The sequence below is a fragment of the Sphingomonas natans genome (assembly GCF_030546695.1).
Taxonomy (GTDB): Bacteria; Pseudomonadota; Alphaproteobacteria; order Sphingomonadales; family Sphingomonadaceae; genus Sphingomonas_I; species Sphingomonas_I natans.
On sequence record NZ_JAUOTP010000004.1, the window covers coordinates 283,376 to 341,046 of the forward strand.

50 protein-coding genes (2 of these 50 running past the window's edge) are annotated in these 57,671 nt (G+C 66.8%); 34 read left to right on the forward strand and 16 right to left on the reverse strand.

Features of this window, described 5'->3' with window-relative positions; genetic code table 11:
• The 3 genes from Q4F19_RS10955 to Q4F19_RS10965 all read left to right on the forward strand — a co-directional run.
• Window positions 1-368, forward strand: the 3' end of a protein-coding gene (locus Q4F19_RS10955) for an EAL domain-containing protein (protein WP_303542466.1). Its footprint begins 898 nt before the window's first position; 368 of the gene's 1,266 nt are visible here — the last part of the coding sequence; the start codon falls outside the window, past its left edge; it ends in the stop codon at window positions 366-368.
• 99 nt (window positions 369-467) lie between these two features.
• The gene (locus Q4F19_RS10960) at window positions 468-3,449 is read left to right on the forward strand and encodes a S8 family peptidase (protein ID WP_303542468.1); all 2,982 of its coding nucleotides are present in this window, start codon (window positions 468-470) and stop codon (window positions 3,447-3,449) included.
• 7 nt (window positions 3,450-3,456) lie between these two features.
• The gene (locus Q4F19_RS10965) at window positions 3,457-3,846 is read left to right on the forward strand and encodes a response regulator (protein ID WP_303542470.1); all 390 of its coding nucleotides are present in this window, start codon (window positions 3,457-3,459) and stop codon (window positions 3,844-3,846) included.
• Window positions 3,847-3,872: 26 nt separating this feature from the next.
• Here Q4F19_RS10965 and Q4F19_RS10970 read toward each other — a convergent pair whose 3' ends face one another.
• On the reverse strand, window positions 3,873-4,256 hold the full coding sequence (locus Q4F19_RS10970) for a response regulator (RefSeq protein WP_303542472.1): 384 nt from the start codon (window positions 4,254-4,256) through the stop codon (window positions 3,873-3,875).
• A 61-nt stretch (window positions 4,257-4,317) separates the two neighbouring features.
• A complete protein-coding gene (locus tag Q4F19_RS10975; RefSeq protein ID WP_303542474.1) occupies window positions 4,318-6,747 on the reverse strand; it encodes an ATP-binding protein in 2,430 nt (809 codons plus the stop codon).
• A 196-nt stretch (window positions 6,748-6,943) separates the two neighbouring features.
• On the opposite strand from Q4F19_RS10975, the gene Q4F19_RS10980 reads away from it, so the two are divergent.
• The 7 genes from Q4F19_RS10980 (at window position 6,944) to Q4F19_RS11010 (ending at window position 14,692) form a co-directional block, all read left to right on the forward strand.
• Window positions 6,944-10,168, forward strand: a complete 3,225-nt coding sequence (locus Q4F19_RS10980; protein WP_303542476.1) for a beta strand repeat-containing protein — start codon at window positions 6,944-6,946, stop codon at window positions 10,166-10,168.
• Window positions 10,169-10,252: 84 nt separating this feature from the next.
• Complete coding sequence (locus tag Q4F19_RS10985; RefSeq protein ID WP_303542479.1) at window positions 10,253-10,513, forward strand: hypothetical protein; 261 nt, start codon at window positions 10,253-10,255, stop codon at window positions 10,511-10,513.
• Between the two features lie 22 nt (window positions 10,514-10,535).
• On the forward strand, window positions 10,536-10,772 hold the full coding sequence (locus Q4F19_RS10990; protein ID WP_303542482.1) for a hypothetical protein: 237 nt from the start codon (window positions 10,536-10,538) through the stop codon (window positions 10,770-10,772).
• Between the two features lie 60 nt (window positions 10,773-10,832).
• Window positions 10,833-11,759 (forward strand): XdhC family protein, encoded by a 927-nt coding sequence (locus Q4F19_RS10995; RefSeq protein WP_303542485.1) that lies wholly within the window; start codon window positions 10,833-10,835, stop codon window positions 11,757-11,759.
• The gene (locus Q4F19_RS11000) at window positions 11,756-12,307 is read left to right on the forward strand and encodes an NTP transferase domain-containing protein (protein WP_303542487.1); all 552 of its coding nucleotides are present in this window, start codon (window positions 11,756-11,758) and stop codon (window positions 12,305-12,307) included. Before Q4F19_RS10995 ends, Q4F19_RS11000 begins: the two co-directional genes overlap by 4 nt.
• Before the next feature lie 470 nt (window positions 12,308-12,777).
• Complete coding sequence (locus Q4F19_RS11005) at window positions 12,778-13,557, forward strand: alpha/beta fold hydrolase (protein ID WP_303542489.1); 780 nt, start codon at window positions 12,778-12,780, stop codon at window positions 13,555-13,557.
• Complete coding sequence (locus Q4F19_RS11010) at window positions 13,550-14,692, forward strand: PAS domain-containing sensor histidine kinase (protein ID WP_303542491.1); 1,143 nt, start codon at window positions 13,550-13,552, stop codon at window positions 14,690-14,692. Before Q4F19_RS11005 ends, Q4F19_RS11010 begins: the two co-directional genes overlap by 8 nt.
• Here the strand turns inward: Q4F19_RS11010 and Q4F19_RS11015 are convergent.
• Window positions 14,689-15,042, reverse strand: coding sequence for a response regulator (locus tag Q4F19_RS11015; protein ID WP_303542494.1), 354 nt, complete (start codon window positions 15,040-15,042; stop codon window positions 14,689-14,691). The genes Q4F19_RS11010 and Q4F19_RS11015 overlap by 4 nt on opposite strands.
• 185 nt (window positions 15,043-15,227) lie before the next feature.
• Window positions 15,228-16,457, reverse strand: coding sequence for a threonine synthase (locus Q4F19_RS11020; RefSeq protein WP_303542496.1), 1,230 nt, complete (start codon window positions 16,455-16,457; stop codon window positions 15,228-15,230).
• A 65-nt stretch (window positions 16,458-16,522) separates the two neighbouring features.
• Here Q4F19_RS11020 and Q4F19_RS11025 point away from each other — a divergent pair, with 65 nt between their 5' ends.
• Together Q4F19_RS11025 and Q4F19_RS11030 are read left to right on the forward strand one after the other, a co-directional pair.
• Window positions 16,523-18,328, forward strand: a complete 1,806-nt coding sequence (locus Q4F19_RS11025; protein WP_303542498.1) for a DUF885 domain-containing protein — start codon at window positions 16,523-16,525, stop codon at window positions 18,326-18,328.
• Between the two features lie 77 nt (window positions 18,329-18,405).
• Window positions 18,406-19,137, forward strand: a complete 732-nt coding sequence (locus Q4F19_RS11030) for a ParA family protein (protein WP_303542500.1) — start codon at window positions 18,406-18,408, stop codon at window positions 19,135-19,137.
• Between the two features lie 137 nt (window positions 19,138-19,274).
• Here the strand turns inward: Q4F19_RS11030 and Q4F19_RS11035 are convergent, their stop codons facing one another.
• Window positions 19,275-21,866 (reverse strand): TonB-dependent receptor, encoded by a 2,592-nt coding sequence (locus Q4F19_RS11035; protein ID WP_303542503.1) that lies wholly within the window; start codon window positions 21,864-21,866, stop codon window positions 19,275-19,277.
• Window positions 21,867-22,076: 210 nt separating this feature from the next.
• Between Q4F19_RS11035 and Q4F19_RS11040 the strand changes: the two genes are divergently transcribed.
• From Q4F19_RS11040 to Q4F19_RS11055, 4 genes are all read left to right on the forward strand, one after another.
• Complete coding sequence (locus Q4F19_RS11040; protein ID WP_303542505.1) at window positions 22,077-23,114, forward strand: glycerophosphodiester phosphodiesterase; 1,038 nt, start codon at window positions 22,077-22,079, stop codon at window positions 23,112-23,114.
• 53 nt (window positions 23,115-23,167) lie between these two features.
• Window positions 23,168-23,545 carry a DUF1244 domain-containing protein gene (locus tag Q4F19_RS11045; protein ID WP_303542507.1) on the forward strand — a complete coding sequence of 126 codons (378 nt, stop codon included), beginning with the start codon at window positions 23,168-23,170 and terminating at the stop codon, window positions 23,543-23,545.
• On the forward strand, window positions 23,545-24,132 hold the full coding sequence (locus Q4F19_RS11050; RefSeq protein ID WP_303542509.1) for an NADPH-dependent FMN reductase: 588 nt from the start codon (window positions 23,545-23,547) through the stop codon (window positions 24,130-24,132). The genes Q4F19_RS11045 and Q4F19_RS11050 overlap by 1 nt, the downstream gene beginning before the upstream one ends.
• 472 nt (window positions 24,133-24,604) lie before the next feature.
• Complete coding sequence (locus tag Q4F19_RS11055) at window positions 24,605-27,721, forward strand: TonB-dependent receptor domain-containing protein (RefSeq protein ID WP_303542512.1); 3,117 nt, start codon at window positions 24,605-24,607, stop codon at window positions 27,719-27,721.
• Window positions 27,722-27,945: 224 nt separating this feature from the next.
• Here the strand turns inward: Q4F19_RS11055 and Q4F19_RS11060 are convergent, their stop codons facing one another.
• Window positions 27,946-28,386 (reverse strand): HIT family protein, encoded by a 441-nt coding sequence (locus Q4F19_RS11060; RefSeq protein WP_303542514.1) that lies wholly within the window; start codon window positions 28,384-28,386, stop codon window positions 27,946-27,948.
• A gap of 327 nt (window positions 28,387-28,713) precedes the next feature.
• Here Q4F19_RS11060 and Q4F19_RS11065 point away from each other — a divergent pair, with 327 nt between their 5' ends.
• The 3 genes from Q4F19_RS11065 (at window position 28,714) to Q4F19_RS11075 (ending at window position 31,160) form a co-directional block, all read left to right on the forward strand.
• Entirely contained in the window at window positions 28,714-29,472 is a 759-nt protein-coding gene (locus Q4F19_RS11065; RefSeq protein WP_303542516.1) for a phosphocholine cytidylyltransferase family protein, read from the forward strand.
• Window positions 29,473-29,535: 63 nt separating this feature from the next.
• Entirely contained in the window at window positions 29,536-30,615 is a 1,080-nt protein-coding gene (locus Q4F19_RS11070; RefSeq protein WP_303542518.1) for a sensor histidine kinase, read from the forward strand.
• Between the two features lie 158 nt (window positions 30,616-30,773).
• Window positions 30,774-31,160 carry a hypothetical protein gene (locus Q4F19_RS11075; protein ID WP_303542521.1) on the forward strand — a complete coding sequence of 129 codons (387 nt, stop codon included), beginning with the start codon at window positions 30,774-30,776 and terminating at the stop codon, window positions 31,158-31,160.
• Between the two features lie 6 nt (window positions 31,161-31,166).
• On the opposite strand, the gene Q4F19_RS11080 is transcribed toward Q4F19_RS11075, so the two are convergent.
• From Q4F19_RS11080 to Q4F19_RS11100, 5 genes are all read right to left on the reverse strand, one after another.
• Entirely contained in the window at window positions 31,167-31,931 is a 765-nt protein-coding gene (locus Q4F19_RS11080; RefSeq protein ID WP_303542523.1) for a LytR/AlgR family response regulator transcription factor, read from the reverse strand.
• Between the two features lie 23 nt (window positions 31,932-31,954).
• The gene (locus Q4F19_RS11085; RefSeq protein ID WP_303542524.1) at window positions 31,955-33,082 is read right to left on the reverse strand and encodes a sensor histidine kinase; all 1,128 of its coding nucleotides are present in this window, start codon (window positions 33,080-33,082) and stop codon (window positions 31,955-31,957) included.
• A 78-nt stretch (window positions 33,083-33,160) separates the two neighbouring features.
• The gene (locus Q4F19_RS11090; RefSeq protein WP_303542526.1) at window positions 33,161-33,622 is read right to left on the reverse strand and encodes a hypothetical protein; all 462 of its coding nucleotides are present in this window, start codon (window positions 33,620-33,622) and stop codon (window positions 33,161-33,163) included.
• A gap of 151 nt (window positions 33,623-33,773) precedes the next feature.
• Entirely contained in the window at window positions 33,774-34,463 is a 690-nt protein-coding gene (locus Q4F19_RS11095) for a MarC family protein (RefSeq protein ID WP_303542528.1), read from the reverse strand.
• A gap of 129 nt (window positions 34,464-34,592) precedes the next feature.
• Window positions 34,593-37,010, reverse strand: a complete 2,418-nt coding sequence (locus Q4F19_RS11100) for a hybrid sensor histidine kinase/response regulator (RefSeq protein ID WP_303542530.1) — start codon at window positions 37,008-37,010, stop codon at window positions 34,593-34,595.
• 273 nt (window positions 37,011-37,283) lie between these two features.
• Between Q4F19_RS11100 and Q4F19_RS11105 the strand changes: the two genes are divergently transcribed.
• Window positions 37,284-37,670 carry a response regulator gene (locus Q4F19_RS11105; protein WP_303542532.1) on the forward strand — a complete coding sequence of 129 codons (387 nt, stop codon included), beginning with the start codon at window positions 37,284-37,286 and terminating at the stop codon, window positions 37,668-37,670.
• 21 nt (window positions 37,671-37,691) lie between these two features.
• Here the strand turns inward: Q4F19_RS11105 and Q4F19_RS11110 are convergent, their stop codons facing one another.
• From Q4F19_RS11110 to Q4F19_RS11120, 3 genes are all read right to left on the reverse strand, one after another.
• The gene (locus Q4F19_RS11110) at window positions 37,692-38,273 is read right to left on the reverse strand and encodes a response regulator (protein WP_303542534.1); all 582 of its coding nucleotides are present in this window, start codon (window positions 38,271-38,273) and stop codon (window positions 37,692-37,694) included.
• Between the two features lie 134 nt (window positions 38,274-38,407).
• Window positions 38,408-40,519 carry an ATP-binding protein gene (locus tag Q4F19_RS11115; protein ID WP_303542536.1) on the reverse strand — a complete coding sequence of 704 codons (2,112 nt, stop codon included), beginning with the start codon at window positions 40,517-40,519 and terminating at the stop codon, window positions 38,408-38,410.
• A 34-nt stretch (window positions 40,520-40,553) separates the two neighbouring features.
• A complete protein-coding gene (locus Q4F19_RS11120) occupies window positions 40,554-41,879 on the reverse strand; it encodes an MFS transporter (protein WP_303542538.1) in 1,326 nt (441 codons plus the stop codon).
• A gap of 139 nt (window positions 41,880-42,018) precedes the next feature.
• On the opposite strand from Q4F19_RS11120, the gene cyoA reads away from it, so the two are divergent.
• Genes cyoA through Q4F19_RS11155 form a run of 7 tightly spaced genes read left to right on the forward strand, consistent with a single transcriptional unit; the run spans window position 42,019 to window position 48,596 of the window.
• The gene (gene cyoA / locus Q4F19_RS11125; RefSeq protein ID WP_431312393.1) at window positions 42,019-43,098 is read left to right on the forward strand and encodes a ubiquinol oxidase subunit II; all 1,080 of its coding nucleotides are present in this window, start codon (window positions 42,019-42,021) and stop codon (window positions 43,096-43,098) included.
• An 8-nt stretch (window positions 43,099-43,106) separates the two neighbouring features.
• Window positions 43,107-45,107, forward strand: a complete 2,001-nt coding sequence (gene cyoB / locus Q4F19_RS11130) for a cytochrome o ubiquinol oxidase subunit I (protein WP_303542539.1) — start codon at window positions 43,107-43,109, stop codon at window positions 45,105-45,107.
• A 3-nt stretch (window positions 45,108-45,110) separates the two neighbouring features.
• A complete protein-coding gene (cyoC, locus tag Q4F19_RS11135; RefSeq protein WP_303542540.1) occupies window positions 45,111-45,740 on the forward strand; it encodes a cytochrome o ubiquinol oxidase subunit III in 630 nt (209 codons plus the stop codon).
• Window positions 45,737-46,099 carry a cytochrome o ubiquinol oxidase subunit IV gene (gene cyoD / locus Q4F19_RS11140; protein ID WP_303542543.1) on the forward strand — a complete coding sequence of 121 codons (363 nt, stop codon included), beginning with the start codon at window positions 45,737-45,739 and terminating at the stop codon, window positions 46,097-46,099. Before cyoC ends, cyoD begins: the two co-directional genes overlap by 4 nt.
• Window positions 46,096-46,776, forward strand: coding sequence for an SURF1 family protein (locus Q4F19_RS11145; protein WP_303542546.1), 681 nt, complete (start codon window positions 46,096-46,098; stop codon window positions 46,774-46,776). Before cyoD ends, Q4F19_RS11145 begins: the two co-directional genes overlap by 4 nt.
• Window positions 46,777-46,785: 9 nt before the next feature.
• A complete protein-coding gene (locus Q4F19_RS11150) occupies window positions 46,786-48,069 on the forward strand; it encodes an ATP-binding protein (protein ID WP_303542548.1) in 1,284 nt (427 codons plus the stop codon).
• Window positions 48,066-48,596 (forward strand): response regulator transcription factor, encoded by a 531-nt coding sequence (locus tag Q4F19_RS11155; protein WP_303542550.1) that lies wholly within the window; start codon window positions 48,066-48,068, stop codon window positions 48,594-48,596. The genes Q4F19_RS11150 and Q4F19_RS11155 overlap by 4 nt, the downstream gene beginning before the upstream one ends.
• A gap of 7 nt (window positions 48,597-48,603) precedes the next feature.
• Here Q4F19_RS11155 and Q4F19_RS11160 read toward each other — a convergent pair whose 3' ends face one another.
• Window positions 48,604-48,861 carry a hypothetical protein gene (locus tag Q4F19_RS11160; protein ID WP_303542552.1) on the reverse strand — a complete coding sequence of 86 codons (258 nt, stop codon included), beginning with the start codon at window positions 48,859-48,861 and terminating at the stop codon, window positions 48,604-48,606.
• Between the two features lie 108 nt (window positions 48,862-48,969).
• Between Q4F19_RS11160 and Q4F19_RS11165 the strand changes: the two genes are divergently transcribed.
• The 4 genes from Q4F19_RS11165 to cobO all read left to right on the forward strand — a co-directional run bounded on the left by Q4F19_RS11165 (window position 48,970) and on the right by cobO (window position 53,735).
• Window positions 48,970-49,401 (forward strand): DUF3606 domain-containing protein, encoded by a 432-nt coding sequence (locus tag Q4F19_RS11165; protein ID WP_303542554.1) that lies wholly within the window; start codon window positions 48,970-48,972, stop codon window positions 49,399-49,401.
• 153 nt (window positions 49,402-49,554) lie between these two features.
• Window positions 49,555-51,060, forward strand: a complete 1,506-nt coding sequence (locus tag Q4F19_RS11170; RefSeq protein WP_303542556.1) for an ATPase domain-containing protein — start codon at window positions 49,555-49,557, stop codon at window positions 51,058-51,060.
• Between the two features lie 62 nt (window positions 51,061-51,122).
• The gene (locus Q4F19_RS11175) at window positions 51,123-53,042 is read left to right on the forward strand and encodes a PAS domain-containing hybrid sensor histidine kinase/response regulator (protein WP_303542557.1); all 1,920 of its coding nucleotides are present in this window, start codon (window positions 51,123-51,125) and stop codon (window positions 53,040-53,042) included.
• Between the two features lie 84 nt (window positions 53,043-53,126).
• Window positions 53,127-53,735, forward strand: coding sequence for a cob(I)yrinic acid a,c-diamide adenosyltransferase (gene cobO / locus Q4F19_RS11180; protein WP_303542558.1), 609 nt, complete (start codon window positions 53,127-53,129; stop codon window positions 53,733-53,735).
• Between the two features lie 57 nt (window positions 53,736-53,792).
• Here cobO and Q4F19_RS11185 read toward each other — a convergent pair whose 3' ends face one another.
• Complete coding sequence (locus tag Q4F19_RS11185) at window positions 53,793-54,620, reverse strand: ABC transporter substrate-binding protein (RefSeq protein WP_431312399.1); 828 nt, start codon at window positions 54,618-54,620, stop codon at window positions 53,793-53,795.
• Window positions 54,621-54,757: 137 nt separating this feature from the next.
• Between Q4F19_RS11185 and Q4F19_RS11190 the strand changes: the two genes are divergently transcribed.
• The 3 genes from Q4F19_RS11190 to Q4F19_RS11200 form a co-directional block, all read left to right on the forward strand.
• Entirely contained in the window at window positions 54,758-55,726 is a 969-nt protein-coding gene (locus tag Q4F19_RS11190; protein ID WP_303542559.1) for a FecCD family ABC transporter permease, read from the forward strand.
• Window positions 55,720-56,502, forward strand: a complete 783-nt coding sequence (locus tag Q4F19_RS11195) for an ABC transporter ATP-binding protein (RefSeq protein ID WP_303542560.1) — start codon at window positions 55,720-55,722, stop codon at window positions 56,500-56,502. The genes Q4F19_RS11190 and Q4F19_RS11195 overlap by 7 nt, the downstream gene beginning before the upstream one ends.
• Before the next feature lie 139 nt (window positions 56,503-56,641).
• On the forward strand, window positions 56,642-57,671 hold the beginning of the coding sequence (locus Q4F19_RS11200; RefSeq protein ID WP_303542563.1) for a galactocerebrosidase. 1,151 nt of this gene lie beyond the right edge of the window; the window shows 1,030 of its 2,181 coding nt (coding positions 1-1,030); its start codon is at window positions 56,642-56,644; its stop codon lies beyond the right edge, outside the window.

Genomic DNA, 57,671 nt, shown 5'->3' on the forward strand with positions numbered 1-57,671 from the left:
TCGACGATTATGGCTCCGGCTTCTCCTCGCTCGCGTATCTGCAGCAATTGCCGGTGAGCGAGCTCAAGATCGACAAGATCTTCATCTCGCGGCTGGCGAGCGGCCAGCGCGACCCGCTGCTCGTCCGCTCGACGATCGAACTCGCGCATGCGCTGGAGATGGAAGTGACCGCCGAGGGCGTGGACTCGCCCGAGGCGCTTGCCTTGCTGCAGGTCATGGGCTGCGACATGCTCCAGGGCTTCCACCTGTCGCGCCCCCTGCCCTTCGACCGGCTCGTCACCTATCTCGAGTCCGAGAGCGCGAATGCGAGCGCGCCGATGACGACATCGCACCAATTGCTGCGCGGCCGCCTCGCCCGCGCAAGATAGATAATTTTCGTTTAAGCTTCCTTCTAAGAAGCTCCGAAAGCCCGGCACGGCATGGCAGCTGAGAAGACTGCAAAAAAAAGAGAATTGCCGGTGCCGATTATGAAATTGCGACGCTCGACCGTGCTGCTGAAAGCGGCCTTGCTGGCGGGGATTGCGTTGCCGGGCACCGCGTTCGCCGCGCCGGCTATCACGCCGCCGACGCCGTCTGCCGCCGTGCCGCCGGCGCTGACCTTGCTGGACCTCGACCTGCTGGGCGCAGACACGTCCGCCGCGCCCGCCGATCCCAGCCGCACGATCAGACCCTATTACGGCAATATCAATGCCTTCTACGGGACCATCAACGCGTTTTATGGCAACATCAACGCCTTCTACGGCAATATTAATGCGTTCTACGGGAACATCAACGCCTTCTATGGCAACATCAATGCGTTTTACGGGAACATCAACGCCTTCTGGGGCGACATCAATTCCGTCTACGGCAACATGGCCGCCTTTGCCGACGGGACCGCGACCATCGACGGCTATGCCAAGCCGCAATGGACGGCGATGGCCGGCTTCTGGGGCGGACTGACCAACCAGTGGGTCGCGCTCGACAGCCAGTGGAGCGCCGCGGCCGGCACGCAAGATTACGGCGCCGTCGCGGGCGGGCTGCGCGGGCTCGTCGATACCTCACGCAATTTCTGGGGCGCCGCCGTGCAGTCGCGCACCGGCAAGAGCTTCGACGACGGCTTTGCCAATCCCCTGTTCGCGCGCTTCGGAATCGACCCCAACGACCCGAACAGCCTGGCCAGCCTCGACGCGGCGACCCGGCAGCGCTTCTACATCAGCTGGTACGATCAGCTGATGAACTATGCGGGCGCGGACCATGTCGATTGGTGGATGAAGGCGGTCAACTGGTCGCCGGCGCTGACGACAACGCTGGGATCGGCCAAGCGCGCGACGATCGGCCTCCTCGATTTCTCGATCACGGGCAACGCGACGCTGAGCGACAATGTCAGCAAGTTCGGCGGCGTCTCGACCTTCTCCAACGGCCACGGCACCGCCGTCGCCGGGCTGATGGTGGCGCCGATCGACGGCACGGGCGTGATGGGCATCGCGCCCAATGCCACCGTCGTCGCCTATAATCCGTTCGACGCGAGCGGCACTTCCAATTGGGACGACATCACCAAGGGCGTGCTGATGCTGTCGAAGAGCGGCGCGGGCATCGTCAACATGTCGCTTGGCATCCCCGGCTGGACCTTCAATCCCGGCTGGAACCAGGTCTTCACGAACAGCGACGTCAAGAAGGTCGCGCAGAACACCGTCTTCGTCATCGCCGCGGGCAATAGCGGCGTCTCGCAGACCGAGAATGTGAAGTGGGATTTCGACAAGAATCCCGAGTTCCTGCTCGTCGGCTCGGTCGATCCCAACGGGACGATCTCCAACTTCTCGAACCGCCCGGGCACCGCCTGCCTGATCGACAAGAGCAGCAAGTGCGTGGCCGGCAACGAGCTGATGAACCGCTTCATCGTCGCACCCGGCGAATTGCTGCTGGTCGCAGACGATAGCGGCGGAATCACGCGCATGTCGGGCACGTCCTTCGCCGCGCCGCTCGTCTCGGGCACGATCGCGCTGATGCAGGGACGCTGGCCGTGGCTGGTCAACTATCCGGCCGAGACGGTCAGCATCGTGCTCAAGTCCGCCAAGGATCTCGGGGCACCGGGCGTCGATCCGGTCTATGGCGTCGGCGAGCTTGACGTCACCGCCGCGCTCTCGCCGCTCGATCCCACCAAACTCGTCTGGTACGCGCCCGGTCCGCTCGGATCGATGGTCCCGACGACGGCGAAGATGCTTCAGACGACCGGCTCAGCCGCCAAATGGGAGGCGAACGGCGTCTATGTCACGCTGTTCGAGAAGATCGGCAATACGCAGCGCGACTTCGCGGTGCCCCTCTCCAGCCGGCTCTACGGGCAGAGCGTGACCTCCGCCGACGGCAGCAAGCAGATGCTGATGAGCTATCTGACCGGACGCGCGCTCGGCTGGCTCGGCCAGGGCGGCGCGAGCGGCTTTGCGAGCTTCGCCGAACGGACCGCACCCGTCGGCGTCAGCGGCGATGTCGAGGTGACGACGGCGATGGCGCCGCGTGCGCCCGTTTATGGCTTCCGCGACGGGCGCATGCCCTATCAGACGAGCGTGCGCGTCGCCGCCGCCGACGGCAAGGCGGGCTTCCGCATGGGCGTGGGCGACGGCGCGGTCGCGCTCGGCCAGCGACAGGGGCTGGCGATGATCTCGGACTATGACGTCGATGCGGGCGGTGCGAACCCGCTGCTCGGCATGGCATCGGGCGGCGCCTATGCGACCGCCGATGCGCGTCTGTCGCCGACGATCCGCGTCTCGGCCGGCTACACGGACCGCAACCGGCAGCGCGACACGCGGACGCTCGGGATGCGCGAGCTGACCTTGCTCGGCGGCACGCGCGACGCCGCCAGCGCGCAGCACGTCTCGATCGAATATCGTCCGGCATCCGCGCTCACGCTGACCGCGGCGATGACGCATCTTGCCGAAGACAATGCCGTGCTCGGCGTCCGCTCGCTGGACCCGAACGACTTTGCCAAGGGATCGGCGAGCGACGGCGTGACGATGGGCGCGGATATCGCGCTCGGTCACGGTCTGGGCCTCGCCGTCTCGGCGACGCGCGCGCGCACCCGCGATCGCGGCGGCGCGGATCGCAATCTCAGCCTCTCCGGCAACGGCCTCACCACATCCGCCTATGAAGTGGCGGTCAGCGCCGCGAACCTGTTCGATCGCAGGGACAGCATCCGGTTTGCCGTCTCGCAGCCCATGTATGTCGAAGCGGGGCGGTTCGATTTCAGCTCGGTCGAGGTGATCGATCGCGACACCGGCGAGATCGGCGTCGTCAGCCGCAGCTTCGCGCCACCGCGCGAGGCGCGCATGTTCGTGGGCGAGATGCTCTACGGTCGCAGCTTCAACGGCGGCATGGGCGAGATCCAGCTGTTCGGCCGCGCCCAATTGCGGCCGAGCGCCGCGGCGCAGGGCACCCCTGCGCTGATGGCGGGCACGCGCGTCTCCTTCGGCTTCTGAGACCGACATGATGCGGATCCTCTATGTCGAGGACGACAGCATGAACCGCCGGGTGGTGCGTGACATGTTCGCGAGCCTGGGCATGAATATCGACGAGGCGCCCGACGTCGCGACGGGGCTTCGCATGGTGGAGGAGGAGCATTTCGACGCGATCGTCACCGATCTGATGATGCCGGGGGCGGATGGGCTCGCGCTGATCCGCGCGATCCGGCGTCGTGCCGATGCAGGCGCCGCGGTGCCGATCCTGGTGCTGACGGCCGACACGTCCGACCTCGCCCGCGACAAGTGCATCAGCGGCGGCGCGAACGGCGTCATGACGAAGCCCGTGGGAATCACGACGCTGGTGGAGCGGCTCGGCACCGTCATCGCCGCCTCGACGGGCATGATCTTCGCCTGAAGATCCGGCCGCGTAGGACGACCCGGTCAGAGGATCAGGTCGTCATCCGAGGCCAGCGTATCGCCCAGCGCATCGAACAGCGCCTCCATCGCAACCGGCTTGCCCAGCACTTCGTTGGCGCCATCCGCGAGGCAGGTCTCGCGCAGCCCCAGGCCCGCATCCGCGGTGATCACGATGATCGGCGTCTGGGCCTTGCTGTCGGTGCGCGCGCGAATGTGGCGAACTGCCGTCAGCCCATCCATGCCGGGCATGCGCAGGTCCATCAGGATCGCGTCATACTCCTCGGCGTCGATCATGCGCAGGCCGGTCTCGGCATCCTGTGCCTCCTCCATCGTGACGCCGACGATCGTCAGCATGTCCTTCACGACACGCCGGTTCATCGCATCGTCTTCGACGAAAAGCACACGCATACGGATTCCTGTCGTTCAGGGATTTGGCGCTAGAAGTTCAGGATGAACATAGGGTTACGCGTCAGTTCTCCATGAGTGCCGGGACAAGCGACCGTGGACGTTCGGGCGGTGCCAGGCCAAGCCCGGCTATCACGTCCTTCATCGCGACCGGCTTGGCGACCAACCGATCGGCGCCGAGCGCGCGAAGCGCGTCGTCCATCACACTGTCGATCGGTGTGTGCAGCAGCATCAGAAACAGTCCCGCGGCCCGCGCGCTTTCGGCGATGCGGCGCAGCTCAGCCATCGAATCATCGGCCTGGAGGAAGTGATCGGCCTGCACGAGCACGCGGCTGATCCCGCCGCCGCGGATCAGGGCACCGGCGGCAGACCCCGTATCGGCGAAGAGGATGTCGCCGGCCGTTTCGCGTAGCGCCTTCGCCACGATCCGTTGCGCGAGGAGGTTCGGCTCTACGATGAGGAGCGTGTCGCCGATGAAGGACGCGACGGGCAGATCCGCCGGCGGCGCCACGACCTGAAGGGGAAGATCGATGCGGAAGATCGATCCGCCGCCGAGCGCGCTCTCCACCGTGATGCCGCCGCCCATCGCAACCGTCAGATGGCGACAGATGGCGAGACCCAGCCCCGTCCCGCCAAATTGCCGCGTCGTGCCCCCATCGACCTGATAGAAGCGCTCGAAGATCGCCTCCTGCTCGCTTTCCGAAATGCCGATGCCCGAATCCGTGACGAGGATGACGAGCCGCCCGTCGACGGCTTCGGCCCGCAGCGAAACCGCACCCGCCGGCGTGAACTTCACCGCGTTGGAGAGCAGATTGCTCAGCACCTGCCGGAGGCGCGTCTCGTCGCCCAGAATGAGCGGAGGGAGCGGCGCCAGCTCCGCCGCATAAGCGAGGCCCTTATCCTCGGCCGGCCCGCGCCAGAAGCGCACCGCCGCGCGGATCAGCTCCGCGGGATCGAAGGGCGCCAGCGTGATCTCGAGATTGCCGTTCTCGATCTTGGCGATATCGAGAATGTCGTCGACGAGCGCGCGCATCGTCTCGCCCGCGCCGTGGACGATCTCGATCCGCTCGCGAAAATCGGGTCCGACGCGGGGATCCGCGAGCATGACCTGGGTCATGCCGAGGATGCCGTTGAGCGGGGTGCGGATCTCGTGGCTCGTCGTCGCGAGGAACTCGCTCTTGGCGCGCAGTGCCTTGGCGAGACTTTCGTTGGAGTCGCTCAGCTGCGTATTGGCGAGCCGGACCTCGTTGCGGCTCCGGCGCAACGATAGCAGGCTGACAAGCATGACCAGCAGCACGACGCCGCCCGCGCCCAGCGCCCCGGTGAAGAGGATCGTCTGGTAGCGTGCGCGCGATTCCGCGAGCTGGCGGTCGCGCCGCGCCTGCCCGGCCTTCAGATCGCTGATGCGGCTGCGCTGATTGGCGAAATCGAAGCGCGCGCCCATCAGCGCCGCATTGGTCGAGGCGGCCAAGGCGCGCGCACCGTCGTCCAGCCGCTTGAAGGCGCTGAGATGCCGGTAGGCCAGCCGGTCCTGCCCCAGCCGCGCATAGACGCGGCTGGCGCTCTCGTGAAAATCGCGGAAGCTGAGCGGCGTCTGTTCTAGGTCGCGTCCCGCGAACGTCATGTCGAGCAGGCGGGCGGCGTCCGCCAGATCGCCGCGCCGCTCGGCCGCGAGCGCGAGCACGCCGATCGCGAAGGGACGCTCGCCGGCCGCTTCCCCGCGCGCGAGCGCCAGCGCCCGCCGCGCGGACGCCTCCCCCGCTGCAATCTCGCCGTCATGGACCTGCGCGGAGGCGAGATTGGTCAGGATACGGACTTCGAGCAGGTTGCTGCCCAGCCGCCGCGCCGCGACCAGCGCCTGGCGATATTCGTCCTGCGCCGCATGATAGCGGCCGAGCGCCTTCAGCGTCTCGCCGAGATTGTTGCGCGCCGCCAGCCCGATCGCGGGATCATCGCCGGCGAGCTCGGCGACCTGCGAATAATAAGCGAGGCTGTGTTCGTCGTCCCCGGCATCGTGATAGATGCCGCCGATATTCTGGAGTGCCTTGGCCTGACCGCGCTGCTCGCCCGCCCGGCGATACAGCGAATAGGCATTCTGAAAGTCGCGCAGGGCAGGCTGGACCCGACCGAGCGTCCCCTCCGACCATCCGCGCGACAGCAGGATATCGGCGACGAGCTTGTCGCCCGCACCGGCCGTACGCGCCTTGCGGAGCGCCGTCTCCAGCCTGGGGAGGGCGTCGGCAGGGCGATCGAGCCGGCCGGCCGCCTCGCCCTCCAGCCACTCCGCCGTCGCCTCGGCGATCGCGCGGGGCCGCCCGGGGGGAAGTCGCGCGGCCATCCTATCCGCCGCTTCGGCGCGGGCGAAGGCCTCGGCCGGATTGGCCATCATCGCGGCCTTGGACGCGGCGATCGTCGTGTCGAAATCGGCCGCGAGCGCGGGCGCGGAGATGCTCGAGACCAGCAGCGTGGCAATTGCGGCGCGACGTAACTGCAAGCGGACGCTCCCTCGGCGCAGGGCATAACGGATCAAGCCTAACGGGATCCTAAAGCACGGAAGTCCGCCTATCGATTGTTACGGCCCCGCAATCCGGCTGCGACAATGGCGCCCTGATCCGGGCATCGCAAAGCCCGCGAAACATCGGCGCAAAGAGCCGCGGCCACGGGCGTCCCCGCACAGAACGAGGATTGCCATGCGCCGATTGCCCGCGCCGACCTGCCTGCTCCGCATCGCTCTGGCGCCAATGGCGCTCACCTTCACGATGGCGCCGGCCCGCGCCGACACGACGATCTCGACCGCGACGACCGCCAACCAGCAGACCTCGACCGCCAATGCAGGCGCCGCCGACAATCTCGTCATCTCCTCGACCGGCAGCATCGCGCCACCCGCGGGCACAGCGATCACGATCGACAGCAACAACACGGTCAGCAATGCGGGATCGATCACGGCATCGGGCATCGACGGCGTCATCGCGATCGGCGGCGGCGGCGGCTTCGCTTCGGGCATCGTCAACACCGGCACGATCACGATCGACGAGACCTATGCGGCGGCCGATGCCAATAGCGACGGCGTCGTCGACGGGCCGTTCGCGAGCGGATCGTCGCGCTACGGCATCCGCCTGAGCGGCACGGGCGCGTTCACCGGCGCGATCAACAGCAGCGGTGCGATCACGATCAAGGGCAATGATTCCGGCGGGATCTTCAGCAGCGTCCCCATCATCGGCAGCGTGACGACGAGCGCCGCGATCACGGTGACGGGCGATCGCGGCTATGGCATCCGCCTGGGCGACGTCAGCGGCAATGTGACGGTCGCCGGCACGGTGGCGGCGATCGGCCAATCGTCGGTCGGCGTCGCGCTGACCGGCGATATCGGCGGATCCTTGGTCGTCCACAGCTCGATCAGCGCGACCGGATACAGCTCGACGACGCTGCCGACGACGCTCACGAGCCTCGGCGCGGACAATCTGCTGCAGGGCGGCGCGGCGCTCGCGATCGGCGGCAACGTGGCGGGCGGCGTCCTCATCGCGACGACCACCACCTCGACCGACACGACGCTGGACACGGACGGCGACGGGATCGTCGACACCAGCGAGGGCACGGGCACGGTGGTCAGCACCGGATCGGCGCCTGCCTTGCTGATCGGATCGGCGACGCGCGACGTGACGCTGGGGCTGGTGCCGAGCCGCACCGTAGGCCTGGCGATCGACGGCGGGATCACCGCGGCGGGCATCTATGCCGGCTTCGATGCAACCGCCGTGCGGATCGGCGGGCTGGGCGGTGCGGTGGGCATCGCCGGCGGCGCGACCGTTCTGGGATCGGTATCCGCGACGTCCAACGGCGCCACGGCCACGGGCATTGCGATCGGCGCGGGGGCGACCCTGCCCTCGCTCGTCATCAGCGGCTCGGTCGGCGCGTCCAGCGGGACGAATGCGGGCGGCGCTGCGCGCGGCATCGTGATCGAGACCGGCGCGTCGCTGCCGACGATCACCAATGCCGGCGCGATGACCGTCGGCGTCACCACCGGGACCGGCATGGCGACGGGCATCCTCGATGCCTCGGGAACGCTGGCCACGCTGACCAATAGCGGCTCGATCTCGGTTTCCGACGCTGCCGGCACGGGCCGCGCGATCGACGTCTCGGCAAACGTAAGCGGCTTCAGCTACGTCCAAGCGCTGGCAAGTTCGACCGCGACCGCCCCTTTCCTCACCGGTGCGATCGTCACGGGCGGCGGGAATGACAGTATCGCGGCCAGCGCCGGCACTTTGACCTCGGCCGCGACGCTCGGCGCGGGCAACGATCAGGTCGCCCTCAGCGGCACCGCCGCCTGGACCGGCACGATCGGCTTCGGCACCGGCGATGACAGCCTGTCGCTCGCCGACACGGCGCGGTTCGTCGGCACGGTGGATTTCGGGACGGGCGCGGACACGCTGACGATCGGCAGCGGCGCCGCATTCAGCGGCCAGATCCTCGACACGATCGGGCACACCAACGTCACGGTGACCGGCGGTACGCTGGCGCTGACGAACGCGGCCACGTCCTCGATCGGCAGCCTCGCGATCAACGGCGGCACGCTGGGCGTGACGATCGATCCGGCATCGGGTGCGCACAGCCTGCTCGCCGTCGCCGGGGCGACGACGATCACGGGTGTCTCGACCGTGAAGGTCACGCTTTCCACATTGGGGCTGGGCACGGGCAGCTTCACCGTGCTGACGAGCGGGACGCTGTCCGGCAGCGCCAATTTCGGGCTCTCGATCGATGCTTTGCCCTATCTGCTCACGGGATCGGTGACGGGTAACGACGCGGCCGGCACGGTCACCGTCAACCTGCTGCGCAAGTCCGCCACCGAGCTTGGTTTCCGGCGATCGGAGGCGGCGGCGTATGACGCGGTCTATGCGGCGATCGCGGGCAACAGCGCGCTGACCGGGCTGTTCCTCGGGCTGACCGACCGCGACACGACCCTGCGCCGCTACCGCCAGATGCTGCCCGATCATGCCGGTGGCCTGTTCGACGCGCTGAGCGGCGGGGAACGCCTCGTCGCCCCCGGCGCCAGCGCGGTTCCGTGGAAGGACCTCGGCTCGGTCAGCCTATGGGTGCAGGAAGCGCAGTGGAACAACCGGCAGCATGCCGAGGATACGCCCGGCTATTCGGCGACCGGCTTCGGGCTTTCCGCGGGCGGCGATGTCGATACCGGCGGGTTCGGGCGGATCGGCCTGTCGCTCGGCTTCATCTATGGCGACGTGAAGAATGGCGGCGGCAATAACGAGGTGACCGCCAGCCTCTTCCAGGGCGGCGCCTATTGGCTCACCGATTGGGGCGGCTTCCATTTTTCGGCCAACGGATCCTTCGGCGGTGTCGTCGCCTCCAGCGTGCGATCGATCGGGGCGAGCACGAGCGCGTCCGGATCGCTGCTCACCAGCAATGGCGACTGGAACGGAACGATGCTGTCGGCCGGCGGCAAGGCGAGCTGGGAGGCGCATCTCGGCGCCTTCTACCTGCGCCCGGCGGCGACCATCTCCTACGCGAAGCTCCACGAACAGGCGCATGACGAGACCGGCGGCGGCACGGGCTTCGACCTGTCGATCGACGGTCGCAACAGCGACGAGCTGGCGGCGACGGGTACGGTCGCGCTGGGCCTGCATCTCGGCAAGCAGACCGACGAGGATTCGATCGTCGGCCACGTCGAGATCGAGGGCGGGCGGCGCGAGATTTTGGGCGGCACGATCGGCGCGACGACCGCGCGCTTCACCGGCGGCAACGATTTCACTTTGCTGCCCGAGGATCGCACGAGCGGCTTCACGGGCGGGGTCAATGCTTCGATCGGCTCCTCCACCTTTCGCTTCGTGGCCGGCGTCAATGCCGAGCAACGCGAGGGCTATCGCTCGCTTTCGGGCCAATTGGGGCTGCGCAGCGCCTTCTGACGCGCTGGCGGTTGATCGCGACCGCGGTCCTGATAGGCTGCGATCAAATATAAGAGGATGCGTGTCCCGGCCCCAAGCAGAGGAATGGCCGTGCCGATCGACATCGACGACAATCTGGTGAACGCCGCGATCATCGAATTCCACACCGCCAAGGATCATGGCAAATCCGATCCCCAGGCGTGGGCGGCGGCGGTGTCGCGCGTGCGGCACGACGTGCTGACGCTCGCCTCGGCAACCTGCGAACAGATGGCGGAGGGCTTCGGAGAAGCCGAGGCGGCGGGCGCACACCACTGCGCGGCTGCCATCCGCGACCTTTCCTGGGCCGACCCGTTCACGGATCGTTAGGCGGGCGATGTTAGCATCCGGCATGGACGTCTTCGATCAGATCCGCACGGCCCGGGCGACCTGGATCGCCGATAACCTCGGCAGCGCCAGCGTGCAGGGCATGCGGGATGCGCGCACCTTGCTCGCCGAGGCGATCGCCGGCCGCAACGAGGCGATGATCCGCACCTATTCGGAGACCTGCCTCCTTCTGCTCGAAGCGCATCGCGAGCGATCGGCCCGGCTGATGGCGATGATGACGATCGCCGAGCCGAACGACTGATCCTCGGCCATCGCCCGCAATCGACTGGCGCGCGCCGGGCACGCCGCCTAGATGGGCGCGGTGAGCGACATCGAACCGATCCTGCGTGCGGCCCGCGAGTGGCGCGATGCGCCGATGGCACTGGCGACCGTCATCTCCACCTGGGGCTCCGCGCCCCGCCCGCGCGGCAGCCACATGCTCGTCCATGCCGATGGGCGGCTGGAGGGATCCGTCTCGGGAGGCTGCATCGAGGGCGAGGTGCTGGCGCTGGCCGGCGAGGTGATCGCAGGCGCCCCCGCGCAGCGCCGGATCTATGGCGTGTCGAACGACATGGCGTGGGAAGTGGGCCTGCCCTGCGGCGGCGAGATCGAGGTACTGGTCCAGCCGGTGGGCGCGCGGGGTTTCGCGCCCGCTCTGTTCGACGCGATCGAAGCCGGCCGCGAGGACGGGCGCGCCGTCGCGGTGGCGACGGATCTCGACAGCGGGCGCAGCTGGGCGGCCGAGAGCGATGCGGACGCCCCGTTCCTCAATCTCTATGCCCCCCCGCGCCGGCTGTTCATCATCGGCGCGGTGCAGATCGCACAGGCGCTGGCGGCGATCGCGCAGACGATCGACATCCTCCCCGTCGTCATCGATCCGCGCGCGCGCTTCCTGACCGCGGAGCGCTTTCCCGGCGTGACGCTCGACGATCGCTGGCCCGACGAGGCGATCGCCGCGTGGAAGCCCGATGCGGCGAGCGCGGTGGTGACGTTGAGCCACGATCCCAAGATCGACGATCCCGCCCTGATCGCCGCGCTGGCCGCGCCGACCGGCTATGTCGCGGCGCTGGGATCGCGGCGCAGCCACGAGAAGAGGCGCGAGCGGCTGGCGGCGGAAGGCCTCGACGCGGCCACGATCGACCGGATCGAGGGGCCCGCCGGGGTCGACATCGGCGCGATGGGCGCGGCCGAGATCGCCTTGTCGGTGGCGGCGGGACTCGTGAAGGCGCTGGCCCGGCCGAAAAGGTGACGATCGCGGGCATATTGCTCGCGGCGGGGCGATCGACGCGCTTCGGGGCGGACGACAAATTGGTTGCCGTGCTGGAGGGGCGCCCGCTGATCGACCATGCGGCGCAGGCCTTGCGCGACGCGCCGGTGGGGCTGCGCTTCGTCGTGCGGAGCAAGGCGGCGGACGCGCTGGACGGCTTCGAGACGGTGCGCGTCGCCGAGGGCGCGGAGATGAGCCGATCGCTGGCGGCGGGGATCGCGGCGGCGCGCGCGGCCGGGGCCGAGGGCGCACTCGTCCTGCTCGCCGACATGCCGTTCGTGACGCCCGCGCACCTCGCCGCGCTGGTCGCCGGCTTCGCGGGCCGGAGCACCTTGCTCGCCTCGACCGACGGCACCCGCCCCTCCCCGCCCGCTCTGTTCGGCGCCGACCGGTTTGCCGAGCTGGAAGCGGGCAGCGGCGATGCGGGCGGGCGGCGGCTGCTCGCAGCGGCGACCCTCATCGCCGCGCCACCCGGAAGCCTGCGCGATATCGACACGCCCGAGGCGCTGGCCGCGGCGCGCGGACGTTGACCAACGAGACATCAGTTCATCCCCCAAGCCGGCCCCGGCCCGCCGAAAGATCGCGCCACCACGCGCGCACATCGGAAACGAACGGGGCGCGAATACTCCGTTGTGCTTCACGCTCGCGCCGGATGCGGCGGCATCTGGCGAACCTGCCGCGATCGACGCAACAGGAGCGCGCGCGGCTTGCGTGGAGGGCGCAGGCGATGGGGCGAGAGCAGGAACGGAGGAGATGATCGCGAACCCGGTTCGGCGGATCGCCACAAGCAACCTATCTGGTATTTCGTCGGACAGTGGAGAAATGGCGCGCAGGCTCATGCCGATTGTATGCGCGCGGCCAGCGCCTACAGAGCGGGGATCTTTCGCGACCATCAGAGGCGGCCCCTCCCCTGGAAGATACCAGTCGCGCGCATCCCAAAGCGCCGATATCGACCTATGTCGTTTTAATCGACCAATTTTGGAGTCGCGGATTGTCGGTCTTGCAGAGGAACAACGTGCAGCTTGCCGGGCAGGGCGACCGCGCGATGGTGTTCGCGCACGGTTTCGGCTGCGACCAGAATATGTGGCGGCTCGTCGCACCGGCTTTCGAGGACGGCTATCGGACCATATTGTTCGATCAGGTCGGGTCGGGCGCCTCCGACCTCTCCGCTTACTCGGCCGACAGATATGGCGATCTCCAGGCTTATGCCGATGATCTGGTCGAGATATGCCGGGAGCTCGCGCTCCATGATGCCGTCTTCGTCGGACATTCCGTCAGCGCCATGATCGGGGTGCTGGCATCGCTTTCCGACCCGTCTTTGTTCGCGGACCTCGTCCTCGTCAGTCCGTCCCCGCGCTATATCGACGATGGCGCCTATCTCGGGGGCTTCACGGCCGCGGATATCGACGAACTGCTCGAATCGCTCGCCGACAATCATCTCGGTTGGTCCGCACTGATGGCGCCCGTGATCATGGGCAATCCCGACCGGCCCGAACTAAGCGAGGAGCTGACGAACAGCTTCTGCCGGACCGACCCTGCCATCGCCAAGGACTTTGCCCGCGTCACCTTCACCTCCGACAACAGGACGGATCTGTCCAAGGTGACGGCGCGCACGCTGATTCTCCAGTGCCGGGAGGATGCGATCGCGCCGGTGCAGGTCGGCGAATATGTCCGCGACCATATCGCAGGCAGCGAGATGGTGCTGCTGGATGCGACCGGACATTGCCCGAACCTGAGCGCACCACAGAACGTCATCGCCGCGATCCGCGCCTTTGTCTGAGAGCGCGCGCCCCGCGGAGCCGATCGAGGATTTCGAGGATCTCTACGACAGCGCCCCGTGCGGATATCTGTCGCTAACCGACGATGGGCGTATCTTTCTTGCCAACCGGCGCATTTCGCAGTGGCTGGGTATCGCCCAGGCCGAGCTGATCGGGCGCCGCATCCAAGACATCCTCAGTGTCCCGGGCCGGATCTTCTACGAGACCAACATATCGCCGCTTCTGCGCATGCAGGGGTTCGTCGACGAGGTGGCGATGGACTTTCTCACCGCCGACCGCATCAAGGTGCCGTGTCTCGTGAACGCGTCCGAGCGGCGCGACAGTGAAGGCCGTCTGCAATTCACGCGTCTCGCGATCTTCCAAGCTGCCGAACGACGTCGCTACGAGCGAGCGCTGATCGACACCGCCGAGGCGACGCGGGCCGAGGTCACGTCCGAACGCGAGACTTCGCAGCTGCGCGAGCAGTTCATCGCCGTCCTCGGGCATGACCTGCGCAATCCTTTGGCATCGATCGCCAGCGGCGTGAGATTGCTGACCGACCGAGAGACGCTCAGCGTCAAAGGACAGCGCGTCCTGTTGCTCATGCAAGGCAGCGTCGGCCGGGCCTCCGATCTGATCGACAATGTCCTCGATTTCGCGCGCGGCCGCCTCGGAGGCGGCATCACGTTGAACCGCGATGCGCAGGCTCCGCTGACACCCGTGCTCGAACAGGTCGTCGGCGAGATCGTATCGGCTTCGCCCGAACGGGATATCCGCACCTATTTCGCCATCGCCGAGCCGATCGATTGCGATCGGACGCGGATTTCGCAGCTCCTTTCGAACCTGCTGGGGAATGCGGTCATGCACGGCGCCAAGACCGAACCGATCCTCATCGAAGCCAAAAGCGATCGCGAGCGATTCACGCTTTCGGTCGTGAACGGGGGCCGCCCGATCGGGGAAGCGGCGATGGCGCGGCTGTTCCAGCCCTTCTTCCGCGGCGAGATCAGACCCAATCAGCTGGGATTGGGACTCGGGCTGCACATCGCCTCGGAGATCGCCAAGGCGCATGAGGGCGAACTCACGGTCGCGTCTGACGAGAGCCACACCCGGTTCACCTTCTCGATGCCGCTGGCCCGCCGCGTCGAAGACCCCGATTAGGCGGCGAACGCCAGCCGGCAGAAGGCAGCTCCGATGGCGGGACGATCGAGCGGCTTGCGAAAGATTTCGCCGGGAAGCGCGTATGGCGAGCACGCCTCGGGCGTGGCAGTGATGAACAGGACGGGTATCGGCCCGTAGGCGTCCCTGATCGCGCGAACGGCGAGGGTTCCCGTCCCTTCGGTCAGCATGACATCGGAGAGGATGAGATCCGGCCGGTTCGCGCGCGCGGCGGCCACGGCGTCTTCCTGATTTTCGGCAAAGCTGAAGGACGTGGCGCCGTTCGACTGAAGCAGATCCTCCAGATCAAGCGCGATCAGCGTCTCGTCCTCGATGATGAGCACATGGCACATGGTTCAATCTCCGCCCAATCCGGCTCAACGGCGGCCGAGACCAAACAGACGCACTGACGGAAAGATATCAACAAATACCTCCATCTGTGGCGAAAGAGTCGCGAGCCGCGGCCGCCCGACGACACAAGCGCGTGAGATCGCCGGTAGTAATGCGCGGGCTTTCGTCTTTCGCGGCGCCCTCGCCCTTACAGCCGGTCGAAATCGATCGGCTGGGTGCGGTCCAGCCAATTGGGCGCCTCGGGCATCGGATATTTGAGGCCGGTCGCGCAATTGAACAGGACGACCTCATCCTCCGCCGCCACCAGCCCCGCCGCCAGCGCATCGCGATAGGCGGCGAGCGTCGCGCCGCCTTCGGGGCAGAGCAGCAGCCCATCCTGTTTGGCCGCATCGTCGACCGCGCGCAGGATCGCGTCATCCTCGACCGCGAGCGCGATGCCTTTGCTCTCGCGGACCGCGCGCAGGATCAGGAAATCGCCGACCGCGCGCGGCACGCGGATGCCCGCGGCAACGGTGTGCGCATTCTCCCAGCGGTCGGCATGCTCGACGCCGTCCTCGAACGCCTTCACGATCGGCGCGCAGCCGGCTGCCTGCACCGCGAACATCTTCGGGCGTTCCGCGCCGATCCAGCCCAAGGCCTCCAGCTCGGCGAAGGCCTTCCACATGCCGATCAGCCCGGTGCCGCCGCCGGTGGGGTAGAAGATCGCCTTGGGCAGGCGCCAGCCGAGCTGGGCGGCGAGCTCCAGTCCCATCGTCTTCTTGCCCTCGATCCGATAAGGCTCCTTCAGCGTCGAGAAATCGAACCAGCGGCCCTGCTTCGCGCCTTCGCCGACGATCGCGCCGCAATCGTCGATCAGGCCGTTGACGCGCCAGACGCGCGCGCCCTGCAGCGCGATCTCGCGGACGTTGATCTCGGGCGTGTCCTCCGGACAGAAGACGATCGTCTCGATCCCGCAGCGCGTGGCATAGGCCGCGAGCGCGGCGCCGGCATTGCCGTTGGTGGGCATGGCGATCTTCGTGATGCCCAAAGCCTTGGCCATCGCCACCGCCATGACGAGCCCGCGCGCCTTGAACGAGCCGGTCGGGAGGCGGCCTTCATCCTTGACCAGCACGTTGGCACCGCCGCTCTTGGTAAGCGGCACGAGCGGAGTCTCGATCTCGCCGAGGCTGACGATGTCGGCGGTGGCGCGGACGGGGAGCAGTTCGCGCCAGCGCCACAGATCGGTGGGGCGGGCGGCGATATCGTCGCGCGAGACCTGCGCCTTCACCACATCCAGATCGTAGCGGACCAGCAGCGGCCGGCCCGCCTTCGAGAGGCCGTGGACGACGTCCGCCTCGTAGCGCTCGCCGGTCAGCGAGCATTCGAGATGCGTGACGAAGGTGGGGCGATCGGCGGTGAGATTGGCGTTGGTTGTCATGCAGTCCCTCTAGTCGCGGGCGACCCGCAACGTCTATGCGCTCCGGGAAATACATGGAGGAACAGATGGATCGCCGCCAGTTCGTAAAGGGCGCCACCGCGAGCGCGGCCGTCGCCGCTTTCCCGCTGCGGGCCGCCGCGCCAGGCGGGGCCGATGCCGCGTTCCGCGCGACGCTCGACCGCTTCTTCTACGGGCGGCTCGAGGATCAGCCGCAGCAGGCGACGCGGCTCGGGCTCGACAGCGGGCCGCGCGCGGCGCTGAAGGCGAAGCTCGACGATGCATCGGCGGCGGGCGCGGCGAAGCGGCTGGCGCGGGCGAAGGCCGAGCGCGCGGAACTCGCCAGGTTCGCGCCGGCGAACCTTTCACCCGCCTCGAAGCTGGATCTGGAGGTGGTGACCTATCAGCTCGATCGCGCGATCAACGGCGCGACGCGCTTTCCATACGGCGACACGAGCGGACGGTTCGCGCCTTATGTGCTGAGCCAGCTGACCGGCCCCTATCGCGACGTGCCCGATTTCCTCGAAAGCCAGGCGCGCGTGCGCGACGCGGCGGAGGCGGACGCCTATCTCGCGCGGCTCGCGGCCTTCCCCAAGGCGATCGACGACAGCACCGATCAGCAGCACACGGATGCGGCACGCGGCGTGTTCGCGCCGGACTATATCCTCGACACGACGCTCAAGCAGCTCGGCCAGGTGCTGGACCAGGCGCCCGAGCAGAGCGTGATGGTCATGACCTTCGCGACCAAGCTGAAGGCGGCGGGGCTGCCGCCCGAGCAGGCGGCGCGCGCGGCGGGGATCGTGCGCGATGCGGTATTCCCGGCGCTCGTCCGCCAGCGCGCGCTGGTGACCGAGCTGCGCGCCAAGGCGGTGCATGATGCGGGCTGCTGGCGGCTGCCCGACGGCGACGCTTATTATGCCGCGGCGGCCGAGGCGGCGACGACCGCGCCGATGAGCGGCGACGAGATCCACAGACTGGGCCTTGCGCAGGTCGCCGAGATCAGCGCGCGGATCGACGGGATCCTGAAGGGCCAGGGGATGACGACGGGGACGGTCGGCGCGCGGCTGGTCGCGCTCAACGAGCGGCCCGACCAGCTCTATCCGAACACCGATCCCGGCCGCGCCTTGCTGCTCGCCGAGCTCAACCGACATCTGAACGCGATGAAGGCAAGGCTGCCCGAAGTGTTCGCCAACGTGCCCAAGGCGCCGATCGAGATACGCCGCGTGCCGCCGACGATCCAGGCGGGTGCACCGGGCGGCTATTACGAGAATGCCTCGCTCGATGGTTCGCGCCCGGCCATCTATTATATCAATCTGCGCGACACGTTCGACCGGCCCAAATTCGGGCTGGCGACGCTCACGCATCACGAAGGCGTGCCCGGGCATCACCTGCAGGTGACGCTGTCGCTGGAGAGCGAGACGATCCCGCTGATCCGGCGGCGCGCCTTCTTCTCGGGCTATGGCGAAGGCTGGGCGCTCTATTCGGAGCAGCTCGCCGACGAGATGGGCATGTATGACGGCGATCCGCTCGGGCAGGTCGGCTACCTCCAGTCGCTGCTGTTCCGCGCGGCGCGGCTGGTCGTCGACAGCGGCATGCACGCCAAGCGCTGGAGCCGCGAGAAGGCGACCGATTATCTGATCGCGACGACGGGCATCGCGCGCGGCCGCAGCCAGGGGGAGATCGATCGCTATACGGTCTGGCCGGGCCAGGCGTGCAGCTACAAGATCGGGCACACGATGTGGGTGCGGCTGCGCGAGGCGGCAAAGACCCGGCCGGGCTTCGACCTGAAGCAGTTCCACGCGGTGCTGCTGCAGGGCGCGATGCCGCTGGCGGTGCTGGAGAAGGTGGTGAAGGAAAGGTGGGGGATCGCCTGAGCCCGCGATCGCGGGCCTGACCGCAGATTGCAACCTCGGCACTTTACCGCCACGATCCACTTCACAGGCGAGGGCGAATGGCGACGATTGCGATCTACAGTTCGAAGGGCGGCGTGGGCAAGACGACGCTCGCGGTGAACCTCGCCTGGGCGGCGGCGACATTGTCTTCGCGGCGGACCCTGCTGTGGGACCTCGACGGCCAGGGTGCCTCGAGCTTCGTGCTCGCGCCCAACCGCAAGCCCGGCAAGAAAGCGAGCGAGGTGATCGAGCGCGACGTGGCGCCCGCAAAACTGATCGTGAAGACCGGGATCGCCAATCTCGATCTGCTGCCCGCGGATGAATCGCTGCGGACGCTGGACCTGCTCTTTGCCGAGCTCGGCGCCAAGAAAAGGCTGCAGAAGATCGCCGAGGAGCTGGCGGGGCTGTACGACCGGATCATCGTCGATTGCCCGCCGGGCCTGGGCGTCACCGCGGACCAGATCATCCAGAGCGCGTCGCTGATCGTGGTGCCGGTGATCCCCTCGGCGTTGTCGATGCGGACGGCGGACGAACTGCGCCAGCATCTGAGCGAGCGGCGCAAGGCGGGGCCGCCGATCCTGACCGTGTTCAACCTCGTCGACCGGCGGCGGCTTTCGCACCGGCAGGCGCTGGAGGCGGCGGGCGACACGCCCGTCATCCCGATGGCGAGTGCCGTCGAGCAGATGGCCGAGCGGCACGCGCCGGTGAGCGTCTATGCGCCCCGAAGCGCGCCGGCCAAGGCAATCGCAGCGTTGTGGACGGGGATCGAGAAGCGCCTGGCGAAGGGCTGAGACTTCGCGCCCTGCCCTTCTCCCGTCATGCCAGCGCAGGCTGGCATCCATGACTCCCTCCGCGAGCTTCGCGCCCGATTTTCGAGAGACATGGACCCCAGCCTTCGCTGGGATGACGGCAGATCAGGACGTCTGGATCAGTAAGCGGCCGAGAGCGTCAGGAACCACTGGCGCGGCGCGATCGGATAGGCCGAGTAGCTGTTCGTGGCGGAGCCGATCGAGACGGTCGACCAGCCCTTCTTCTTGGTCAGGTTCGTGACGTTGAGCGAGAGCTCCACCTTCTTGAGCGGCAGGACATTCTCCGGCACGCGCGCGGCGATCCGCCCCGAGACCATGAAGTAGGACGGGACGCTCGTATCGTTGGTGAAGGTCGCGAAGCGCCGGCCGACGAAATCGCCGATGCCCTGCAGATCGAACATGCCGACCGACACGGAGGCGACGGTCTTGTTCATCCACTTGGGCGTGCCGGGCAGCTGCTTGCCGCAGGTCGGCACGATCCCGGCATTGGGCTGGCCGGCGGCGGGGACGATGAAGCCGCCGATGCACGTGTCGCTCACGGCGCCGATGCCGCTGGCCGTGGACGTATAATCGTTCTGATATTTGGACAGATTGTACGAGACGGCGTTGTAGAGCGAGAAACCGCCGTAGCGGATCGTGAAGGCCGCATCGACGCCGTCGGTCTTCACGCTCCCGACGTTGACGAGCGTCGAGGTGCCGCCGGTGATGCCGCTGCCGGCGATGCCGCCCGGATTGGTCGGGATGGCGAGCAGGCGGTTGCTGAAATCGACGTGGTAATAGTTGATCTGCGCGTTCAGCGAGACGCCGTTGTCGAACGTCCGGTTCGATCGCACGCCGCCTTCATAGGTCCAGCTGCTCTCCGGCTTGCCCTGATCGGCGAAGGCATCGAAAGCCGCCTGGCTGCCCGTGAACCAGGGGCCGCCGCCGCCCGCGAGATAGGCCTGATACTGGCGCAGATTCTTCTGGACGTTGAAATAGAGCTGCTCGCTGCCGGTCAGATCGAAGCTTGCGCCGAGCGCGGGCAGGAACCAGCGCTTGGTGTTGATCTTGCCCTGCGGCAGCGCCGTCGTGCCGCCGAGCGAACCCACGACCGGCTGGATCGGGAACTTGCCGTCCGCCCATTGCGCGCTCGTCTTGACGCCGCCCTGGACGAGCAGGCGATCGAACACCTGCCAGCTATCCTGGATGTGGAGCTGCAGGTTATTGATCCGCGCATCGCCCTTATATTGGGTGAACAGCGGATCCATCACATCGCGCGGGCGGATGTAGGGCGTGCTCAGGCTCAGATCGTTGATAGGAACCGCATACCAGCGGCGCCATTGCGTGGTGCTGTTATGCTCGAACCAGCCGCCGAACTCGATCTTGTGCGCGCCGAGATCGACGTTCATCGCCGAAACCACACCCTCGCGATCGATGCGATATTCGGTGGTGCGGGTGATCAGGCCCGAGCCGCCGGTCGCGGCGACCAGGGCGGCGCCGGCCGCGGTGGCCTGCGCGGCGGTGATCGCGGTACAGGCGGCCGGCCGCGTTCCGTTCGCATTGGCGGCGAAGCGGCAGTTGCTCGGCAGCGTCGCATACGCCGGATCGAGATAGGCCTGCGCCGTCGTGATCGACTGGCCGAGCGGCCCCGCGACGACGCCGGCGCCGTCATTGTGGTGATAATAGCCGGTCGTCGACCAGGTGATGGTGTCGGCGAGCTTGGCATCGAGGCGGACGTAGCCGAGATAATCGGTGCGCTGCGCGTCCGAATAATAATTGCGGTAGTTGCTGCCCTCGGCCGCAGGGCTGTTGCCGGCCGCGCTCAGGTACGACGTCCGGTAGGTGGCGAAGTCCGGGTAGAAGAAAGGCTTGGTGTAGGGCGTGTAGAGCTGGACCGCGGTGGCCGTGCCGCCCGCAGACGGCCTGAAGAAGACGGTCGCGTCCTCGTTCGGCTGGGTCATGTCGTTATAGTCGAAATAGCCGGTCAGCTTGACCGAGCCGCCGTCGTGGACGAACTTGGCATTGGCCTGATAGCCGCCCTGCTTGCCATCGAAATCCCAGGCGCGGGCATGCTGGCGCACGCCGGAGATATAGGCCGAATTCTCGCCGCCGGGGCCGAACTTGCCGCTGTCGACGCGGATATAGGTGCGCGAGGTGCTATAGCTGCCGACCGTCTGCGCGCCCTGGATGCCGAGCGTGTCGAGCGGGCTGGACGAGAAGGTCTCGACCGTGCCGCCGAGATTGCTGTTCGAGGCGGTGGCGAGATCGCCCGCGCCGGTGGCGACGACGACGCGGCCGACATTCTCCGAGATGACCGCGCGCTGCGGCGAGAGGCCGTTATAATTGCCGTAGCTCTGATCGCCGAGCGGAATGCCGTCCATCGTATAGCCGAGCTGGTTGGCGGCGAAGCCGTGGATGAAGAGCTGCGCGTTCTGCTCGTTATAGCCCCACGGATCGGACGTGATGTACAGCACGCCGGGGAGGGTCTGGATCGCCTTCAGCGGCGAGATGCCGGGCAGGATCTTCTGGATCTCGGCCGAGGGGATCGCGGTCGCCGAGCGGACGGCCTTGGCGGTGACGAGGATCGCGCCATCGTCGCCCGCATCGGCATCTGCAGCCGGAGCGGCCGCGTCGGCTGCCGGCGCATCTGGCGCGGCCGCATGCGCGGCGTTCGGCGCCGAAGCAGCGCACCCTACCATCAACGCGAACAGCGACGTGCGAATGACCGACATATACCACCCCTATTTGCTGCAGCGCGGTGGCTGCATCCGGGGCCGCGGATAGGATCAACTCTGTGCCATCGTGGTGACAGGCGTGCTTCACTTTTGTGAAAATACCGGAAATCGGCGAGCCAATCTGTCATTGAAGCGACTTGGAGCTGCCGTAGCGACGCGCCGACGTTGAAGGAGTGAAGCCGTGCCGATGAACCGTGGAGACCGAGGATGATCGCGCTTGCTTTGCTGCTGGCGGCGGCCCCCGCGCCGGCTCCGCTTCGCGGCCGTCCCGTCGTCATCGCGCATCGCGGCGCCTCCGGCGAGCGGCCCGAGCATACGCTGGAGGCCTATGCGCTCGCGATCGCAGAGGGCGCCGACTTCATCGAGCCCGATCTGGTGATGACGAAGGACCGTCACATGATCGCGCGGCACGAGAACGAGATTTCCGGCACGACCGACGTCGCCGCGCATCCCGAGTTCGCCGCACGCAAGGCGACCAAGACGATCGACGGCCAGGCCGTGACCGGCTGGTTCACCGAGGATTTCACGCTCGCCGAGATCAAGACGCTGCACGCGCGCGAGCGGATGCCGCAGCTGCGCCCGGCCAATGCTAAGGCCTATGACGGCAAGTTCGCGATCCCGACGCTCGACGAGATCCTCGCGCTCGTCGCCGAGAAGGACAAGAGCACGGGACGGCGCATCGGCCTGTATCCCGAGATCAAGCATTCGACCTATTTCACGAAGCTCGGCCTGCCGATGGAGCCCCCGCTGATCGCGGCGCTGAAGCGCGCCGGCTACACCAGGCCGAGCGACCCGGTGATCATCCAGAGCTTCGAGATCGGCAATCTGAAGGCGCTGCACGCGCTGACGAAGCTGCGGCTCGTCCAGCTCGTGTCGAGCGAGGGCGGTCCGGCCGACCAGCCGGCGACGCGCTATGCGCAGATGATCACGCCCGCCGGGCTCAAGACGATCGCGACCTATGCGCAGGCGATCGGCCCTGAAAAGCCGCTGATCGTGTCGCGCGACGCCGAGGGCCGCTCGCTGCCGCCGACGACGTTGATCGCCGACGCGCATGCCGCCGGGCTCATCGTCCATCCCTGGACCTTCCGCTCGGAAAACTACTTTCTCCCGGCCGAACTGCGCAAGGGTACGTCGCCCGCGGATCATGGCGACGCGGCGGCCGAATATCGGATGTTCTACGCGCTCGGGGTGGACGGCCTGTTCAGCGAGTTTCCGGCCGAGGCGGTGGCGGCGCGGCCGCGCTGACGGCTGGACTTGGGATCGACGGGACGCCACATCGCTCGGCAGGAGGACTGCTCATGCGGATCGAAGATGTTCCCGACGATGTCGCCGCCGCCGCGTTTCGCCGGCTCGTGCATCACCTGCGCCACCGCACCGACGCGCAGAATGTAGATCTGATGGGGGTGAGCGGCTTCTGCCGCAACTGCCTGTCGGACTGGATCGCCGAGGCCAGCCACGGCGCGCTCGGCAAGGATGCGGCGCGCGAGGCGATCTACGGCATGCCGCAGGCCGAGTGGAAGGCGCGCCACCAGACCGAGGCGACGCCCGAACAGCTCGCCCGCATGCAGGACAGCGTCGCGCGCAACCGACAGGAGGAGGCGCTGGACGAGGCGCTCGACGAGAGCTTCCCGGCGAGCGACCCGCCCTCGCAGAGCGAACCCGGCGGCCGGCGCTGATGGGCGACCGGATCCTGGTCTTCTACGGCTCGTACCGCTCCGAACGTCAAGGCATCAAGCTGGCCGACTGGCTGGTCCGCGCCTTCGCCGCGCGCGGCGCCGAGCCGGAGCTGATCGATGCGATGGCGATCGGACTGCCGATGCTCGATCGGCGCTATGGCGATTACGGCGAGGGCGAGGCGCCGCCGGCGCTGGAGCAGCTCGCAGGCAGGATCCGCGCGGCGGATGCGTTCGTGTTCGTCGCGGGCGAATATAATTGGGGCATCCAGCCCGGCCTCAAGAACCTGACCGACCATTTCCTCGCCGAATGGCGGTGGCGCCCCGCGGCGATCGCCAGCTATTCGGCGGGACGCTTCGCCGGGGCACGCGCGGCGGTCGCCTGGCATGCGACGCTTGCGGAGATGGGAATGGTCGTCACCTCCACCCCCCTCGCGCTCGGCGGCATCGGCCGAGCCTTTGCGGACGGGGAGCCTGCGGGCGCCGACGGCGCCGCGCTGGTCCACGCCTTTCCGCGCTTCGCCGACGATCTCGCCTGGTGGACGGGCGCGGCGCGCGCCCAGCGGGCGAAGATCTCCCCGCCTTACTGATCGAGGCTCGGCGCGGGCGCTCCGTTCGCAGGCGTCGGCGTTTTTCCAAAATGAACGCCCGCCTAACAATATCGAATCGGCAGCGCATCCTGTCGATTTTCGATCAGCGCATGTTGAAATGCATCTCTCCTCGCAATGTTTTGCGGAGGAAATATGCGGGCGAGCGCGCATCGATGCCCGATTCTAGCCGCCATATGGGCCTTTCGATCTCACTTTGATCGATTCTTATAAGAAATTTCTGTTACGCTCATGCCACAAAGTCGGATCGGCCCGGTGGGTCTTGGAAAGCATATATCGCTTTTCGAGATGGGGAAGCTTGGTCGTAAATACTTCGACAGAGATACTATAAAATCAGGGAAGAGGATTGCCGAGGCGCGGTATTTGTTAGGGCACCAGGGGGCAATTCATGATCATATCTTCGCGCTTGCGTTTGACAGGCGGAATCAGTCCGATCGCACTCGTTCGGGGCAGCATGATGCTGGCCAGCATCGCCGCCATCGGAGCAGGGCTGGACGCTGCAGCCGCACAGAGCATGTCGGAGCCGGTCATCACCGCGCCCAAATCGACTCCTGCAGAAGGCGAGACGATCAATACCGCCGGCGGCAAGCCGGGCGTGACGACCGAGCGGATGTCGCTCGCACCCGGCGAGGAACCCTCTCCCGCCAATGAAGGCGAGATCACCGTCACCGGCACGCGCATCGTCCGCGACGGCTACAGCGCGCCGACCCCGGTCAGCGTGATCAGCACGGAAGAGATCAATCGCGAAGCCCCGGCCAACATCAACGACTTCGTCAATACGCTTCCGGCCGTGCGCGGTTCGGCGACGGCGGCGAGCTCGAACGGCGCGCTCTCGAACGGGCAGGCCGGCGTCGCCACCGTTAACCTCCGCAACCTCGGAGCGAACCGTACGCTCGTCCTCCTGGACGGCCAGCGCTCGGTCGCGTCCACGACCGACGGCACGGTCGACGTCAATACGATCCCGCAATCGCTGATCCAGCGCGTGGAGGTCGTGACCGGCGGCGCCTCCTCCGCCTACGGCTCCGACGCCGTCTCGGGCGTCATCAACTTCATCCTCGACAAGGAATATAAGGGCCTCAAGGCCGAGTATGAATATGGCGTCACGACCTATGGCGACGGCAGCAACCACAAGGCTTCGCTGACGGGGGGCATGTCGTTCGGCGAAGGCCGCGGCCACATCCTCGCCTCGGGTGAATATTTCCACCAGCAAGGCATCCAGACGATCGACCGCGACTGGAACGACAGCGGGTTCTTCCAGATCAACAACCCGGCCTACAGCGCGGCCGCTTGCACCGACAACAATGCCGCGACCGTCTGCACGAGCGAATATCTGATCCGCAGCGGCGTCGGCTCGGGCAACTTCACGCCGGGCGGCCTGATCGTCGGCGCGAAGAATGCGGCGGGAACCGTGCTCGCCCTGACGAACGCAACCCTGCCGGTCGCCGTGCGAACCGCGCTCACAAACACCTATTTTGGGACGATCGATCCATCGACCGGTCGGGCCACGACAGGGACGCTCGCGGTCGGCCCGCGCGGCGGCCAGTGGATGGTCGGCGGCGACTATAAATATGCGAGCTCCAGCCATGTCGGCAGCGCGACTCTGCTGCCGTCGGAAGACCGTCGCGGCGCCTTCGGTCGCGCAAGCTGGGAGTTCGCGCCCTGGCTCAAGGTGTTCGGCCAGTTCGGCTACAGCTCCTATCGCGGCCTGAGCTATTATCAGCTCACCCCCTCGCAGACGACGACGACGGGTCCCGGCGCGAGCACGACCAGCGGCGTCGAGATCTTCTCGGGCAATCCGTATCTGCCGACCGCGATCCAGACGCTGCTGACGACCAACAACCTTCAGTCGATCGTCATCAGCACCGGCAATGCCGGCCTGCCCGCGCAGGGCAGCGACATGAACCGCAAGGTCTATCGCTATGTTGCCGGTGCCGATGGCGACTTCACGCTAGCCGAGCGAGACTTTCACTGGAGCGGCTATTACCAGAAGGGGATTACCAAGACGCACGAATTGCTCGTCAACGCGTGGAACTACGACCGCATGACGAAGGCGACGAACGCGGTTCGCGCCGCCGACGGCACGATCCGGTGTGCGATCAACGCCGACGCGAGCACCGCCAATGACGATCCGCTCTGCTTCCCGCTCAACCGCATCGGTGTCGGCGGAATGGATCCGCGCGCGATCGACTATGTCCTCGGCAACGGCCGCCAGCCGGCCCGCGATCAGAAGATCACGCAGGATATCGGAGCAATCACCTTCTCGACCAACAACCTGTTCGAGGTCTGGGCGGGTCCGGTCAGCATCGCCTTCGGCGGTGAAGCACGCAAGGAGAAAGTCAGCGGCTTTGTCGATCCGTTCTTCGCGCCGCAGGGCGCCGGGAGCACGATCGTCCCGACGTGGCGCTACGGCAACTTCCTGCCCGTCTTCGGCTCGTACAATGTGAAGGAGGCATTTCTCGAGACGGTCATTCCGATCATCAAAAACATGGATTTCAACGGCGCAGTTCGCGTCACCGATTATTCGACGTCGGGCCGGGTGGAGACATGGAAAACGGGCCTGACCTATCAGCCGATCCCGGACGTCAAGTTCCGCGGCACGATCAGCCGCGATATCCGCGCACCGAACCTCGGCGAATTGTTCAATCCGGGCGGCGGCGCGACCAATTCGGTCACGCGCCCGATCGTCCCCGGTGGCGCTAACAGCCTGTCGGATACGTACATCAACTCGGTCGTCGGCAATACCGATCTGAAGCCGGAAATCGCCAAAACGTACGGTGCGGGTGCGGTCTTTACGCCGACGTTCCTGCCCGGCTTCGCGGCCTCGGTCGATTATTACAAGATCAAGCTGACCGGCGCGATTTCGACCTATTCGGCGCAGAATCTCGTCGATCTCTGCTACGGCAACCAGCAGGATGCGGCGTCCTGCGCCTTCATCAATCTCGCTACCGGGGGCGCGGCAACTTCGGGCAACCCGAACGTCGATATCCAAAGCATCACGATCAAGCCGCTCAACTTCGTCGGCATCAAGAACGAGGGCGTCGATATCGAGGCGAGCTATCGCCGCCATATCGGCCCAGGCACGGTCAGCCTGCGTGCGCTCACCACGCGCGCGATCACCAACGAGAGCGACAACGGCATCAGCCTGGTCAACAACACGGTCGGCCAGAATTCGGGCAGCCTGCCAAAATGGACCTTCCGTTTCACCGCCGCCTACAATCTGGACAACGGCCTGTCCTTCCAGGCGGTCGCGCGCGGAATTACGTCGGGCACCTATAATAACAGCTATGTCGTCTGCGACACGAATTGCCCGGTCTCGACTTCCGACAATCGCACCGTGAACTACAATCACATCAACGGTGCGTGGTACTTCGACGTGAACGGCGAATATAAGTTCACGGCGATGAGCACGAAAGCAGCAGTGTTCTTCTCGATCCGGAACCTGCTCAACAAGGATCCGGTGCTGGTCGCCAACGGCCCCAATGGCGACAACACCGAAGCCTATCCGCAGACCAACCGCATCTATGATGTGCTCGGCCGGGTATTCCGCGTCGGCGTCCGGATCGACTACTGATCGCTAAGCCGGGGCGGCGCCGCCGTCCCGGCATTGTTTCGCTCCGCAACGGAGCGCGAACGGACGACACCGCCGCGACAGGCGGGCGCCTCGAACCACCTTCCCGGCCCTACTGCTGATGGTCCCATGACCATCGGCCCCGCTCCGCCGCCCCCTCTTTTCGGCGGAGCGGGGACACTTTGTTTCTCGATCAGACCACTCATGCAATCGGCCCCGCCGCCCGCTTACCAATGAGCGGACAGCCAAGCGCCCAGCGATTCGATCTGCTCGCCGGTCAATGCCAGCGCCGCGCCGAGCGCCGGGGCCTTCGGCCAGCCATCGTCCGCCTTGCGCATATCCAGGAACGTACGTTCGCCCTCGTGCCGCGGCAGCACATGGAAGTGGACGTGGGGATCGACCATCATCAGCATCAGATAATTGATCTTCTGCGGTGCGACCGTGCGGTGGAGCATCGCCTCGATACGGCCGACGATCGCGTGCAGTTCGGCAAAGGCGGCAGGCGGCAGATCCGCAAAGGCCGTCGCCTCGCTCTTCGCCGCCAGCACCAGACTGCCGAGCGTCGGCTGCTCGGGCCGCAGCAGCACGACCCAATGCCCGCTTTCGCCGACGAGTGTGGCGGGATAACCGAAGCGGGCGATCGTGGCGTTTACGGCGGCGGCGACCATGTTTTCTTTCTCCGGCAGATCACTCAGACGGGCACGCTATACCGTCATTCATCCCGGCGCGTTCCGGAAAGCGCCCGACGAGGTCCAGCCGCCCTCCGTGGCTCGCTGCTGCGAGCCGGGTTGGGACGGTGCCACGGAACGATAACAGGGCTTGTCGATGCGGAAGCTGCCGTCCATTGTGTGACCATCTCCTCGTGGGCGGGCCGCCGGCGATGAGTGGGGGCCAACCGATTATCGACAGCCGCGCCGTGGTCCTCCGGCACGGCACCGTTCGCGCCGCCGTGATCGGGCGGTCGAAGCGCAATGCGGTCATGATCGGAGCAGAGCATGTCCTCCCAGTCCAAGGTTCGCGCCATCATTCTCGCCGCCGGACGCGGTTCGCGCCTGGGCGAACTGACGCAGGATCGCCCGAAATGCCTGTTGGAGCTGGGTGGCCAGTCGTTGCTGGAATGGCAGCTGGAGGCGCTGGAAGCGGCCGGGATCGCCGAGATCGTCGTCATCGTCGGTTTCAACGCCCGCCGGGTTGAAGCGCGTCTCGAGGATCGCGGCAACGTCACGACGCTGCACAATCCCTTCTACGAGGTTTCGGACAATCTGGCGTCGCTGTGGTTCGCGCGCGACTATTTCGAAGGCGACGTGCTCGTCCTGAACGGCGATACTTTGGTCTCGGCCGAGAGCGTCCGGCGCCTCGTCGAGCGCGGCGCGGCGCCGATCAACGTGATGATCGATCGCAAGCCGGCTTACGATGCCGACGACATGAAGGTGCTGCTCGACGGGAACCGGATCCGCGCCATCGGCAAGACGCTGACCGACGCCGATGCCGAATCGATCGGCATGCTGCTGTTTCGCGGCGATGGGACGGGGCTGTTCCGGCAGACGATCAAAGAGATGATGTACGAGACATCGTCGCTCGGACGCTGGTTCCTGAGCGTGATCGACCAGCTCGCGCGCAAGAGCGACGTCTGCGCCGTCGACGTGGCCGGCGAGGGCTGGGCCGAAGTGGATTTCCCCGCCGACATCGTCATCGCCGAGGCGCTCGTCGCCACGTGGAAGAGGCGCAGCGGCGAGCGCGCGCTGGCGACCTGATCCGCAGACCTTGCCTGCATATCGTCGCCGCGCGAACATGAGCGGAGCCGGGGGAGAGGGCGCATGACGAGGACGGGCTTTCGACAAGCTCTCCTGCTGACCTTCGCTGTCTGGTTCGTGTTCGTCTATGGCAGCTACTGCGTCGCCGAGCTCATCGCCGGCCGCACCGGCTTCCTTTCGGACCTTCCCTTCGATCTGCTGGCGGTCTTCCTCGTCGCGCTGACCGCGCAGGCGCTTTATCCGCTGGCTCTGTACACGGTCGGCTGGCCGCTCATGCGCCGCTGGGGCCTGCTGGCGGCGGGCGTCCTGCTGGTCGCCTTCACCCAATCGCTGATCAACCTGGCCGAGAACCGGTTGCTGGGCGTGATCCCGGCGCTCGACTCCGCGCATCTCGAACTGATCCGCGCGCGCTTCGCCTCCAATTTCCTCTCGCACGCCTATCTGTGCGTCGCCAATGCGGCCCTGCTCGTCTTCCTGGTGGAGACGCGTCGGTCGGCGGCGCAGCGCATCGATCTCGCGCGCGCCGAAGCGGCGGCGGCCGAAGCCAAGGCGGTGGCGCTGCGCCTGCAGCTCAATCCGCATTTCGTGTTCAACACGCTCAATTCGATCTCCAGCCTGATCGTGACGCGGCGGATCGACGATGCCGAAGAGATGCTCGGGCGGCTGGCCGAATTTCTCCGCCAATCGCTGACGTCGGATCCGAACGGGCTCGTGCCGCTGGACGAGGAGCTCGCGACGGCGGAGACCTATCTCGAGATTGAGGCGGTGCGCTTCGGGGATCGCATGCTCGTCGAGCTGCACTGCCCGGCGGCGCTCTCGCAGATCGCAGTGCCCAACTATATCCTGCAACCGCTCGTCGAGAATGCGGTGAAATATGGCGTGGCGCGTTCGACCTGCCCCGTCACGGTGCGCGTCATCGCGGAGAGGCACGAGGGCAGGTTGCGCATTCAGGTGCTCGACGATGCCCAGCCGAGCGCGGAGGCGCACCCCGCCGCCGGCTTCGGCATCGGCGTCGACAATATCGGCCAGCGCCTCACCGCACGGTATGGCGACGCCGCGTCGATCACCACCGAGCGCGGCGCGAAGGGTTATGCCGCGACGATCATCCTGCCGATCGCCGCCGCGACGGGTTCGAAGCCGTAGAGCAGGCCGTCGGTCGATCGTCGACGCGGGTTCGTCGAACCCCGCAGCTTCGTCGCACGAGCCGGCGATTTTGCAGAGACACGCGCGCGCACCGGAGCGCATCGCCGTATTGGGCCATCGTCGGCTCCGCATCGGACGCCGCGCCGGAAGATCCGACTATGCCAACCGCCCTCGCCTTCGCGAACGATGTTCAGCCGGCGCTCTCCTCGGCGCGACCGCATTTGCGCCTCGTCGAGGCCGCGCCCGGCCTGACGGCGGGAGAACGGCAGGCGGTCGAGATCGGGCGTGACGATGCGTTCCGCCACGGCTGGGACGCGGGTCTCGCCGATCGGACGCCGGGGCGTCGCCTCGTCGCCGCCATTGCCCGGTGGCTCGGCATCCAAGGCGTCATGCCGCTCGCCGACCCGCGACTGGAGCGATTGCGCCTGTTCGCGGCGATGATGCGCCGCGACGACCGCCGTGTCCATGCGATGGCTGACCTGCTCAGGCAGGACGGGATCAACCCGGCGGCTTTGCATCAGGCAATCGCCTTGGCGCTGGCCTGAGGCCGATCACGCCACGCCGAGCGCCGCCTCGACCGCGGCGACGTAGCTCGGCCCGACCTGCACCGTCGTCCCGTCCGTCAACAACAGCGCCGTGCTTCGCTGCGCGCGGCGGATCTCCGACACTTTCGAGGGCCGGACGAACGCCGAGCGATGCACGCGGATGAGCGCGGTGCCGGCGAGCTTCTCCTCAAGCGCCGCCATCGTGATCCGCAGCATGTGGCTGCGCAATTCGGTGTGCAGCAGGACATAATCGCGCGCCGCCTCTACCCAGTCGATCGTCTCGATCAGCACGCGCCGCTGGCCGTCGCGCTCGGGTACCCAGATTTCGGGGTCGCTGCCCGGCGCGCGCGCGTCGGCGCGCAGAGCCTCGACCTCGGCCTCCAGCAGGCCGGCGCGCGCCGCCGCCTCGCGAAGCTGGCGGCGGCGGCGCGCGCGATCCGTGGCGAGGCGCAGGCGATCGAAGCGGACGGGCTTCAGGATATAATCCGCCGCCTCCAGATCGAAGGCGTCGGGCGCATAATGTTCGTGCGCGGTGACGAAGACGAGCTCGGGGCGAGGCTCGATCCGGATGTCGGCGGCGGTGCGCAGGCCGTTGCGCCCGGGCATCTGGATATCGAGGATCACGAGATCGGGGCGCAGGGCCTCGATCTGCGCGAGCGCCTCGTCACCGTCGCGCGCCTGGCCGACGACATCGACCCCGTCGATATCGCCGCAGAAGACGCGCAGCCGATCCAGCGCCAGCGCCTCATCGTCGACCAGCAGCACCCGCATGACCTTGTTTCCCCCTCGCCCCCTTACGCCGCCATCGGCATCCGCAACGTCGTCTCCACGCCATTCTCGCCCGCGCGGACGATCACCGACGCCGCCGCACCGTACAGCGCGCGAAGCCGCCCGCGTATCGCTTCCGCCGCAAGCGAGGCCTCCAGCATCTGCGTGCGGGGCGCATCGTCCGACACGCGGAGCTGGAGCGCGCCCGCGTCCCGCGAAGCGATGATCCGGATCTGCACACGCGCCGAGGACGGCTCGACGCCGTCGCGGATCGCCGCCTCGACGAGCGGCTGGATCAGGAGCGACGGGACCGCGACGTCGCCGACATCGTCCGCGCATTCGACCGTGACCGCGAGGCGCTCGCCGAAGCGCATCTCCTCCAGCTGCAGATAATGATCGACGAGCTGGAGCTGGTCCTCGAGCGACGTGATCGCCATCGGATCGCTCTCGATCGAGGCGCGCAGGAAGCTGCTCAGCGTCTCAAGGCCCTGCTCCGCCTCGGGATTGCGATCGGTGACGACCATCGCGGAAATCGCGTTGAGCGTGTTGAACAGGAAATGCGGGTTGAACTTGAGGCGCATCGCATCGAGCTCGGCCTGCTTGGCGGTCGCGCGCAGGTGCGCGAGTTCGCGCTCCTGCCGCAGCGCCTTCTGCCGGCCGGCCGCGACCTGGAACAAGGCGCAGTTGACGGCGAAGACGCCGGTATAATTAAGCGCCGCGCCGTAGCTGCTGCGCAGATCCTGCGGCAGCGTCAGCCAGCGCGCCTCCAGATTATGCGCGACGAAGCCGGTGAACAGCAGATCGAACGCGGACTGGACGATCGCGACGCTCAGCACCGCCCCGATCATCACCGCCAGCCGGGTGCGGCGCGGCAGTGCATAGGTGCCCCGGAACAGCGCGAACAACCCCATCGCGAACAGCATCGAGACGAGGATGGTCGAGCAATCGAGCAGGACGCTCGTCACGCCCATGCCACGGTAGCGACCGACGATCATCGGCAGATAGATCAGCAACGTGAACGACCATAGCGCGACCGTCGCGACGAGACCCTCGCGCCATTGAACATCCTCGCGGCCGCCTTGCAGCCGATCGGCGCGGCGGGCGGACGATGAAGAGGAGGCGTTGAAGACAAGGGATCCGTGCATCATCGCCATTCAGCACGGCTCGGCCCGCGCCGCGCGCGCCGCGCGACGAAGCCGTCGACGGATGCGACCGGCACGTGCCCGGCGCGGTCAGGCGCGACATGTGCGCCGCTCGACCGAACGCTCGCCTCGGCCGGAGCGATAGCTGGCGACGCGGATTTCGCGTCGGATGGCGCCACCGCTTTGCCCCACGCGCTCGATCCCCGCGTCCAGCAGCAAGCCGCGGCGCTGCTGTTCCGGTGCGGCATAGCCGGCGCGAACGTAGACCAGTGTCGATCGGTCGATCACGGCGCCCAGCCGGCCGCCGACAGCGAACGAGACCGGCCGACTTTTGGGTGACGCCGCAGGATAAGCGGGCGGGCGCGGCCTATGCACCTGCGCATCGACACCGACGCGGATGCCCGGCAGCGGCGCGAAATCCCAGCCGCCGCCGCGCCCGCCCTCCCCCGTGCTCGCCAGGGCATAGGTCCCGGTGAAAGGCCGCGGCGCCTGCGCCGTCGGCATGAGCAATATCGCGGCCGCGGCTACGAACATGTTTGCCTGTGTCGTCATCGATATCTCGCGGGGTGGCTGAAGCAGGTGACGCCCCTGCGCGCAACGATCCCGAAGCGCTTGCGCGACGCGTTCGAAACGGAGCCGGATGCGACGGGCCGGACGCCATCCTGTTGGTCGCGTGCGGCGACAGATTGGTCGGCGGCCCCGTCTATCGCGGCCCGTGCGCGAACAGGATCTCGGCGACGCCGAGCACGCCGGTCACGATGATCTGGACGCCGACGCACAGCAGCAGGAACGCGACGAGGCGCGACAGCACCCGCGCGCCCGAATTGCCGAGCAGCGCCATGACGCTGTCCGACCAGCGATAGCAGAGCCAGATCATCAGCGAGATGATGATCGCCGCCAGGCTCATGCCCGCGAAGAAAGACAAGGTGCCGATGCCGCTGGCGGGACGCTGCGACGACAGGGCGATCGCGACGGCGATGGTCCCGGGGCCGGTGGTGAAGGGCATCGTCAGCGGAAAGAAGGCGACCTCGTCGCCCGAATATTGCGCGGGTGCCGCGGCGCTGGCCTTGCGCTCTTCGTGCGCGCTCGGCTGCATCAGCAGCCCCCAGGCGCGGATCGCGACGACGAGCCCGCCCGCGATCCTCAGCGCGGCCAGGCTGACCCCGAAGAAGTTGAGGACATAGCCGCCCAGCCACAGCGACACGAGCAGGACGATCGTCGAATAGATCCCGATCTTCCCGGCCATGCGATGGCGATCGGCGCGCGACCGGCCTTCCATGATCTCGTTAAAGATCAAGGCCGCGCCGACCGGATTGACGATCGAGAACAGGGCCGGGAACGCCAGCAGGAAGGCACCGACGAAGCTGCCGACCGGCAGCGGACTGAGATCCATGGGCCTTATCCCTGCGTGCGGCGTACGACCCTGCCAGGCGACTTGCGCGTCGCCCGCATTAGGCGGCGGCGGCGGGCAACACTAGCGCTTGCGGACGCCAAGATGCGAGATCGCGGATCGCGATCCGGATCAGGCGCCGATGGCGGAAAGGCTGGCGATGAGCTCGTCCCGGCGAAACGGCTTGGTCAGCCGCGGGAGATCCAGCTCGACGCCCTCGCTTTCGGCATAGCCGGAGATGATCAGCACCGCGAGCCGGGGCTGCTCCGCACGCAGCGCGCGCGCGAGATCCGATCCGGTCATGCCCGGCATCAGATGATCGGTAATGAGGATGTCGGGTGCGATGCCGCGCCGGACGAGTGTCAGCGCCGCCTCCGCCGAGGCGGCCTCGATCACCTCATATCCCAATTCGCTCAGCATGTCGGCCGTGCTCAACCGCACATAGTCCTCGTCGTCGACGAGCAATGCCGTCCCTTTGGATGCGGGCAACGTGACACCCGTCGCCGCCGTCGCGGGCTGAACCATGTCCCGGCTTTCGGGGAGCCACAATTCGACGTTGGTGCCGAGCCCGGGCCGGCTGATGAGGCGCAGCGCGCCGCCCAGCTGCGAGGCGAGCCCGTGCACCATCGACAGGCCCAGGCCGGTGCCCTTGCCGACGCCCTTGGTCGAGAAGAACGGCTCGACGGCGCGCGCGATCGTCTCCTCGTTCATGCCCATGCCCGTATCCGCGACCGAAAGCCGGATGTAGCGGCCCGGCTTCAGATCGCGTCCCGCAGCCAGGACGGTTTCGACCGACGCCGTAATCCTGAGCGTCCCGCCATCGGGCATCGCATCGCGGGCGTTCACCGCCAGATTGAGCAATGCCATTTCCAGCTGATTGGGATCGGCGTTGGCAAAGGGCATGTTCCCCTCGGAGCTCGCGATGACCTTGATCTGCGGTCCGGTCGTGCTGGCGATCAGATCCGCCATGCCATCGATGAGCTTGGGGATATCGACTGCCACGCTCTGGAGCGGCTGACGCCGCGCAAAAGCCAGGAGGCGCTGGACCAGCATGCGCGCGCGTTCGGCGGAGGCGACCGCGCCCTTGATCAGGAGCTGTTCGCGATCGCTGCCGAGCTTCTTTCGCTCCAGCATGTCCAGCGTGCCGACGATCGGGGTCAGCAGATTGTTGAAATCATGCGCGACGCCTCCGGTCAGCTGGCCCATCGCCTCCATCTTCTGCGACTGGCGCAGCGCCTCCTGCGCCTCGGCGAGCTCGGCCTGCGCGCGATAGCGTGCGCTGATGTCGCGGGCATGATGGAAGGCGCCGATGATCCGTCCCGATTCATCGCGGAGCGGGGAGTAGAGGATCTCCCAGCGCGGCGCATCGATCGCCGGATTGCCGAACTCCTCCTCCACCGTGAAGGATTCGCCCGTCAGAGCGCGGTCCATCTGCGCCTTCATGACTGCGCGCTGTTCGGGTACGAAGAGCGACCAGAAGACATCGCCCAATCGGGTATAGAAGCCGTTGACGCGGAAGAACTCGTCATTGTGCGCCTTGTTGAAGGCGATCAGGCGATGTTCGGTGTCGAAGGCGCAGATGGCGGTCGTATCGGACTGGATGATCTTTTCGTGGAGCAGCAGCGCCTGCGTGCGTTCGACGACGGTCGCCTCCAGCATGGCGTTGAGCTTCGCCAAGGCATCACGGTCGTCCCGCCGCTCGGTCACGTCCTGCACGACGCCGATCAGGCGGAGAGGAGCGCCCGCGGGATCATATTCGAATTCCGCGCGCCGCTCAATGCAGCGCACCTCGCCCGTGTCCGGCCGGCGGATGCGATATTCCACCTTGAGCGCAATGTCCTGCGACGCTCGCGTGTCGGCATGCGAGACGATGGCCGCATCGTCGGGCACGACGAGCGTCTCGATGGTCTCGGCGTAAATGCCCGGGCCCGGCTCGATCCCGAACAGGCGAAAGAATTCGGGTGTACCGGTCAGCGCGCCGGATGCGATATCGATCGTGAAGAGGCCGATATGTCCCGCCTCCTGCGCGCGCCGCAGACGCCTTTCGGCCTCCTCGAGCGCGCCGGCAGCCTCCCGCTGGGCTTCCGCCTGACGCACCGTGGCGGTCGTCTCGTTGGTGATACACAGCACGCCCGCGACGACACCGTCATCATCGAAGACGGGCGTGTAGGAAAAGGTCCACCAGGTTTCTTCCGGCACGCCCCAGCGTGCCATCGGCACCGGCAAATCGACGATCCGGCTCGCCTCGCCCGCCAACGTTTTGAGGAACGGCGGTTCGATCGCGGGATAGGCATCGGCCCACAGCTCTTCGAAATTCGCGCCCATCGCGCCGCTCACGCGCGGGCCGAGCACCGGAAGATAGGCGTCGTTGAAGAAGAACGTGCGGCCGGCGCCCCACACCAGATACATCGACTCCCGCGATGCGAAGAGCGACCTGAGCTGATTGCGCAGCGACACCGGCCAGAGAGACCTGTCGCCCAGGGGATGCGTATCCCACGCTATCGCCAGGAACAGGCTTTCTGCTTCGTGATCCGTAGCCGCTTGCGTCACGCGCAGAGCATAGACCGTTTCGGCTCCGTGGCCAGATTGATCTCGGTGTCGATCGCGAGCCGGTGGCCGACTCGCGGCGTTCGTTTCGGCGTCGCGACGAATTGGGGGCCCCGCGCACGATGATCGGGATGAAAAGAAGCGGAAATCTGCGCTTTTTCCTGGCACTATCCGGTCGCTGGGCGATTTGTTTGCAAGCGCCGCAGACGCTGGCTAGGACAACAGGGTTAGGCAGATGTCAAAGTAGCGGAATGTAAATTGGGGCTCGCGGCAGGGATGGCGGGAAAACTTAAGATACTTTGCGTAGAGGATGACGAGGACGCGCTCTTCATAACATCGCTTTCACTTGGTCTGGATGAAAACATAGCGACAAGCCTCTCGCGTGGCGCGGGCGAAGCTTTGGGGATCCTGCAAGGCCGAGAGGAACATTTCGACTGCATCATTCTCGATGCGAAGTTGCCAGACCTCAGCGGGGCGGACCTGCTGACCGCCATTCGGGAGCTGGATGATTATCGACAGACCCCGATCATCTTCCTGACCGGAAGCGTCCGCAAGGCAGATGCGGATGTCTACAGGTCGCTCGGCGCCCTGGCGATGATCGCCAAGCCCTTTGATCCTCTTACCCTCGCTGCCGAAGTCCGCGGTATCATCACCGGGTCGTGACGCTGACCCAAGCCGACCTGATCAACCGCAGGATCCAAGTCTCTCCAGTTCGCCGATGATCCCGGTCCAGGTCGTCCTGGCCTCGCCGATCGCATCGGCCTGCTGACGCCGCGCGAGCGTGATCGCCTTGGCGTTGAACTGGTCGAACAGCGCCGCGGCGATCCTGGCGATCTTCGCTTCGCGCGCCTGGGGTTCGTCGATCGCATCGACAATATCGTTCGGGCGGCGCTGGCCGCTGTTCCGCAGCAGATCCGCCTGCGTCAGGAGCTGGACCACGACGTCGTCGGGATCCGTCGGCTTCATGATGACGGAGACATGCGGGAACACGGCGGCAAGCTCATCCGGCAGACCGAAGCCGGTATGAATCACGAACGGGATGGCGAGTTCGATCAGTTGCAGGGCGACGGGCGACACATCGCGATCAAGCAGATTGGCATCCAGCACCGCGGCGCTGACCTCGGTCCGTTGCAGCAACGCGAGAGCGTCCGTGACGCTCGCCACCGGGCCGACGACTGCGCAGCCGCGATCCTCGATCGCGGCGGTGAGGTTTGCCGACAGAATCTCATCGTCCTCGACGACGAGAATGTGAATTTTCGTCTCCATCGAGCCTCCGAATGCCGCGATCGCGCGGCTGCCATTGTCATGCGCTTGTACAATCTCAAGCTCAGCGCGCAATCCGGACGATCATCGGCGGTTCGCGCGACGCCTATGGGCGAGCGCATATGCGACGCCAGCCCTCAGGAGATCGGAATCATCTCACGGATGCGGTCGGCGAGTGCTTCGATCGAGATCGGCTTGGTGACCATCGCCATGCCGGACCCGAGAACGCTTTCTGCAAGCTCGGCCTTTTCCGCATAACCGGTCATGAACAGGATCTTGAGATCGGGTCGCTCGGCACGCGCTACGTCTGCCACCACCCAGCCGTCCTGCCCCGGCAGACCGATATCGGTTACAAGCAGATCGATCGGCCGGCTGGATTTCAGGATCGCGATTCCGGTCACGCCGTCCGCCGCCTCCACCACCTCATATCCCAGATCGCGCAACATCAGCACGATCAGGTCGCGTACGATCTCCTCATCTTCGATGACGAGAATGGTCTCCCCGCGACCGGCTGCAGACGGCGCTTCAACTGGGGGCGATGCGATCTCCGGCTGCGAGACTCCATCGTCTCGCGGCAGATACAGGCTGATGGTCGTCCCGCGCCCCAACTCGCTCGCGATCGTCACATTGCCTTCGGACTGCCCGGCGAAACCATAGATCATCGACAGGCCGAGCCCGGTGCCGTGCCCCATCTGCTTGGTGGTGAAGAACGGCTCGAACGCCCTGCTTTTGGTTTCTTCGGACATACCGCATCCGGTGTCGGCCACCGAAATACAGACATAATCTCCCGAAAGCACGCCGGCATTCGTCGTAGCGGCCGAGCCCTCAAGCCGCGCGTTCGCGCTCTCGATGCGCAGACTGCCGCCATCCGGCATCGCATCGCGGGCATTGATGACCAGATTGAGCAGCGCGCTTTCGAGCAGGTGCGGATCGCATCGCGCCTTCCACAAATCGGCCGCCGGCGCGATCGCCAGATCGATTCCTTCGCCGACGGTCCGGCGGAAGATATCTGCCAGCGATGCGATCAGGCCGTTCGCATCCACGGGTCGCGGGTCCAGCGGCTGTCTGCGTGCGAAGGCGAGAAGACGATGCGTGAGCGCGGAGGCCCGATCGGCCGAGCGCAGCGCGCCGTCCATGAACCGGTCCACATCCTCCAGCCGGCCCGCCTCGATCCTGCGCCGCGCAATCTGCAGGCTCCCGGTGATGCCCTGGATCAGATTGTTGAAATCATGCGCGAGCCCGCCGGTCAGCTGGCCGACCGCCTCCATCTTCTGCGATTGGCGGAGCGCGTCTTCGGCCTTCGAGAGCTCCTGCGTTCGGGCCTCCACGCGCTGTTCCAGATCGGCGTTGAGCGCGTTCAGCGCATCCTCCAGGCGTTTGCGCTCGGTGATATCGAAGCTCGCCCCCGGAAATCGCAGCGGCGTGCCATCGGCGGCGCGTTCGCACTGGCCCCGGGCGAGGACCCAGCGGACCGTACCGCGCTCGTCGACCAGCCGATATTCCTCGCTGAATACGTCTCCGGTCCGCAGCGCCTCTGCGACCGCCGCCCGGACGCGCGGCAGATCGTCGGGATGGATGCGCCTGAAGAAGTTCGCGATCGGCCCGCCGCTCCGGGCCAGCTCGACCGGGACGCCGTACAGGTGCGCGAAGCGCGCATCGGCGCGGACGCGGTCCTCGACGACGTCCCACGCCCAGGTGCCGACGCCATCGCCCGCAGCCAAGGCCTGCCGCAACTGCGCCTCGCTCTCGCGGGCGGCCTCGGCGCCGAGCACGCGCTCGGTGATGTCCACGCCCTGGTTGAACAGGCCGATGATGGCGCCGTCCTCGCCACGAATGGGCGCTGTGGTGAAATCCCAGTGGGTGAGCTGTTCGAGGCCGTCCCGGACCATCGGCACCGCCACCGATCGGCGCTCGAACCCCTTGCCGCCGCTCATCACCTCCAGGAGGGGCTTGGCGACCCGCAGCCACTCCTCTCCCCAGATGTCCGCCACGGGCTGCCCGAGCGCCGCGGGATGGCGATCGCGCATCAAGGGGATATAGGCATCGTTGTAGAGCATCCGAAGCTCCGGGCCCCAGAGCACCGCGCCGAGCATCGGCGAATTCAGGCAGACGGAGATCATCGAGCGCAGCGACTGCGGCCAGGTCGAAGGCTCGCCCAAAGCGGTCCCGGTCCAGGGATACGCGCGCATCAGCGCCCCCATCTCTCCGCCGTCGGCGAGGAATGGACAGGCACTGGTGCGCTCGGTCATCTCGCTTGCCGCCTCCTACCCAGGCGCCCGCGGATCAATCGGGTTTGCGCGCCAGATTCTTGTTGATCGCCAAGGCTGCGAGCGTGCCAAGCGCGCCCGAGAGCAGATAGAGGCCCGCAGCGATCAGGCCAACCCGCGTCGCGAGCAACAAGGCGGCGAGCGGCGCGAAACCCGCGCCGAACAGCCAGGCGAGGTCCGAGGTCAGCGCCGATCCGGTATAGCGCGACTGGGGCGAGAAGCCCGATGCGACCGCACCTGACGACTGGCCGAAGGCGACGCCCAGCAGGATGAAGCCGACGAACATGAAGCCGGCCGCGCCGATCGGACCCATGTCCAGCAGCTGCGGCGCGAAGCCGCTATAGACGGCGATCGCTGCGGCCGAACTGCCCAGGACCGTGCGGCGGCCGAAGCGATCGGCGAGCAGACCCGACATGATCATTGCGAGGATGCAGACCGCGGCGCCCCCGATCTCGACCAGCAGGAAGGTCGCCAGATCCTGGTGCGTGAACAGCAGGATCCAAGAGATCGGGAAGACCGTGACCATGTGGAACAAGGCGAAGCTGGCGAGCGGCGCGAAGGCGCCGACGATGATCGTCCAGCCATCCGAGCGGATCGTCGCGGTCACGCGCGAGGGCTGCAGCTCGAGATTGTCGAATGACGCCTCATATTGCGGCGAGACGACGATGCGCAGCCGGGCGAACAAGGCCACCACGTTCAGGGCGAAGGCGACGAAGAAGGGATAGCGCCAACCCCAATCGAGGAAATCAGCGGTCGAGAGGTTGCTCAGGAAGTAAGCGAACAGCCCGCTCGCGACGATCAGGCCGAGCGGCGCGCCGATCTGCGGCACCATCGCATACCAGCCGCGGCGATTCTCCGGCGCATTCATCGCCAGCAGCGAGGACAGCCCGTCCCACGCGCCGCCGAGCGCGATGCCCTGGCCGATGCGGAAGGCGCACAGCATCGCGGCGCTCACCCAGCCGATCTGCGCGTAATTGGGCAGGAAGGCGACGGCCACCGTCGAGCTGCCGAGCAGGAACAGGGCGATGGTGAGCTTGATCCCCCGGCCGAAATGCCGATCCACCGCCAGGAAGATCAGCGATCCGAGGGGGCGCGCGACGAAGGCGAGCGCGAAGATCGCGAACGACCAGATCGTGCCCGTCAGGCGATCCAGATACGGGAAGACGATCTGCGGAAACACGATCACCGAGGCGATCGCATAGACGAAGAAATCGAAATATTCGGACGTGCGCCCGATGATCACTCCGATCGCGATCTCGCCCGGATGGACGCCATCGTCATGATGGCTGTTGATCGCGCGTGCGTCGCGTTCCGGCGATGTCGATGCGGCATTTCCGGCCATCGGCTGCTCAATCTTCCTGATCCCGCCGCGATGCGCGACATACGTATTGGATCGTGCCCTTATGCGACTCTGTCGCTATCGGGGTATAGGACAAATTGTCCAATCGTCGGGAGCGACACCGACAGCGTAGGCGGCGACAATGTTTTCGTGCAGCATCTTCCGGGCGCATCGACGCCCGATCGCGCTTCTCGCGCCGGCGGCGTCCTTCCTGCTCGGCGGGTGCGGGATGCAGGTGCTGGCGCCCTCGGGCGACGTCGCCCGCCAGCAGGCGCACATCCTGACCGTCTCCACCCTGTTGATGCTGGTCATCATCCTGCCGGTGATGGCGCTGACGATCTTCTTCGCCTGGCGCTACCGCGCGTCGAACGACACCGTCGAGCACAAGCCCGACTGGGATCATTCCACCTCGCTGGAGCTGATCATCTGGTCGGCGCCGCTGCTGATCATCATCATGCTGGGCGCGATCACCTGGATCAGCACGCACACGCTGGATCCCTATCGCCGACTCGGGCGGATCGCGCCGGGCCAGCCCGTCGCCGCCAAGACCGCGCCGCTGGAGATCGACGTCGTCGCGCTGGATTGGAAATGGCTGTTCATCTATCCCGAGCAGGGCATCGCCACGGTCAACCAGCTCGCTCTGCCGCTCAATCGCGAGGTCCGCTTCCGGATCACGTCGAGCTCGGTGATGAATTCCTTCTACATCCCCGCGCTCGCCGGCCAGATCTATGCGATGCCCGGCATGGAGACCAAGCTGCACGCCGTGCTCAACAAGCCCGGCCGCTTCGAGGGCTTCTCCGCCAATTATAGCGGCGCGGGCTTCTCGGGCATGCATTTCACCGTCGATGGCGTCGACGATGCGGGTTTCGCCCGGTGGGTCGCGCATGCGCGCGCCGGCGGCGCGAAGCTCGATCTGCCCGTCTATCGCGTGCTGGCGCGGCCGAGCGAGAATGTGAAGCCGCTGCGCTGGGCCGCCGCCGATCCCAAGCTGTTCGACCGGATCGTGCGGATGTGCACCGAGCCGGGCGCGACCTGCGCGACGGACATGCACATGGGCACCGCAGGCGCTGCCGGGCAATCGATGCCCGCTCCGGTCAACGACAATAGCCGCCCTCCCGCCGGCGAACCCGAAGGCGCCCTGCTGCGCTCCGGCAGCGAAAAGGGCACCGCGCCCCGCGCCGGATCGCCGAACGACGCCCGCCGATCGCCCTCGCAGAACTGAGCCCCGATATGTCCCCCGACGTCATCAAATTCCTCTTCGGCCGCTTCTCGCTGGAATCGCTGCCGCTCCACGAGCCGATCGTGATGGGCACCTTCGTGGTCGTGGCGCTGGGCGGCGCGGCCTTGGTCGGCGCGCTCACCTATTTCCGCGTCTGGGGCTATCTCTGGAACGAGTGGTTTACGAGCGTCGATCACAAGAAGATCGGCGTCATGTACATGATCCTCGGCATGATCATGCTGCTGCGCGGCTTTTCCGACGCGATCATGATGCGCATGCAGCAGTCGATGGCGTTCGGCGCGAATGACGGCTTCCTGCCCGCGCACCATTATGACCAGGTGTTCACCGCGCACGGCGTGATCATGATCTTCTTCGTCGCGATGCCGTTCGTGACGGGACTCATGAACTTCGCGGTGCCGCTGCAGATCGGCGCGCGCGACGTGTCCTTCCCATTCCTCAACAATTTCAGCTTCTGGATGACGGCGATGGGCGCCGTGATCGTGATGATGAGCCTGTTCGTCGGCGAGTTCGCGCGAACCGGCTGGCTGGCGATGGCGCCGCTCTCGGGGCTCGATCAGTCGCCCGATGTCGGTGTGGATTATTATATCTGGGCGCTGCAGGTGGCCGGTATCGGCACATTGCTATCGGGCATCAACCTCGTCTGCACGATCGTGAAGATGCGCGCGCCGGGCATGACCATGATGAAGATGCCAATCTTCACCTGGACGGCGCTGTGCACCAACATCCTGATCGTCGCCGCCTTCCCGGTGCTGACCGCGGTCCTCGCGCTGCTCGGCCTCGATCGCTATTTCGGCACGCATTTCTTCACGAACACCATGGGCGGCAACCCGATGATGTACGTGAACATGATCTGGATCTGGGGCCACCCGGAGGTCTACATCCTGATCCTGCCCGCCTTCGGCGTCTATTCCGAGGTGACGTCCACCTTCTGCGACAAGCGCCTCTTCGGCTACACCTCGATGGTCTATGCGACGGTCGTCATCACGATCCTGTCCTACCTCGTCTGGCTCCACCATTTCTTCACGATGGGCTCGGGCGCGAGCGTCAACAGCTTCTTCGGCATCACGACGATGATCATCTCGATCCCGACGGGCGCCAAGATCTTCAACTGGCTGTTCACGATGTATCACGGCCGGATCCGCTTCGAGCTGCCGATGATGTGGACGATCGCGTTCATGCTGACCTTCACGGTCGGCGGCATGACCGGCGTGCTGCTCGCGGTGCCGCCCGCCGATTTCGTGCTGCACAACTCGCTGTTCCTCGTCGCCCACTTCCACAACGTGATCATCGGCGGCGTCGTGTTCGGCATGTTCGCGGGCATCAATTACTGGTTCCCCAAGGCGTTCGGCTTCAAGCTCGACGAATTCTGGGGCAAGATGAGCTTCTGGTTCTGGGTCTCGGGCTACTGGTTCGCCTTCACGCCGCTCTATGTGCTCGGCCTGATGGGCGTGACGCGCCGCCTGCGCCATTTCGACGATCCGAGCCTGCAGATCTGGTTCCTCATCGCGGCGTTCGGCGCGGCGCTGGTCGCGATCGGCATCCTCTCCTCGCTCATCCAGTTCTACGTGAGCTTCCGCGACCGCGAGCGGCTGCGCGACACGACCGGCGATCCGTGGGGCGGACGCACGCTGGAATGGGCGACCTCGTCGCCGCCGCCGGCCTATAATTTCGCGGTCACGCCCGTGATCCACGATCTGGACGCCTGGTACGACATGAAGAGCCGCAACCACCGCCGGCCGACCGACGGCTATCGCGCGATCCTGATGCCGCGCAACACGCCGACCGGCCTGTATCTGGCCGGGCTCAGCCTCACCTTCGGCGTCGGCATGATCTGGTATGTCTGGTGGCTGGCGGGCGCGAGCCTGATCGGGGTGTTCGCGGTCGCGATCCACCACACGTTCAATTACGATCGGGAGTTCCATATCCCGGCCGACGAGGTGACACGCACCGAGGAAGCCCGCACACGCGCACTCGCGGCGGCGGGGGTCTGAGCGATGGCACATGTAATCCCGGGCAATAACGGCGAGGAGCCCGTCTTCTACCTCGCCGACGAGCATGATCACGAAGCCGGCGGCAGCACGATGCTGGGCTTCTGGATGTACCTGATGAGCGATTGCCTCATCTTCGCGATGCTGTTCGCCTGCTACGGCGTCTATGGCGGCAGCTATGCGGGCGGCCCGAAGCCTTCCGAGATCTTCGAGCTGCCGCTGGTCGCGGTCAACACGACGATGCTGCTGCTGTCGTCGATCACCTATGGCTTCGCGATGCTGGCGATGGACGAGAATCGCAAGACCGGCACGCTCGTCTGGCTGGCGATCACCGGCCTGTTCGGCGCGGCGTTCATCGGCATCGAGCTGAGCGAATTCCATGCGCTGATCGCCGAAGGCGCGACCCCGCAGCGCAGCGCCTTCCTGTCCTCCTTCTTCACGCTGGTCGCCACGCACGGCCTCCACGTTTCGATCGGCCTGATCTGGCTGGTGACGCTGATGGTGCAGGTCGCGCGCGGCGGGCTGATCGCGGCCAACAAGCGGCGGCTGATGTGCCTGTCGCTGTTCTGGCACTTCCTCGACGTGATCTGGATCGGGGTGTTCACCTTCGTCTATCTGATGGGAGTCATTCGATGAGCGGCGACACGCATGGCCATGGCGATGCGCCGGCGCACGGCTCGCGCCGGACCTATCTGACCGGCTTCGCGCTGTCGGTGATACTGACCGCCATCCCCTTCTGGCTGGTGATGGACGGCAGCTTCGGCAAGCAGGCGACGGCATTGGCGATCATGGGCTTCGCGCTCGTCCAGGTGCTCGTCCACATGATCTATTTCCTCCATCTCGATGCGCGGTCCGAAGGCGGCTGGAACCTGATGGCGCTGATCTTCACGGTCGTGATGGTCGCGATCGGGCTCGTCGGATCCTTGTGGGTCATGCACCATCTGAACATGAACATGATGCCGGGCATGGGATCGGGCGACACGAGCGGCATGTGAAGCGCGTCGCTATCGCGGCGTTGCTGACGCTGACGGTGGCGGCGCTCGTGTCGCTCGGCGTGTGGCAGGTCCAGCGCCGTGCCTGGAAGCATGATTTGGTCGCGCAGGTCGATCGCCGGCTGGCGGCGCCGCCGATCGACGCCCCCGGCCCCGCCGCATGGCGACGGATCGGCCCTGCCGACGTCTATACGCGTATCATCGTCCACGGCATTCTGCGCGCCGATCGCCAGACCTTTGTGCAGGCGGTGACCGGCTACGGCCCGGGCTTCTGGGTCATGGCGCCGGTCGAGACCGATCGCGGCTTCACCCTCCTCGTTAATCGCGGCTTCGTGCCGCAGGACCTTCGTCGGACCGCCCGCAGGCCGGTGCCGGTCACGATCTCCGGCCTGCTCCGCCTGAGCGAGCCCGGCGGCGGCTTCCTGCGGACCAACGATCCCGCCGCGGACCGCTGGTATTCGCGCGACGTGGCCGCGATCGCCGCGCGACGGTCGCTCGGCGTGGTCGCGCCCTACTTCATCGATGGCGACGCGCGGCCCGGCGAGAGCTGGCCAAAAGGCGGGCTGACGATCGTCACCTTTCCCGACAATCACCTGCTCTACGCGATCACCTGGTTCACGATGGCCACCTTGCTGGCCGGCACCGGCCTGCGGATGGCGTGGCGCCGCCGCCGGCGCTAGGACCGGCGCATGCCCTTTCCCGCCGATCCGGCGCGGTACAGCGCCGCGCTCGCGGGCGGCCGCAACATGCTGCTGCTCAGCCATCTCCGCCTGGTGGCGCTGCTGGGACAGCTCGTCACGATCCTGGTGGTGCGCTTCGGGCTGAACATCAGCCTCCCGCTGGGGCCGATGATCGCGGTGGTCGCCGCGCTGGCGGGGCTCAACATCTGGTCGCTGGTCTTCCTCGCGCGCGGGGGGACGGTCACGAACCGGGGCCTGTTCCTGGCGCTGCTCGTCGATTTCGCCGCGCTGACGGCGCAATTCTACATGAGCGGCGGCGCGACCAATCCGTTCGCGCCGATCGGCCTGCTCCAGATCGTGATCGGTGCAGTCCTGCTGGAAGCCTGGTCGAGCTGGGTGCTGCTCGTGCTGCACAGCATCGCCTTCGGCCTGCTCTCGCTCTACCACCGCCCGCTGGCGCTGCCGGAAGGCTATGCGAGCGCGATCTCGCCGGTCCAGCTGTTCGCGAGCTGGGTCAATTTCGTGCTCGTCGCGGTCCTGCTCGTCTTCTTCGTCACGCGGATCAGCCGCAACCTGCGGCAGCGCGACGCCAGCATCGCCCGTATGCAGCAGCAGGCGGCGGAGGAGGATCATATCGTGCGGATGGGGCTGCTTGCCTCGGGCGCCGCGCACGAGCTCGGCACGCCGTTATCGTCGCTATCGGTGATCCTCGGAGACTGGCGCAAGCAGCCCGCGCTCGCCGCCGATCCCGAGGAGATCGCCGAGATGCAGGCGGCGGTGGCACGCTGCAAGGATATCGTCGGCGGAATCCTCTATGCGGCGGGCGAGGCGCGCGGGGAGGATCTGGAACGCACGACGCTGCGCCACTTCCTCGTCGCGGTCACGACCACCTGGTCCGCCCAGCGCCCCGGCCTGCTGACCCTCGACGACAAGCTGGATCCCGACCCCGAGGTCGTCGTCGATCGGACGCTCGCGCAGATCCTGACGAACATCCTCGAAAATGCTGCCGAGGCCGAGGCCTCGCGCATCGAGATGAACGTGAGGATCAGCGAAGGCATCATCGATCTGACCGTGACCGACGACGGCGTCGGATTTCCGCCGGCGATGCTGGAGACGATCGGGCAGCCCTATCGATCGAGCAAGGATCGGCGCGGCGCCGGGCTCGGCCTGTTCCTCGCGGTCAACGTCCTGCGCAAGCTGGGCGGCACGGTGGCGGTGCGCAACGGCGCGGTGCGCGGCGCCGTCGTCACTCTCATGGTGCCGCTCGCGGCGCTTACCCCGGAGCCGTCATGACCGATCGCCGCCTGCTAGTGATCGAGGACGATGCGGGGTTCGCGAAGACGCTCGCGCGCTCGTTCGAACGCCGCGGCTATGAGGTGCGGGTGCTTCACGATGCGGCGGGGCTGGCGGACCTGCTTGCCGGTTTCGCGCCGGGCTTCGCCGTCGTCGATCTGCGGTTGCGTGCCTCGTCCGGCCTCGCCTGCGTGGAGGCGCTGCACGGCCATGATTCGGCGATGAAGATCATCGTGCTGACCGGCTTCGCGAGCATCGCCACGGCCGTGGAAGCGATCAAGCTGGGCGCGACCAACTATCTCACCAAGCCTTCCGACAGCGACGATATCGAACGCGCGTTCGGCCAGGGCGCGGGCGATGCGGCGGCAGACCTCGCTGCGGCGCCGACCTCGATCAAGACGCTGGAATGGGAGCGTATCCACCAGACACTCGCGGATACCGACTTCAACATCTCGGAGGCCGCGCGTCGCCTCGGCATGCATCGGCGCACGCTCGCGAGGAAGCTCGACAAGCGGCACATACGCTAGGAGATCGCTAGAGGCCGATCTTTTCGAGCGCCGAGGCGAGCTCCGCGTTCATCGATGCATCCTCCTTGGGCAGCAGGCGATTGAGCGCCGTCTGCACGCGCGTCTGGGCCACCTGCAGCGTCTTGTGGCGGACGCTGCGGATCGCATTGGTCCGCCAGGACGGGCTTTCCCCGAGCAGCGCTTCCCACTTGGCTTCCTCCGCGGCTAGGATCGCCAAAGCCAGGCGCAGCCCGTCCCGGCGGCCATGGGCATAGTCTTCGGACATCCGGCACTCCTTCGGCGACGGCACCGTCATAGGGCAATGGCCGCCGATATGCGCAACTGACCGACCGTTCGACCGTTGACCCGGCTTCCAGATACGAAGGATCGACTCATGACGCACAAGCCGCCGGTCCCCCAGGCTTCGGTCTCGCCCTACCCGCTCCACCCGGCGCCCATCGTCGAGAAGGCGGCACCGATCCCGACCAGGCCGAGCGAGGCTCCAAAGAAGGAGCTGGGACGATCCGGCGCGATCCTGTCGATCGGCGCCGCTGTCGGATTGGGCGCTGCGCTCGCGGGCCTGTTCTATTCGCGACGCCGTCGGCCGGCCGCCACGCCGCCCGCCAAGCGGGCGCGGCGCGGAGACGACAAGCGGAAGCGCGGCGCGGGCGACAGATCGCGGGTCGCTGCCGGCGAACCCTATGAAGTCGCCTATTTTGCCCGCAAGCACGGCATCGGCTCGGCCGAGGCACGCAGCATCATCAAGGAGGCAGGTTCCGATCGGAAGGCCGCGAACGCGTTGGCCGAACGGCGCAAGCAGGCGTGACAGTGGTGTAGCCGGTCCTGCGGCGCCGAGGCGACCGATCCGCTTCCGCCCGTTTGACCCAGGACCGTCGCTATCGTTACCGACTGAACCTTCTGGAAGCCGAAGTGTTGGGGCGGGTCTAGCGAGGCCCCGAGAGAAGGATGGACGTTGGCGTTGGACGAAGCACTTCCCCGCCCTGCCTGCACGGGGATCAGCGGGCTCGACGGTATCCTGAACGGCGGTCTCACTCCCGACAGGATGTATCTGGTCGAAGGCACGCCGGGGACAGGCAAGACCACGCTGGGTTTGACCTTCCTCCTGCGCGGCGCCGAAGAGGGCGAGGCGGGCCTGTACATCACGCTGGCCGAGACCGAGGCCGAGCTTCGTGCGGTCGCGAAGACGCACGGCTGGTCATTGGACAGCCTGGAGCTGTTCGAGATGGTACCCGCCGACGGGCTCGGCCAGGAATATGAGCAGACCCTGCTCCATCCCAGCGAAGTCGAGCTCGGCGAGACGGTTCGCGACATCATGGCGAAGGTCGACGAGCTCAAGCCGACGCGGGTCGTGCTCGACAGCCTGTCCGAACTGAGACTGCTCGCCCAGAGCCCGATCCGGTATCGCCGCCAGATCCTGGCGCTCAAGCATTTTTTCTCGACGCGACGCTGCACTGTGCTGTTCCTGGACGACAAGAGCGCGAGCGGGAGCGATCTCCAGCTTCACAGCATCGCGCATGGCGTGATCGCGCTCGAGCAGACCCTGTCCGGTTTCGGAGCGCAGCGGCGCCGGCTGCACGTCGTCAAGATGCGCGGTGTCCAGTTCAGCGGCGGCTATCACGATTTCGAGATCAAGCCGGGCGGCCTGTGCGTGTATCGGCGGCTGGTCGCCTCCGCGCACCAGATCGCGGTGTCCGGTCCGCCGGTTTCGACCGGCTCGCCGGGGCTCGACATGCTCCTCGGCGGCGGATTGGTGCCCGGCACGGCGACGTTGCTGACGGGGCCGGCCGGCGTCGGCAAGACCACCGCATCGATCCAATGTATGGTCGCGGCGCTGAAGCGGGGCGAGAAAGCCGCCTATTTTCTGTTCGACGAGAGGCTCCCGACGCTGCTCGCCCGCAGCGCCGCGCTCGGCATGGATCTTCAACCCTATCTCGACGATGGCAGCCTCGAACTGCGCGCGATCGACCCCGCCGAAATGTCGCCCGGCGAATTCGCCGGCTCGATCGAGTCGAGCGTCGAGGATCGGGGGGTCACGCTCGTCGTGATCGACAGCCTCAATGCCTATATGCTGTCGATGCCGAACGAGCAGTTTCTCGTGCTGCAGATGCACGAGCTGCTGACCTATCTCGGCCAGAAGGGCGTCGTCAGTCTCCTGATCCTCGGTCTCCACGGCGTCATGGGCGACGTCCGCGCGGATATCGATCTCAGCTATCTCTCCGACACGGTCGCGCAGCTGCGCTATTTCGAGGCGCAGGGCGAGGTCCGCCAGGCGATCTCGGTGATCAAGACGCGCACCACCCGCCACGAACGCACGATCCGCGAATTCCGGATCGGACAGAATGGCTTGCAGGTCGGCGATCCGTTGCGTGCATTTCAGGGTGTCCTGACGGGCGTGCCGACCTTCTCCGGCGAGGGAAAGACGCTGATGGCCAGCCGCATGGGCACGCTGGACTCACACGGCTAGTGGATATCCGCGTCCTCATCTTGGCGCCCCGCGGACGGGATTCGGCGATCGCGGCCGAACTCATGAGCAAGAACCAGATCAACGCCGTCATCTGCGGCGATCTCGCGGAATTGCTGGCGGGTTTGCAGGAGGGCGCTGGCGCGGTGCTCCTGACCGAGGAGGCGCTGACGATCGGCAACCCGGCCGAGATTATGGCGTGGGTGGCCGCGCAGCCGAAATGGTCCGACATGCCGTTCATCGTGCTGGCCAACGGCACGCGCGCGCCCCGCACGGCGATCGCCACGAGCCGTTTGAGCGAGCTCGGCAATGTCGTGCTGCTCGAACGGCCGCTCCATGCCGAAGCGATGCTCGGCGCGATCCGCTCGGCCCGGAAGGCGCGTCAGCGCCAATATGAAGTCCGCGATGCGGCCGAAACGATGGAACGCGCCGTCGTCGACCGCACCCGCGACCTGGAGACCGCGCGCGAAAGCCTGGAGATCGCGCTCGACGCGGCCGGCATGGGCAGTTGGGATCTGGATCTCGCGACGGGCGAGGCGCGCAGGACGCAGCGCCATGACGAGATCTTCGGCTATACGGATTCCTGTCGCCGCTGGGATATCGAGACGTTCGTTTCGCATGTGGACGCCGGTGACCGCGATCGCGCCGCGGCCGTGTTCGACAGGGCGCTGGAGACGGGCTCGATCGAGCTGGAATGCGGCATCGCCGCCGTCGATGGCCGCCACCGCTGGATCGTCGTCAAGGGCCGCGTGCGCTATGACGAGGATGGGCGGCCGACGCGGATGTCGGGAGTCGTCTCGGATGTGACCGATCGCAAGGAGGCCGATGCGCAACTCGCGCAGGCGCAGAAAATGGATGCGATCGGCCAGCTGACCGGCGGGGTGGCGCACGATTTCAACAATCTCCTGACCCCGATCGTGGGCAGCCTCGACATGATGCGCCGTCGTCATGCGGACGACGAGCGGACCCAGCGCATGGTCACCGGCGCGTTGCAGGCCGCCGAGCGCGCCGCGACGCTGACTCAGCGCCTGCTGGCCTTTGCCCGGCGGCAGGCTCTCCAGCCGAAGGCGGTCGATGTCGGCGCGCTGATCGATGGCATTGCGGACCTCATCCGTCGCTCGCTCGGCCCCTCGATCAACGTGGTGCTGGAGCTTCCGGGCGACGTCTCGTCGGCGCGCGTCGATCCCAACCAGCTCGAGCTCGCTTTGCTGAACCTCGCGATCAACGCCCGCGATGCGATGCCCAGCGGCGGCCGCCTGACGATCGCCGCCGGCACCGCCGTTCTGGACGACCGCAACACGATCGGATTGCCGGGGGGAAGCTATGTGCGGCTCGTCGCGGCGGATACGGGCTTCGGGATGGACGCCGCCACGCTGGCGAGGGCGACCGAACCCTTCTTCTCCACCAAGGGTATCGGCGAAGGCACAGGGCTGGGTCTCTCGATGGTCCACGGGCTGGCCGCACAATCGGGCGGAGCGCTGCGGCTCAGCAGCACGCCCGGCACCGGGACGGAAGTCGAGCTCTGGTTGCCGGCAACCGACGAGGCGGCGAGCGATGCCGGCGAAGCCCGTCCGGAACCGGTCAAGGCCCGGCGAGCGGCGACCGTGCTGCTCGTCGATGACGAGGAGCTGGTGCGATCCGGCACGGCCGATATGCTGCGCGACATCGGATATGTCGTCGTCGAGATGGGATCGGCCAGCCAGGCGATGAGCGCCATCCGATCGGGTATCCAGGTCGATGTGCTCGTCAGCGATTATCTGATGCCCGGCATGACGGGCGGTGCGCTGATCTCGGGTCTGAGGTCTGCCGGAAACCAGCTCCCGGCGCTGCTCGTCACCGGCTATGCCGCCGCCGGCGAAGACGTGCCCGGCAACGTGCCGCGGCTCGCCAAGCCGTTTCGGCAGGCCGACCTTGCCGCGAAGGTCGACGATCTGCTGCGCGACGGCGGAGCGCGTGCCCGACGGTTGAACGCCGTCCAGCCGTAGCCCAATACGACGTGGCAGCGGCCGCCATTAGACGGACCTCGGACGTGCACGCGCGCCGCTCGCCCAAATCGCAGGAGCATGACGATGATCGAGCGAACCGAGGAACGGCACGCCGAGAAGATGAAAAAGAAGCAGGCTGCGCAGAACAAGATCGTCGCGGCCAAGACGGTGGAGAAGGGCCTGCTCATCGTCCACACCGGCAAGGGCAAGGGCAAGACGACCGCGGCGCTGGGCATGGTCGTGCGCGCGATCGGCCACGGCCAGAAGGTCGGCGTCGTGCAGTTCGTGAAGGGCGCGATGGCGACCGGCGAGAAGCTGGTGTTCGATGCTTTTCCCGACAATGTCGAGTTCAAGCCGATGGGCGAGGGCTTCACCTGGGACACGCAGGATCGCGCGCGCGACATCGCGGTGGCGCGCGAAGCGTGGGAAGAGGTCAAGCGCATGATCGCCGACCCGAGCTACGCGATGGTGCTCGCCGACGAGCTCAATATCGTGCTGCGCTACGACTATCTGCCGCTGAACGAGGTGCTGGAGGCGCTCCGCGCGAAGCCGGCGATGACGCATGTCATCGTCACCGGCCGCAACGCGCCCGAAGCGCTCATCGAGATGGCCGATCTCGTCACCGAGATGACGTCGATCAAACACCCTTTTCGAGAGCAGGGCGTGAAGGCGCAGGCCGGCATAGAATTCTGATGTCTGTCAGCGCGTCGCCGATACAGTCGCCGGTGCAGGGAGGCGATCCCGCGGCGTTCAGCGGGCGCCGCTGTATCCTGATGACGTCTGCGTGATCTGCCGTGCGAGGCTGCGCGCGGCGAGGACATAGGCCGGTCCGCCGCACACCGTCCACGCCTGCGGGATCGCCAGTCTCGGGATGCGCGCGAGGATCGGGTGGTGCAGCATCTCCGTGCCCTGATCGGCGATGCGCTCGCTCGTGCTGTCGATGATCAGGTAATCGGGCTGGGCCGCGGTCAATTCTTCCAGCGACAGTTGCGACAGTGCCGGCTTGCCGATGACGCCCGCCAGATTGCGTAGGCCGACGCGCGTCATCAAATCGTCGATCAGCGTGCCGGTCCCGGTCATGAAGCCCCGCCGCTGATAATAAGCGGCGACTCGCCCTTTGCCGGGGCGCGACGAGAGCGCGGCCAGTTCGCGATCCATGTCGGCGATGAGCGCCTCGCCCCGCGCAACATGCCCGACCGCTTCGGCCACCGCGCGGATGCTGGCCACGATCGCGTCATAGCTTTCGGCGCTCTTGAGATCGAGCGTCGGATAATGATGCGCCGACAGAACCGCCATAGCGCCGCGCCGCGCGCCCATGCCGACGATGAGCTCAGGATCGATCGCCAACACCTCCTCCGCAGACTGGCCGAGCAGGTGCAATCCGCGCGCCTTATCGGCCTCGGCGGACATATCGGCGTTCGTCGCGTTGCGCGTGAGGCCGGCAATCTGGCTGCGATCGGCGAGCGCCAGGACGAACTGGTCGGCGCACAGGTTCAGAGAAATGATCCGCCGGGGCGGTTGCGGCGCGGCGGCGGGCGCCATAGGCGGAGCGCTGATCGAAAGGGCGACGAGGCCCATGATCACCCAGTGACGGAAAGCGCGCATGCGCGCTGAATAGACGAGCGACCCGGGGAGACAAGCGTGACGGGTGACCGATCCGAGGCGAGTTCATCGTGACATCCGCACAGGAAAGCAGATTTGCGCGGCGAGGCTTCATGGCGGCGCTGATCGGCCTGGTGATTTTCGCCGGGATCGCTTCGCTGCTGCTCGGCCCGGTCTCGATCCCGCCGGCGCGCGCACTGGCGGTGCTCGGCGGGCATGGTGACGAGGTCGCCCGGGCGATCCTGCTCGAGCTGCGCTTGCCGCGCTCGATCCTCGCCTTGCTCGTCGGCGCGATGCTGGGGCTCAGCGGCGCCGCGCTTCAGGGCTATCTGCGCAATCCGCTCGCTGAGCCGTCGGTGCTCGGCGCCTCCAACGCCGCGGCGCTCGGCGCGGTCGGCGCGCTCTATTTCGGGCTGGCCCAGCTTCATCCTGCGCTGCTCCCGCTCCTCGCGATCGCGGCGGGGCTGCTCGCGCTGCTGCCGCTGTTCCTGCTGGCCGGGCGCGCCGAAAGTCCGCTCACCCTGATCCTGGCGGGCATCGCGATCTCGACGCTCGCAGGCGCGGCGATCAGTCTCGCGCTCAATCTCTCGCCCAATCCCTATGCGGCGATGGAGATCATGACCTGGCTGCTCGGCTCGTTCGAGAACCGGTCTTTCCAGCATGTGTGGATCGCGCTGCCGTGCATCGTCATCGGCTCCGCCCTGCTCCTGTTCGACGGGCGCGCGCTCGATGCGCTGACGCTGGGCGAGGATGGCGCGCGCGCGCTGGGCGTCGATCTAGGGCGCGCGCGCCTCCGCATCCTGCTCGGCATCGCGATCGGCGTCGGCGGCGCGGTGGCGGTGTCGGGGTCGATCGGTTTCATCGGGCTGATCGTGCCGCATATCGTCCGCCCGTTCACCGATCGCAGCCCTTCGGCGATCCTGCTGCCATCGGCCCTAGCGGGCGCGGCGCTGCTGACGATCGCCGATATCGGCGTGCGGTTGATCCCCTCGACCAACGAGCTGAAGCTCGGCGTGGTCACGGCCTTCCTCGGCGTCCCGGTCTTCCTCGTCTATCTGGTGCGGGAGCGGCGGCTGTGGTGACGCTCTCGATCGACAATCTGAGCGTGGCGCTTGGCCGGCGATCGGTCGTCCGCGACGTGAGCGCATCCCTGGAGGCGGGGTCGCTCGTCGGCATCGTCGGGCCGAACGGCGCCGGCAAATCGACCCTGCTGCGCGCGATGCTCGGTCTGGTCGCGCCCTCGGCAGGTCACGTCCGGATCGATGACGCCGACCTCGCGAGCCTGCCGCGCGCGGCGATCGCCCGGCAGCTTGCGTATCTTCCGCAGGGACAAACGCTGCACTGGCCCCTCGCTGTCGAGCGGCTCGTCGCGCTCGGGCGGCTGCCGCATCTCGCGCCGATGTCGGGGATGTCGGCGACCGACATAGCGGCGATCGATCGGGCGATGGAGCGGTCCGACGTAACTCCTCTGCGCGGCCGGATCGCGACCGAATTGTCGGGCGGCGAGCGCGCGCGCGTGCTTCTGGCGCGCGCGCTGGCGGTCGAGGCGCCCGCCCTGCTCGCCGACGAGCCGCTCGCCTCGCTCGATCCCGGCCACCAGATCGACGTGATGAATCTGCTGCTCGACGAGGCGCAATCGGGCAAGCTCGTCGTCGCCGTGCTCCACGATCTGACGATGGCGGCGCGCTATTGCGACCGGTTGCTGCTGATCCATGCCGGCCGCCTCGTCGCCGATGGGCCGCCGCTCGCTGTTCTCACCTCGGATAGGTTGCGCGACGTCTATGGGATCCGGGCGAGGATCGAGACGGAAAGCGGTCGGGCATTGATCCTGCCGATGGAGAGGGAAGCGGCCCGATGATCATGCGCGGTGGACGGGACGGCCGGACATCGCTGGCTCTCACCCGGTGAGAGATGCGCGTCCGCATTCATCCGCGCGACTTGCGGACCAGCGGGCTGCCGCGCACCCGTCGCCGGATAGCCATCGAAGGAACAGGATCGTGAACGGGCTCCACGTCGGCGCGGCCCTGATGCTCGCCAGTCTCGTCTCCCCGGCAGCGGCCCAATCCGTGGCCCAATCCGTGCCGCAGACCATCACGCTGCAGGACGATGGCCACGGCAAGCGCTTCGAGGGGATCGGGGTGGTGGACGGCGGCGGCGCGACCTCCGTCCTGCTCAAGGACTATCCCGAGCCGCAACGCAGCCAGATCCTCGACCTGCTCTACAAGCCGCATTTCGGCGCGTCGGTCAGCGCCTTGTATGTCGAGATTCCGGGCGACGGCAACTCGACGCAGGGCTCGATGCCCAGCCACATGCACGACCGCGACGATCTCGATTATCGGCGCGGCTATACGTGGTGGGTGATGCAGGAGGCGCGGCGGCGCAACAACTCGATTTCGCTCGATGGCGCGGCATGGAGCGCGCCCGGCTGGCTCGGCGCCTCGGGCGCACTCTACCCGCAGAGCCTGGGCAAGGATTACGAGGGCGACGCGCGCTTCTTCTCGCAGGATACCGTCGATTATTACATCACATGGCTTCGCGGCCTGCGCCAGGTCTACGGTCTCGAGCTCGACGCGATCGGGATCCGAAACGAGAAAGGCGCCAGCTACGGTTTCGCCCAAGCGCTTCGCACCGGGCTGAACGGCCATGGGTTCGCGAAGGTCAGGCTGCACGCGTTCGACAATTGGCCGGATCCCTGGAAGTTCAAGTTCGTCCCCGACATGGTCAAGGACCGGGCGCTGCGCGACAGCATCGATATCATCGGTGCGCATATCAACGCGCCCCAGTCGGTCGTCCCCGCAGATATCCAGCCGGCCGCGCGCGACATGGGCAAGCCGATCTGGAACACCGAACAACATGTCTACAAGGCCGGTTTCGACGGATTGATCGGCATCGTCGAAGCGTTCAACGAAAATTACATCCGCAGCGGCGTCACCAAGATCGTCAACTGGTACGGGATCGCCAGCCTGTACGAGATGGAGCCTTATTCGGGGGTGAAGGAGGCGGGGCTTCGCGCCAACTGGCCCTGGA

Coding starts and splice junctions, on each gene's coding strand:
- Q4F19_RS10970 (WP_303542472.1), bottom strand. CDS start 4,256: ATGCGTGTGCTTTTCGTCGAAGACGATGCGATGAACCGGCGTGTCGTG.
- Q4F19_RS10980 (WP_303542476.1), top strand. CDS start 6,944: ATGCGCCGATTGCCCGCGCCGACCTGCCTGCTCCGCATCGCTCTGGCG.
- cyoA (WP_431312393.1), top strand. CDS start 42,019: ATGTTTTCGTGCAGCATCTTCCGGGCGCATCGACGCCCGATCGCGCTT.
- Q4F19_RS11110 (WP_303542534.1), bottom strand. CDS start 38,273: ATGGAGACGAAAATTCACATTCTCGTCGTCGAGGACGATGAGATTCTG.
- Q4F19_RS11015 (WP_303542494.1), bottom strand. CDS start 15,042: ATGTGCCATGTGCTCATCATCGAGGACGAGACGCTGATCGCGCTTGAT.
- Q4F19_RS11080 (WP_303542523.1), bottom strand. CDS start 31,931: ATGCGGGTGCTGCTGGTCGACGATGAGGCGCTGGCGCTGGATCGGCTG.
- Q4F19_RS11160 (WP_303542552.1), bottom strand. CDS start 48,861: ATGTCCGAAGACTATGCCCATGGCCGCCGGGACGGGCTGCGCCTGGCT.
- Q4F19_RS11055 (WP_303542512.1), top strand. CDS start 24,605: ATGATGCTGGCCAGCATCGCCGCCATCGGAGCAGGGCTGGACGCTGCA.
- Q4F19_RS11115 (WP_303542536.1), bottom strand. CDS start 40,519: ATGACCGAGCGCACCAGTGCCTGTCCATTCCTCGCCGACGGCGGAGAG.
- cyoC (WP_303542540.1), top strand. CDS start 45,111: ATGGCACATGTAATCCCGGGCAATAACGGCGAGGAGCCCGTCTTCTAC.
- Q4F19_RS11075 (WP_303542521.1), top strand. CDS start 30,774: ATGCCAACCGCCCTCGCCTTCGCGAACGATGTTCAGCCGGCGCTCTCC.
- cyoB (WP_303542539.1), top strand. CDS start 43,107: ATGTCCCCCGACGTCATCAAATTCCTCTTCGGCCGCTTCTCGCTGGAA.
- Q4F19_RS11090 (WP_303542526.1), bottom strand. CDS start 33,622: ATGACGACACAGGCAAACATGTTCGTAGCCGCGGCCGCGATATTGCTC.
- Q4F19_RS10960 (WP_303542468.1), top strand. CDS start 468: ATGAAATTGCGACGCTCGACCGTGCTGCTGAAAGCGGCCTTGCTGGCG.
- Q4F19_RS11085 (WP_303542524.1), bottom strand. CDS start 33,082: ATGGCGATGATGCACGGATCCCTTGTCTTCAACGCCTCCTCTTCATCG.
- Q4F19_RS11040 (WP_303542505.1), top strand. CDS start 22,077: ATGATCGCGCTTGCTTTGCTGCTGGCGGCGGCCCCCGCGCCGGCTCCG.
- Q4F19_RS10990 (WP_303542482.1), top strand. CDS start 10,536: ATGGACGTCTTCGATCAGATCCGCACGGCCCGGGCGACCTGGATCGCC.
- Q4F19_RS11095 (WP_303542528.1), bottom strand. CDS start 34,463: ATGGATCTCAGTCCGCTGCCGGTCGGCAGCTTCGTCGGTGCCTTCCTG.
- Q4F19_RS11185 (WP_431312399.1), bottom strand. CDS start 54,620: ATGGGCCTCGTCGCCCTTTCGATCAGCGCTCCGCCTATGGCGCCCGCC.
- Q4F19_RS11070 (WP_303542518.1), top strand. CDS start 29,536: ATGACGAGGACGGGCTTTCGACAAGCTCTCCTGCTGACCTTCGCTGTC.
- Q4F19_RS11150 (WP_303542548.1), top strand. CDS start 46,786: ATGCCCTTTCCCGCCGATCCGGCGCGGTACAGCGCCGCGCTCGCGGGC.
- Q4F19_RS11045 (WP_303542507.1), top strand. CDS start 23,168: ATGCGGATCGAAGATGTTCCCGACGATGTCGCCGCCGCCGCGTTTCGC.
- cyoD (WP_303542543.1), top strand. CDS start 45,737: ATGAGCGGCGACACGCATGGCCATGGCGATGCGCCGGCGCACGGCTCG.
- Q4F19_RS11050 (WP_303542509.1), top strand. CDS start 23,545: ATGGGCGACCGGATCCTGGTCTTCTACGGCTCGTACCGCTCCGAACGT.
- Q4F19_RS11060 (WP_303542514.1), bottom strand. CDS start 28,386: ATGGTCGCCGCCGCCGTAAACGCCACGATCGCCCGCTTCGGTTATCCC.
- Q4F19_RS11120 (WP_303542538.1), bottom strand. CDS start 41,879: ATGGCCGGAAATGCCGCATCGACATCGCCGGAACGCGACGCACGCGCG.
- Q4F19_RS11175 (WP_303542557.1), top strand. CDS start 51,123: ATGAGCAAGAACCAGATCAACGCCGTCATCTGCGGCGATCTCGCGGAA.
- Q4F19_RS11155 (WP_303542550.1), top strand. CDS start 48,066: ATGACCGATCGCCGCCTGCTAGTGATCGAGGACGATGCGGGGTTCGCG.
- Q4F19_RS11030 (WP_303542500.1), top strand. CDS start 18,406: ATGGCGACGATTGCGATCTACAGTTCGAAGGGCGGCGTGGGCAAGACG.
- cobO (WP_303542558.1), top strand. CDS start 53,127: ATGATCGAGCGAACCGAGGAACGGCACGCCGAGAAGATGAAAAAGAAG.
- Q4F19_RS10985 (WP_303542479.1), top strand. CDS start 10,253: ATGGCCGTGCCGATCGACATCGACGACAATCTGGTGAACGCCGCGATC.
- Q4F19_RS11165 (WP_303542554.1), top strand. CDS start 48,970: ATGACGCACAAGCCGCCGGTCCCCCAGGCTTCGGTCTCGCCCTACCCG.
- Q4F19_RS10965 (WP_303542470.1), top strand. CDS start 3,457: ATGATGCGGATCCTCTATGTCGAGGACGACAGCATGAACCGCCGGGTG.
- Q4F19_RS11065 (WP_303542516.1), top strand. CDS start 28,714: ATGTCCTCCCAGTCCAAGGTTCGCGCCATCATTCTCGCCGCCGGACGC.
- Q4F19_RS11020 (WP_303542496.1), bottom strand. CDS start 16,457: ATGACAACCAACGCCAATCTCACCGCCGATCGCCCCACCTTCGTCACG.
- Q4F19_RS11025 (WP_303542498.1), top strand. CDS start 16,523: ATGGATCGCCGCCAGTTCGTAAAGGGCGCCACCGCGAGCGCGGCCGTC.
- Q4F19_RS11190 (WP_303542559.1), top strand. CDS start 54,758: ATGGCGGCGCTGATCGGCCTGGTGATTTTCGCCGGGATCGCTTCGCTG.
- Q4F19_RS11035 (WP_303542503.1), bottom strand. CDS start 21,866: ATGTCGGTCATTCGCACGTCGCTGTTCGCGTTGATGGTAGGGTGCGCT.
- Q4F19_RS11105 (WP_303542532.1), top strand. CDS start 37,284: ATGGCGGGAAAACTTAAGATACTTTGCGTAGAGGATGACGAGGACGCG.